General features: G+C 50.9%; 52 protein-coding genes and 2 pseudogenes (2 of these 54 cut by a window edge). 19 read left to right on the top strand and 35 right to left on the bottom strand.

What is annotated here, in order from left to right:
• The 5 genes from O3276_RS20720 to O3276_RS20700 form a co-directional block, all read right to left on the bottom strand.
• Positions 1-1,165, bottom strand: partial view of a cytochrome b gene (locus O3276_RS20720; protein WP_209203477.1) — the 5' portion only. Its footprint begins 71 nt before the window's first position; only the first 1,165 of its 1,236 coding nucleotides appear in the window; its start codon is at positions 1,163-1,165; the stop codon falls past the left edge of the window.
• On the bottom strand, positions 1,165-1,758 hold the full coding sequence (petA, locus tag O3276_RS20715) for a ubiquinol-cytochrome c reductase iron-sulfur subunit (protein ID WP_101745149.1): 594 nt from the start codon (positions 1,756-1,758) through the stop codon (positions 1,165-1,167). Before petA ends, O3276_RS20720 begins: the two co-directional genes overlap by 1 nt.
• A 579-nt stretch (positions 1,759-2,337) precedes the next feature.
• Complete coding sequence (gene rpsI / locus O3276_RS20710; protein WP_101745147.1) at positions 2,338-2,730, bottom strand: 30S ribosomal protein S9; 393 nt, start codon at positions 2,728-2,730, stop codon at positions 2,338-2,340.
• 12 nt (positions 2,731-2,742) lie between these two features.
• Entirely contained in the window at positions 2,743-3,171 is a 429-nt protein-coding gene (gene rplM, locus O3276_RS20705; RefSeq protein ID WP_101745146.1) for a 50S ribosomal protein L13, read from the bottom strand.
• Between the two features lie 314 nt (positions 3,172-3,485).
• Positions 3,486-4,514 (bottom strand): hypothetical protein, encoded by a 1,029-nt coding sequence (locus tag O3276_RS20700; RefSeq protein ID WP_269673012.1) that lies wholly within the window; start codon positions 4,512-4,514, stop codon positions 3,486-3,488.
• Between the two features lie 340 nt (positions 4,515-4,854).
• Between O3276_RS20700 and rpe the strand changes: the two genes are divergently transcribed.
• Together rpe and O3276_RS20690 are read left to right on the top strand one after the other, a co-directional pair.
• Positions 4,855-5,532, top strand: coding sequence for a ribulose-phosphate 3-epimerase (gene rpe / locus O3276_RS20695; protein ID WP_269673011.1), 678 nt, complete (start codon positions 4,855-4,857; stop codon positions 5,530-5,532).
• Between the two features lie 50 nt (positions 5,533-5,582).
• Complete coding sequence (locus tag O3276_RS20690) at positions 5,583-5,852, top strand: HAD-IA family hydrolase (protein ID WP_269673010.1); 270 nt, start codon at positions 5,583-5,585, stop codon at positions 5,850-5,852.
• An 18-nt stretch (positions 5,853-5,870) separates the two neighbouring features.
• Here O3276_RS20690 and O3276_RS20685 read toward each other — a convergent pair whose 3' ends face one another.
• A complete protein-coding gene (locus O3276_RS20685; RefSeq protein WP_269673009.1) occupies positions 5,871-7,214 on the bottom strand; it encodes a hypothetical protein in 1,344 nt (447 codons plus the stop codon).
• A 542-nt stretch (positions 7,215-7,756) separates the two neighbouring features.
• On the opposite strand from O3276_RS20685, the gene trpE reads away from it, so the two are divergent.
• From trpE to trpC, 4 genes are read left to right on the top strand one after another with little or no spacing between them, the layout of a single operon-like run.
• Positions 7,757-9,247 carry an anthranilate synthase component I gene (gene trpE / locus O3276_RS20680; protein ID WP_269673008.1) on the top strand — a complete coding sequence of 497 codons (1,491 nt, stop codon included), beginning with the start codon at positions 7,757-7,759 and terminating at the stop codon, positions 9,245-9,247.
• A complete protein-coding gene (locus tag O3276_RS20675) occupies positions 9,247-9,831 on the top strand; it encodes an anthranilate synthase component II (protein WP_269673007.1) in 585 nt (194 codons plus the stop codon). The genes trpE and O3276_RS20675 overlap by 1 nt, the downstream gene beginning before the upstream one ends.
• A gap of 24 nt (positions 9,832-9,855) precedes the next feature.
• A complete protein-coding gene (gene trpD, locus O3276_RS20670; protein WP_269673006.1) occupies positions 9,856-10,911 on the top strand; it encodes an anthranilate phosphoribosyltransferase in 1,056 nt (351 codons plus the stop codon).
• An 11-nt stretch (positions 10,912-10,922) separates the two neighbouring features.
• Complete coding sequence (gene trpC, locus O3276_RS20665) at positions 10,923-11,726, top strand: indole-3-glycerol phosphate synthase TrpC (RefSeq protein ID WP_269673005.1); 804 nt, start codon at positions 10,923-10,925, stop codon at positions 11,724-11,726.
• 39 nt (positions 11,727-11,765) lie between these two features.
• On the opposite strand, the gene O3276_RS20660 is transcribed toward trpC, so the two are convergent.
• From O3276_RS20660 to crp, 3 genes are all read right to left on the bottom strand, one after another.
• Positions 11,766-12,074: a superoxide dismutase family protein gene (locus tag O3276_RS20660; protein ID WP_269673004.1), complete on the bottom strand. Its 309-nt coding sequence runs from the start codon at positions 12,072-12,074 to the stop codon at positions 11,766-11,768.
• Positions 12,010-12,213, bottom strand: a complete 204-nt coding sequence (locus tag O3276_RS20655; RefSeq protein WP_269676027.1) for a superoxide dismutase family protein — start codon at positions 12,211-12,213, stop codon at positions 12,010-12,012. Before O3276_RS20655 ends, O3276_RS20660 begins: the two co-directional genes overlap by 65 nt.
• Before the next feature lie 201 nt (positions 12,214-12,414).
• A complete protein-coding gene (gene crp, locus O3276_RS20650) occupies positions 12,415-13,068 on the bottom strand; it encodes a cAMP-activated global transcriptional regulator CRP (protein WP_442876541.1) in 654 nt (217 codons plus the stop codon).
• A gap of 185 nt (positions 13,069-13,253) precedes the next feature.
• On the opposite strand from crp, the gene O3276_RS20645 reads away from it, so the two are divergent.
• The gene (locus tag O3276_RS20645; protein ID WP_101745137.1) at positions 13,254-13,667 is read left to right on the top strand and encodes an OsmC family protein; all 414 of its coding nucleotides are present in this window, start codon (positions 13,254-13,256) and stop codon (positions 13,665-13,667) included.
• Between the two features lie 151 nt (positions 13,668-13,818).
• Here the strand turns inward: O3276_RS20645 and O3276_RS20640 are convergent, their stop codons facing one another.
• Together O3276_RS20640 and cysZ are read right to left on the bottom strand one after the other, a co-directional pair.
• Entirely contained in the window at positions 13,819-14,160 is a 342-nt protein-coding gene (locus O3276_RS20640; RefSeq protein ID WP_269673002.1) for a histidine triad nucleotide-binding protein, read from the bottom strand.
• Between the two features lie 33 nt (positions 14,161-14,193).
• Positions 14,194-14,873: pseudogene (gene cysZ, locus O3276_RS20635) on the bottom strand (sulfate transporter CysZ).
• A 247-nt stretch (positions 14,874-15,120) separates the two neighbouring features.
• Between cysZ and trxB the strand changes: the two are divergent.
• Positions 15,121-16,074, top strand: a complete 954-nt coding sequence (gene trxB, locus O3276_RS20625) for a thioredoxin-disulfide reductase (RefSeq protein WP_101745135.1) — start codon at positions 15,121-15,123, stop codon at positions 16,072-16,074.
• 47 nt (positions 16,075-16,121) lie between these two features.
• Here the strand turns inward: trxB and O3276_RS20620 are convergent, their stop codons facing one another.
• Positions 16,122-16,598, bottom strand: a complete 477-nt coding sequence (locus O3276_RS20620) for a Z-ring associated ZapG family protein (RefSeq protein ID WP_269672999.1) — start codon at positions 16,596-16,598, stop codon at positions 16,122-16,124.
• 362 nt (positions 16,599-16,960) lie between these two features.
• Here O3276_RS20620 and zapE point away from each other — a divergent pair, with 362 nt between their 5' ends.
• Both zapE and O3276_RS20610 read left to right on the top strand, forming a co-directional pair.
• Positions 16,961-18,055 (top strand): cell division protein ZapE, encoded by a 1,095-nt coding sequence (gene zapE, locus O3276_RS20615; RefSeq protein ID WP_269672998.1) that lies wholly within the window; start codon positions 16,961-16,963, stop codon positions 18,053-18,055.
• Positions 18,052-18,630, top strand: coding sequence for an SDR family oxidoreductase (locus tag O3276_RS20610; protein ID WP_332328288.1), 579 nt, complete (start codon positions 18,052-18,054; stop codon positions 18,628-18,630). Before zapE ends, O3276_RS20610 begins: the two co-directional genes overlap by 4 nt.
• A gap of 217 nt (positions 18,631-18,847) precedes the next feature.
• Here the strand turns inward: O3276_RS20610 and O3276_RS20605 are convergent, their stop codons facing one another.
• From O3276_RS20605 to murJ, 17 genes and pseudogenes are all read right to left on the bottom strand, one after another.
• The gene (locus O3276_RS20605; RefSeq protein ID WP_269672997.1) at positions 18,848-19,324 is read right to left on the bottom strand and encodes a pilus assembly PilX family protein; all 477 of its coding nucleotides are present in this window, start codon (positions 19,322-19,324) and stop codon (positions 18,848-18,850) included.
• 140 nt (positions 19,325-19,464) lie between these two features.
• Positions 19,465-19,866: a type IV pilin protein gene (locus O3276_RS20600; RefSeq protein ID WP_269672996.1), complete on the bottom strand. Its 402-nt coding sequence runs from the start codon at positions 19,864-19,866 to the stop codon at positions 19,465-19,467.
• Positions 19,867-19,898: 32 nt separating this feature from the next.
• Positions 19,899-20,687 (bottom strand): PilW family protein, encoded by a 789-nt coding sequence (locus O3276_RS20595; RefSeq protein WP_269672995.1) that lies wholly within the window; start codon positions 20,685-20,687, stop codon positions 19,899-19,901.
• 3 nt (positions 20,688-20,690) lie between these two features.
• A complete protein-coding gene (gene pilV / locus O3276_RS20590) occupies positions 20,691-21,287 on the bottom strand; it encodes a type IV pilus modification protein PilV (protein WP_269672994.1) in 597 nt (198 codons plus the stop codon).
• Positions 21,284-21,823: a GspH/FimT family pseudopilin gene (locus O3276_RS20585; protein WP_269672993.1), complete on the bottom strand. Its 540-nt coding sequence runs from the start codon at positions 21,821-21,823 to the stop codon at positions 21,284-21,286. Before O3276_RS20585 ends, pilV (O3276_RS20590) begins: the two co-directional genes overlap by 4 nt.
• 117 nt (positions 21,824-21,940) lie before the next feature.
• Positions 21,941-22,348: a type IV pilin protein gene (locus O3276_RS20580; RefSeq protein ID WP_269672992.1), complete on the bottom strand. Its 408-nt coding sequence runs from the start codon at positions 22,346-22,348 to the stop codon at positions 21,941-21,943.
• Between the two features lies 1 nt (position 22,349).
• Positions 22,350-27,125 (bottom strand): pilus assembly protein, encoded by a 4,776-nt coding sequence (locus tag O3276_RS20575; RefSeq protein WP_269672991.1) that lies wholly within the window; start codon positions 27,123-27,125, stop codon positions 22,350-22,352.
• Between the two features lie 44 nt (positions 27,126-27,169).
• The gene (locus O3276_RS20570; protein WP_269676025.1) at positions 27,170-27,787 is read right to left on the bottom strand and encodes a pilus assembly PilX family protein; all 618 of its coding nucleotides are present in this window, start codon (positions 27,785-27,787) and stop codon (positions 27,170-27,172) included.
• Complete coding sequence (locus O3276_RS20565; protein WP_269672990.1) at positions 27,787-28,836, bottom strand: PilW family protein; 1,050 nt, start codon at positions 28,834-28,836, stop codon at positions 27,787-27,789. Before O3276_RS20565 ends, O3276_RS20570 begins: the two co-directional genes overlap by 1 nt.
• On the bottom strand, positions 28,833-29,351 hold the full coding sequence (gene pilV, locus O3276_RS20560; RefSeq protein ID WP_269672989.1) for a type IV pilus modification protein PilV: 519 nt from the start codon (positions 29,349-29,351) through the stop codon (positions 28,833-28,835). The genes O3276_RS20565 and pilV (O3276_RS20560) overlap by 4 nt, the downstream gene beginning before the upstream one ends.
• Positions 29,342-29,959, bottom strand: coding sequence for a GspH/FimT family pseudopilin (locus O3276_RS20555; RefSeq protein ID WP_269672988.1), 618 nt, complete (start codon positions 29,957-29,959; stop codon positions 29,342-29,344). The genes pilV (O3276_RS20560) and O3276_RS20555 overlap by 10 nt, the downstream gene beginning before the upstream one ends.
• Positions 29,960-30,302: 343 nt before the next feature.
• Positions 30,303-31,254 (bottom strand): annotated as a pseudogene (gene ispH / locus O3276_RS20550) (4-hydroxy-3-methylbut-2-enyl diphosphate reductase).
• Positions 31,255-31,304: 50 nt separating this feature from the next.
• The gene (gene fkpB, locus O3276_RS20545; RefSeq protein ID WP_269672987.1) at positions 31,305-31,742 is read right to left on the bottom strand and encodes an FKBP-type peptidyl-prolyl cis-trans isomerase; all 438 of its coding nucleotides are present in this window, start codon (positions 31,740-31,742) and stop codon (positions 31,305-31,307) included.
• Positions 31,743-31,762: 20 nt separating this feature from the next.
• On the bottom strand, positions 31,763-32,269 hold the full coding sequence (lspA, locus tag O3276_RS20540; RefSeq protein WP_269672986.1) for a signal peptidase II: 507 nt from the start codon (positions 32,267-32,269) through the stop codon (positions 31,763-31,765).
• A gap of 209 nt (positions 32,270-32,478) precedes the next feature.
• Positions 32,479-35,307 (bottom strand): isoleucine--tRNA ligase, encoded by a 2,829-nt coding sequence (gene ileS / locus O3276_RS20535; RefSeq protein WP_269672985.1) that lies wholly within the window; start codon positions 35,305-35,307, stop codon positions 32,479-32,481.
• Between the two features lie 66 nt (positions 35,308-35,373).
• On the bottom strand, positions 35,374-36,291 hold the full coding sequence (gene ribF / locus O3276_RS20530; RefSeq protein ID WP_269672984.1) for a bifunctional riboflavin kinase/FAD synthetase: 918 nt from the start codon (positions 36,289-36,291) through the stop codon (positions 35,374-35,376).
• A gap of 141 nt (positions 36,292-36,432) precedes the next feature.
• The gene (gene murJ, locus O3276_RS20525) at positions 36,433-38,010 is read right to left on the bottom strand and encodes a murein biosynthesis integral membrane protein MurJ (protein WP_269672983.1); all 1,578 of its coding nucleotides are present in this window, start codon (positions 38,008-38,010) and stop codon (positions 36,433-36,435) included.
• Between the two features lie 412 nt (positions 38,011-38,422).
• Here murJ and rpsT point away from each other — a divergent pair, with 412 nt between their 5' ends.
• Positions 38,423-38,692: a 30S ribosomal protein S20 gene (rpsT, locus tag O3276_RS20520; RefSeq protein WP_101748329.1), complete on the top strand. Its 270-nt coding sequence runs from the start codon at positions 38,423-38,425 to the stop codon at positions 38,690-38,692.
• 80 nt (positions 38,693-38,772) lie between these two features.
• Here rpsT and proB read toward each other — a convergent pair whose 3' ends face one another.
• From proB to rplU, 4 genes are all read right to left on the bottom strand, one after another.
• The gene (gene proB / locus O3276_RS20515) at positions 38,773-39,900 is read right to left on the bottom strand and encodes a glutamate 5-kinase (RefSeq protein ID WP_269672982.1); all 1,128 of its coding nucleotides are present in this window, start codon (positions 39,898-39,900) and stop codon (positions 38,773-38,775) included.
• Positions 39,897-41,096, bottom strand: coding sequence for an Obg family GTPase CgtA (cgtA, locus tag O3276_RS20510; RefSeq protein WP_269672981.1), 1,200 nt, complete (start codon positions 41,094-41,096; stop codon positions 39,897-39,899). Before cgtA ends, proB begins: the two co-directional genes overlap by 4 nt.
• A 194-nt stretch (positions 41,097-41,290) precedes the next feature.
• Positions 41,291-41,548 carry a 50S ribosomal protein L27 gene (gene rpmA, locus O3276_RS20505; protein ID WP_020581555.1) on the bottom strand — a complete coding sequence of 86 codons (258 nt, stop codon included), beginning with the start codon at positions 41,546-41,548 and terminating at the stop codon, positions 41,291-41,293.
• A gap of 95 nt (positions 41,549-41,643) precedes the next feature.
• Positions 41,644-41,955: a 50S ribosomal protein L21 gene (rplU, locus tag O3276_RS20500; RefSeq protein WP_101748326.1), complete on the bottom strand. Its 312-nt coding sequence runs from the start codon at positions 41,953-41,955 to the stop codon at positions 41,644-41,646.
• A gap of 505 nt (positions 41,956-42,460) precedes the next feature.
• Here rplU and ispB point away from each other — a divergent pair.
• The 4 genes from ispB to O3276_RS20480 all read left to right on the top strand — a co-directional run bounded on the left by ispB (position 42,461) and on the right by O3276_RS20480 (position 52,496).
• Complete coding sequence (gene ispB, locus O3276_RS20495; protein ID WP_269672980.1) at positions 42,461-43,438, top strand: octaprenyl diphosphate synthase; 978 nt, start codon at positions 42,461-42,463, stop codon at positions 43,436-43,438.
• Between the two features lie 285 nt (positions 43,439-43,723).
• On the top strand, positions 43,724-46,636 hold the full coding sequence (locus O3276_RS20490; RefSeq protein WP_269672979.1) for an ankyrin repeat domain-containing protein: 2,913 nt from the start codon (positions 43,724-43,726) through the stop codon (positions 46,634-46,636).
• A gap of 253 nt (positions 46,637-46,889) precedes the next feature.
• Positions 46,890-49,793 carry an ankyrin repeat domain-containing protein gene (locus tag O3276_RS20485; protein WP_269672978.1) on the top strand — a complete coding sequence of 968 codons (2,904 nt, stop codon included), beginning with the start codon at positions 46,890-46,892 and terminating at the stop codon, positions 49,791-49,793.
• Positions 49,794-49,814: 21 nt separating this feature from the next.
• On the top strand, positions 49,815-52,496 hold the full coding sequence (locus tag O3276_RS20480; protein ID WP_269672977.1) for an ankyrin repeat domain-containing protein: 2,682 nt from the start codon (positions 49,815-49,817) through the stop codon (positions 52,494-52,496).
• Between the two features lie 123 nt (positions 52,497-52,619).
• On the opposite strand, the gene galU is transcribed toward O3276_RS20480, so the two are convergent.
• Together galU and O3276_RS20470 are read right to left on the bottom strand one after the other, a co-directional pair.
• Positions 52,620-53,444: a UTP--glucose-1-phosphate uridylyltransferase GalU gene (gene galU / locus O3276_RS20475; protein ID WP_209201332.1), complete on the bottom strand. Its 825-nt coding sequence runs from the start codon at positions 53,442-53,444 to the stop codon at positions 52,620-52,622.
• Between the two features lie 67 nt (positions 53,445-53,511).
• On the bottom strand, positions 53,512-54,879 hold the full coding sequence (locus O3276_RS20470; protein ID WP_269672976.1) for a phosphohexomutase domain-containing protein: 1,368 nt from the start codon (positions 54,877-54,879) through the stop codon (positions 53,512-53,514).
• Positions 54,880-55,092: 213 nt separating this feature from the next.
• On the opposite strand from O3276_RS20470, the gene O3276_RS20465 reads away from it, so the two are divergent.
• The 4 genes in view from O3276_RS20465 to O3276_RS20450 are tightly spaced (at most 30 nt apart) and all read left to right on the top strand, a layout consistent with a single transcriptional unit that may run on beyond the window.
• A complete protein-coding gene (locus tag O3276_RS20465) occupies positions 55,093-55,644 on the top strand; it encodes a putative ATP-dependent zinc protease (RefSeq protein WP_269672975.1) in 552 nt (183 codons plus the stop codon).
• Complete coding sequence (locus tag O3276_RS20460) at positions 55,641-56,222, top strand: ZrgA family zinc uptake protein (RefSeq protein ID WP_269672974.1); 582 nt, start codon at positions 55,641-55,643, stop codon at positions 56,220-56,222. The genes O3276_RS20465 and O3276_RS20460 overlap by 4 nt, the downstream gene beginning before the upstream one ends.
• Before the next feature lie 30 nt (positions 56,223-56,252).
• Entirely contained in the window at positions 56,253-56,954 is a 702-nt protein-coding gene (locus tag O3276_RS20455) for an ATP-binding cassette domain-containing protein (RefSeq protein ID WP_269672973.1), read from the top strand.
• Positions 56,948-57,671, top strand: the 5' portion of a protein-coding gene (locus tag O3276_RS20450; protein ID WP_269672972.1) for an ABC transporter permease. It continues 434 nt past the right edge of the window; 724 of the gene's 1,158 nt are visible here — the first part of the coding sequence; it begins with the start codon at positions 56,948-56,950; its stop codon lies beyond the right edge, outside the window. Before O3276_RS20455 ends, O3276_RS20450 begins: the two co-directional genes overlap by 7 nt.

Raw genomic sequence — 57,671 nt, 5'->3', positions numbered from 1 at the left:
ACGCAAAGTAAATCAGCGTACAGATCTGGGCAATGAGTGTATAAGTCTCAGTTGCCGGTTGCGTTCCGAGCCAGGTCAGCAAAATAAAGACAAAGGCAAAAACCACAATGCTGGTTCTGCTGATCATGCCCTTGTAACGCCACGATCTGACCGGGCTGCGATCCAGCCAGGGCAGAACAAAGAGAATGGCAATCGCGCCCCCCATGGCGATAACCCCACCCAGCTTGGAGTCGATTGGCCCGATATCAAAGGTAATCGCCCTGAGGATGGAGTAGAACGCGCCAAAGTACCAGACTGGTGCAATATGCTCGGGCGTCTTCAGGCCGTTGGCCGGTTCAAAGTTGGCATGCTCAAGGAAGAACCCGCCCATCTCCGGGAAGAAGAAAATAATGCCACAGAACACAAACAGGAAGACCACAACCCCGACAATATCCTTAACGGTGTAGTAGGGGTGGAAAGCGATACCATCCAGGGGCACACCATCGGGTCCTTTGTTCTTCTTGATATCTATACCGTCCGGATTGTTTGAGCCCACTTCATGCAATGCCAGAATGTGCAAAACCACCAGACCAAGAATAACGATCGGCAGCGCAATGACATGCAGCGCAAAGAAGCGGTTCAGGGTAATACCGGAAATCAGGAAGTCACCACGAATCCACTGCTGAAGATCCGGACCAATCACCGGAATAGCGCCAAACAGGGAAATAATTACCTGCGCCCCCCAATAGGACATCTGCCCCCAGGGCAACAGGTACCCCATAAAGGCCTCACCCATCAGCGCCAGGTAGATGGCCATACCAAAGATCCAGATCAACTCCCGTGGTGCCTTGTAGGACCCGTAGAGAAGACCACGAAACATGTGGCAATAAATAACCACAAAGAACATGGATGCGCCGGTAGAGTGCATATAGCGGATTAACCAGCCATATTCCACATCCCGCATGATGTACTCAACAGAAGCAAAAGCGGCTTCAGCGCTGGGCACATAACTCATGGTCAGCCAGATGCCCGTCAGGAGCTGGTTAACCAGAACCAGCAGGGCCAGAGAACCAAAGAAATACCAGAAGTTGAAGTTTTTGGGCGCATAATATTTGCTGAGATGCTTCTCCCACGCCTGGGTGACGGGAAGTCGGGCATCAACCCAGGCCATTATTTTATTTCCCATCACGCATTCTCCTCATCTTTACCGATAATCAGAATATCATCGCCTTCAAAGGAGTAAGGTGGCACGACCAGATTCGTTGGGGCAGGAACTCCTTTATACACCCGACCGGCCAGATCGAACCGCGAACCATGACAGGGGCAGAAATACCCCCCCTTCCAGTTGGCATCAAACTCCATGGGTTTGACTTCCGGCAGATATTTTGGAGAACACCCAAGGTGGGTACACAAACCGACCAGAACAAGAACATCTTCCGTCCGTGAACGGTACGGATTGGTGGCATACTCAGGCTGCTCTGAGCTTTCTGATTTCGGGTCGCGCAAACGCCCATCCTGTGATGGCAGTTCATTAAGCATATCTTTGGTACGTCGCAGCACAAAGACTGGTTTACCCCGCCATTCATAGACAACCTGTTGCCCGGGTTCCAGCTTGCTTAAATTGACTTTTACCGGTGCACCGGCAGCCTTAGCTTTTGCACTCGGGTTCCACGACTTCAGAAAAGGCGTAGCGACCCCTACAGCACCGGCAGCCCCCACCACCGAAGTCGCTGCCACGAGAAAGCGGCGCCGGCCTTTGTTTATGCCGTTGTCACTCATTAACCTACTCTCCCCATCCGGGCTGAATGCCCAATGACTTCTTTTTGTTCATGGGTGTGATAACTAGGAAGCCTGTCCGAGAGTCTCCGCAAACCTCCAGCGAGGAACTCTGTAAAACGTACAATCGATCAGTAAACCGGCTTTCCGTTTTTGAACCCCGAACTTTATTATTGGCAGGATAACACCCATCACAGTCCATTCGTCACAAGTTCAAACAAAGGACACCAGACATGATAACAGATTTGCTTCTGAAACAGGGCTTTTGTTAACCCGGAAAGGACAAAGACTCAAAAGCTCTCTCGCAGAACCCCCGCACCTCAAATAACAACCTGACAGCTGAAATCAACCCCCAACAATAAAGCCGCCTCGCATTATACTTACCCACATAAGCGGCAGTGCGTAATGATACTGGTTTTAACGCATAAAAAAAATGCCCAAAACAGGGCACAGGTTTTTTTAATAAAAGTTTCAGGCATAAAAAAACCTCCCGATACGCTCTCCCGAAAGAGGCACAAAGGGAAGTTTTCCAGTAATCCAGGCAACCAGCCGGAAAAACCGGCAGGTTGTCTGAGCACAATATCAGCGCTTGGAGAACTGTGGACGCTTACGGGCTTTACGCAGACCCACTTTCTTACGCTCAACTTCACGAGCGTCACGGGTAACGTAGCCAGCTTTACGCAGAGGAGAGCGCAGAGTCTCATCGTACTGCATCAGCGCGCGGGTGATACCATGACGGATAGCACCAGCCTGACCAGAACCGCCGCCACCAGATACAGTGATCTTGATGTCGAACTTTTCAGTCAGCTCAGTCAGTTCCAGAGGCTGACGAACTACCATTCGAGCAGTTTCACGGCCGAAGTATTCGTCCAGGGAACGGCCATTGACAGTGATACTGCCAGAACCAGCTCTCAGGAAAACACGTGCGGTTGAGGACTTACGACGTCCAGTTCCGTAGTATTGAGTTACAGACATAACCACCCCTGATTAAATTTCCAGTTGCTGAGGCTGCTGAGCAGCATGTGGATGCTCGCTTCCGGCATAAACCTTCAGCTTGCTGTACATGGCACGACCCAGAGAATTCTTGGGCAGCATCCCCTTAACAGCCGTTTCGATTACCAGCTCAGGCTTGTGGTCGATCAGCTTGTCAAAGCTGATGGACTTCAGGCCGCCGATGTAACCGGTGTGGCGGTGGTACATCTTGTCAGTAGACTTACGTCCGGTAACACGTACTTTCTCGGCGTTTACTACCACGATGTAGTCGCCAGTGTCCACATGAGGAGTGTACTCTGGCTTATGCTTGCCGCGCAGACGCAGAGCGATTTCTGTTGCCAGACGACCCAGCGTTTTGCCTTCGGCATCAACTACGAACCAGTCACGTTTTACGGTTTCTGGCTTAGCACTAAAAGTTTTCATTAAATTCGCCTCTATGATATCGCTGACGCGATACCTGTTCCTACATGGCCGTTCCCTGCTGGGCAAGAGCCAGGCTAATAGCCCCAGATCAGCAATACCGGCCTGTTCAAAACATTGGGCGCTCAATCGGGAAACGGGAGCGGTATTATACCGTTTGGCAAGAGGAAATAAAGCCCCCTGCGAACCGGATCTCTGTTAAAAACCCGGAACCACCATACTTGCCTTCTGTGACAGCACATCCAGGGAACAGCTGACCGGATATTTTTGCCAGCCCATGGTTTTGCATTATTAATTTGCATAACGCGGCCACATGACTAACGAGCAACCTGCAAATCGCCTTCAGAAGCCCTGAGGACTTTTAAAATATGCCGCCCCTGAAAGTCCGGGTTAAACTGAAGACCTTGCGGAAGCAACCTTCTGCCGAGCCTCTCAAGCTCTGAGGAAGCGCCACTGGTTCGGACTTCAACAGCCAGTAACAGGGAGTTCAGCAGGAAGCCAATAATGCTTCGACTCCATAAACTCACACCAAAACCACCGGCGAGGGCAGCGTAAGTGACGATAAAAGATACCCTGTTAACAAAACCGTTTTTCTGATCCCCATGATACCCGGTCACCATTCTCACAGGAGGCTGAGTTCTGTCATTATCAGCAAAACTGAACCCGACACCTTCTGAGAGGCCGTTTATACTGAAAGGCCCGCCAAGATCGAGAAAAAGCTCATTATCCTTGGGAAATTTGTAATATCGATAACCATAAATCCCCCCTCGCCCTGCGCTACTGATGTACAGTGACTTAAGATCCATCCACTCCAGGCTCATAATATAAAGCGTTCTTTCCGGGGACAGCATCAAATCAAGGGCTGACTGATGGGTTGCCAGAATTAAAAAAAGTAACAACGGGTTTTTCTGCAAAGGGGCGGGCATTGTCCTTGAATCAATTTTTTTTACCAACCGCCTGACCTTACTTTCCGTGGTAAATCGCACCTTGTAACCCGAAACCTCTGATGCGGATTCAGTCAATATTTCCTCATAGTCCACCAACAACGGTTGCCCGGTTCGTTTAAGGTAAGAGAGGTAATTGACATAACCAAAAGCTCTATCCTCCACTTCCTCCATTTGATCAATCTCTTCCGCCTCTGACGGGACTGAAATCATTATTCGACAGGACTCGGCAACCCCCTGCTGGCACCCCACGGTATATTTCAAATTCCCCTTAACACCGAAGATATCCCTCAATTCCACAGAGCCCACATAGTCTGAAGCCACAACGTCGTCAGACTGGCCCTGATAAGTTGCCATTGCCTGGCCGGTGATAATCAGTGCGATACAACCATATCGCCTCATTCCCCACACCAAAGCGCTTGAAAAAATCGTCTTTATTTTTACCACAAGCCTCACCAACAATGCTGCCAATCAAATGAACCTTAACCTTTTTCGAGGCGGTCCCTCCTCCAGTCGATTGACCGTTGACCAGAAGATAACGGGGTGCTCAGTCAGCACAGTGCGTGGCGTAAAAGCATAGACGATGTCAACCATTGTGAATAATTGTGCAGGCATTACGCTACGGTCTCAGCCTGAAATGGCCGGTCTATCCCTGCGATGTGTCAGAGCCGGTTGCACCTGACAGAGCCCTGACAACCCGCTACAATCGCCAAAAATCATACACAAGCAGATCAGGATAACCATGCGCGACTATATTATTGCCCCAAGCATTCTTTCCGCAGATTTTGCCCGCCTGGGTGAAGAGGTCGATCATGTTCTGGCCGCCGGAGCGGACTGGATTCACTTTGATGTTATGGACAACCACTACGTCCCGAACCTCACCCTGGGTCCGATGGTCTGCAAGGCACTGAGAAAGCATGACGTCACTGCGCCCATCGATGTTCACCTGATGGTGAGCCCTGTCGATCGTATCATCGGTGATTTTATTGAAGCCGGTGCCAGCATGATCACTTTCCATCCGGAAGCCTCTGAACATATTGATCGCAGCTTACAACTGATTCGCGAAGGTGGCTGCCAGGCTGGGCTGGTACTCAATCCGGCAACATCCCCCGATGGGCTTGAGTATGTGATGGACAAGCTGGATATGATCCTGTTGATGTCGGTCAATCCCGGCTTTGGCGGTCAGAAGTTTATTCCCTCAACCCTGAAAAAACTGTGCAGGGTTCGCAAGCTGATTGATGATAGTGGGCTGAATATCCGTCTTCAGGTAGATGGTGGTGTGTCGGCCAGTAATATCCGCCAGATTGCCGAGGCCGGTGCGGATACCTTTGTTGCCGGCTCCGCCATTTTTGGTGCTGACAACTATCAGGATGTCGTGACACAAATGCGCTCCGAGCTGGCTGAAGTCGTGGCTTTATAAACCATGACAACATCCAGCGGCCATCCATTTCTGAACAACCTGGCCAGGTCATGTACGACCTGGATGGCACGCTGGTAGAAAGCCTCCCTGAAGAAAAACCTCACCCCATGCCTCTGCTGCATGCCATGCAGAGGTTTAATTGTCCCACCGGAAAGTCGCTGATGATTGGTGACTCTGTTAATGATATTCGTGCAGCCAGAGTAGCGGGTGTCCGGGTGATTGGCTTACCTTATGGATATAATCATGGTGAACCTATTGAGTGGGCCAAGCCTGACCTGGGGATTGCGTCATTAACCACACTTCTCCCAACGAAGGCTTAACCAGGTTCGGGAATGGTGTCATGCAGTCGGTGCCATTCCATTTTCCCAAACAGCGGCCTCCGAAGTTACCTCACGCTGGTAAAGACGTGAACAAACCCGATTGCTGTGCCCCCACGCCTGCTTCGCAACCGTTGACAGCCTGGGTACCGGATTCGACTTCTCAGCTCTGAAAAACAGATAGTTAAGCGCGGTATATAACGCATATGATCTACACGATATATAGGTCCTGGGCTTATCCTGATAACTACTCACCGCAGGCATCAACAACTTACTCAGCATTTCGGGTCGCTCTTTGCTGTTGACGCAAAAATTCATATTCCAGGTTGTGTAGAGATCACTCCACTGCTTTGGCATCGGATAATTGAACAGGGGTTGCTGCCCCTGCTCATCCAACTCAGAAGCACGTTGGGTGTATTTTCCCGGATAATGCTGGGCCAGGGTCAAGCCTGCACAGGCATTTTCGTGACGGCCTCTGACTGTCTCAAAGGCGGTCGCTTCAATGATATTAAAGGGCAAAACACAACGCCCCTGCGAATGAGGATAATCTCGTTTCGTTCGACTTTTCAACATCTTCACAATAGGCTGCTCAACGGAGATGAGCTTAATCACTTTTTTGAAACCCAGCCCTCTGTTAGCCCTCCTCATTTCATTTCGCTTTTTTTTCCACAAATGAACACACACTTCCAATACTTCGGTATTTTGAATTTGTGCTTTGGTCAGTAAATTGAGCGCCAGAGCAAATGGCAGTACCGATTCCAGTTCATGAATAATTTCATTTTTGCCCTTTTCGAGCATGCCTTCGGTCGTTTCACTGACATTAATGATGTTATGAATCGCATGCATCAAATAATCATTTGATTTGATATTCTTGAAAACCTCACTGATTTCCCTTTCTATCGTTTCCTGCGAAATATCATCCGATAAGTTGTTACTGATTATCTCGAATATTTCCTGAGTCCACTCACCTCTCAAATCCATCAGATCAAGATCTATGAAAGACTGTTTAACCTCTTGTCTCACGTCGTTAAGATCGAGTTTCTGGATCAGCTCGCTGGCACGAGCATGCAACTCACTCAGAAACATATTTACCTTTTCTGTCTCCTCCGAACTCAATAATTTTTCTGAACTATCAATTCCCCCTTGCCTGCATAGTGCGATTTTCAAATAAATTGACAATGTTTTATTGCAGATATAAACCAAAGGTCGGCTAACAAGGTAACCAGTGATTTTTTTCCTGGTCGTTGACGACCAGCAACCTTCATGTGTACGTTGACCCGGTATTGCTCTTGGATTATGGAGATCGCTTTGCATCAAGCCTTGAGCCTGATTCAGCCCCCGGGTGTAACTGGAATTTTCTATCATGTGAATTTCCCTGCATAGTCTCAACCACTTCAAGAAGGTACCCCATTCATTAAGTGGATGTACTAATAAACTGATCAGAATCAATAACAGACAACTGCAGCACACTGCATCATTAAACATAATTGCCATAAACCCTGTCCTTTATTCCCTCGGATACGGGAGAGCGGAGAGCATCACAACCCGGGACAACAAGCAGGGCAATTCTTCGGTTTGTAATAGTCAGAGCATTCATATACCATTTTCAATCACAATATAGTGAGAAGCACCGAAATAACTTAGCAGTGCGCAGGGAGTTTGCAGTGAAACTCTGTCGAAACCGAGACTGTCGAAACCGAGACAGTCTTCACCAAAAGCGTTTTCACATCAGATGCAGCTACCAAAACACCTGTTTCGGCGCTTTCCTGACTTCAATGCCCCTCCTTTTCACCTCCTGGTGCTGGCCATAGGCCTGCCAATTTCACTTAGCCCAACGGCAACATGGTTGTTGCCAAACATAGATAATTTCAATCAATAATCCTGTTAGCTTATTCGAGAGAGCTGCTATGATGCCTGAAGCGTTTGCGCGTCTGACCAGAGAAGGATACAACCGCATTCCCGTTGTACGAGAGATTCTGGCAGACCTGGACACACCGTTAACCACCTATCTCAAGCTTGCCAATGGCCGCTACTCCTACCTGCTGGAGTCCGTGGAGGGCGGTGAAAAGTGGGGCCGCTACTCGATGATTGGCCTGCCCTGCCGCACCTTGCTACGGGTCAACGGCGATCGTATTCAGATCGAAACCGATGGCCAGATTGTCGAAGAACACACCACCAGCGACCCACTGGCGTTTATCAAGGCATTCCAGCAACGTTATCAAGTGCCGGAGTTGCCGGAACTGCCCAGATTCACCGGCGGCCTGGTGGGTTATTTTGGTTACGATACGATTCGCTACATTGAGCCCAAACTGGCACAGAGCGCCCCGAAGGACGAACTGCATACACCGGACATCCTGTTAATGGTGTCTGATGAACTAGTAGTATTCGACAACCTCAGTGGCAAACTGATCCTGATCACCCATGCCAACCCTGACCAGCCAGCCGCACTGGAAAAAGCACAATTCCGCCTGGACAACCTTGTGCGCCAGCTGCAAACCAGCCACATTCAACCTCCGGTCCAGGCCTCTCTGAACCCCGCCTGTGAAGATGATTTTCAATCAGGGTTTGGCGAAGAAGCCTTCAAAGATTCCGTTGGCGCTATTCGGGATTACATTCTGGCAGGCGACGCAATGCAGGTGGTTCTCTCCCAGAGAATGTCCATTCCCTATGACAGTTCACCGCTGAATCTTTACCGGGCTCTGCGAAGCACCAACCCTTCCCCCTACATGTACTACATGGATCTGGGGGATTTTCATGTAGTGGGCTCTTCTCCTGAAATTCTGGCCCGGCTGGAAGATGGCGAGGTGACCGTAAGGCCCATTGCCGGCACCCGAAAACGCGGTGATACCGAAGAGAAGGATAAAGCGCTCGAACAGGAGCTGCTCAATGACCCCAAAGAGCTGGCAGAACACCTGATGCTGATCGACCTGGGAAGAAACGACGTTGGACGTGTAGCAACCACAGGCTCAGTAAAGCTGACGGACAAGATGGTCATCGAGCGCTACTCCCACGTTATGCACATTGTCTCCCATGTGACGGGCGAACTGAAAAGTGGACTGGATGCCCTGGATGTACTAAAAGCTACGCTACCCGCAGGGACGTTAAGTGGGGCACCCAAAGTACGGGCCATGGAAATCATCGATGAAATGGAGCCGGTCAAACGGGGAGTCTATGGCGGCGCAGTGGGCTACCTGGCCTGGAACGGCAATATGGACACCGCTATTGCCATCAGAACCGCGGTTATCAAAGACCGGCAGCTCCATATTCAGGCCGGTGCCGGTATTGTTGCTGACTCCAGCCCGGACCTGGAATGGCAAGAAACCATGAATAAAGGGCGTGCAATGTTTCGTGCGGTAGCCATGGCCCAAACCGGATTCATTAAAGGGATGAAACACTGATGCTGTTAATGATCGACAACTACGACTCATTCACCTTTAACCTGGTTCAATACTTCTCGGAACTGGGGGCTACTGTCGATGTCCACAGGAACGATCACATCACCATTGATGACATCGAAAAGTTAAAGCCAGACCATATCGTTATTTCTCCTGGCCCGTGCACGCCAAACGAAGCTGGCATATCCATGGATGTTATACGACATTTTCAGGGTAAGGTTCCGATCCTGGGAGTCTGTCTTGGCCATCAGAGCATTGGCCAGGTGTATGGCGGCAGGATTGTTCGTGCCCGACAGGTGATGCACGGGAAAGTTTCCCCGGTCTTCCATCAGGATTTCGGGGTGTTTCAGGGACTGGCCAACCCGGTCACCACAACCCGTTACCACTCACTGGTGATTGATAAAGAGAGTCTTCCTGATTGTCTTGAGGTCACCGCATGGACGCAGTTTGCCGACGGCAGCAATGACGAGATCATGGGCGTTCGCCACAGAGAACTGCCCGTTGAGGGCGTGCAGTTTCATCCGGAGTCCATTATGACCGAACAGGGACACGACCTTCTGGCCAATTTTCTCAAACAGTCCATATAACCATTGAGCTAAGGGAATGAAGACATGCAGATAAAAGAAGCCATCAACCGGGTCGTACAACATCTTGACCTGAGCCGGGATGAAATGGTCGAGGTCATGCAACAGATCATGACAGGCCAGTGCAGTGACAGCCAGATTGCGGCTTTTCTGACGGGCATGCGGATGAAAAGCGAGAGCATTGAAGAGATCACCGGGGCGGCCATGGTTATGCGACAGCTGGCTACCCGGGTTGAGGTTAACACTGAGCACCTGGTGGATATTGTCGGTACCGGCGGGGATGGAGCCCACCTGTTCAACGTCTCGACAGCGTCGGCATTTGTCTGTGCGGCTGCCGGTGCCAAAGTGGCAAAACACGGTAACCGAGGGGTTTCCAGCGCAAGTGGCAGCGCCGATCTTCTGGAGCAGGCTGGCGTCAACCTGGATATCAGCCCTGATCAGGTGGCCCGCTGCATTACTGAGGTGGGGGTCGGCTTTATGTTTGCACCAGCCCACCACTCAGCCATGAAAAATGTGGTCGGAGTGCGCCGGGCGCTGGGCATTCGTACTCTGTTTAATATTCTTGGGCCGATGTCCAACCCGGCTAACGTAAAAAATCTGCTGATTGGTGTCTTTAACCGGGAGCTATGCCGTCCTCTGGCGGAAGTACTGCGTGAACTGGGCAATGAGCATGTTATGGTGGTGCACTCCGTCGATGGACTGGATGAAATCAGTATTGCCAGTGCCACTCACGTTGCTGAGCTGAAGGATGGCAACATCCGCGAATACACCCTGACACCGGAAGATTTCAATATCAACTCCCAAAGCCTGATCGGGCTGGATGTAAAAGACAGTGATGAATCACTGGCGCTGATCAAAGACGCCCTCGGTAAGCAGGAAGGAAAATACGCTGAAAAAGCCGCCAGCATGATCACCCTGAATGCTGGTGCTGCCATCTATCTTTCGGGAGTTGCCGGTGGCCTTGAGGAAGGTATTCTGATGGCCCGGGACGCTATCGATAGCGGCCTGGCGCTGGAGAAAATGAAAGAGCTGGCCAGCTTCACCCGCGTTTTTTCTGCTGAAGCAGCCACCTGGTCAGTGTGAGGATCCCATTCATGTTGCTACCGACGATTCTGAATAAAATCATTGCCCGGAAGCATGAAGAAGTTTCTGAGCGCCGCAATACCAGGCCGCTTGATAAAGTGAAAACGCTGGCCGAAGAAAACACCCCAACACGGGGGTTCGCCCGAAACCTGCTGTTACGGGTGGAAAAGCAACAGGCCGCTATCATTGCGGAAATCAAAAAAGCCTCTCCCAGCAAAGGGGTTATTCGGGAACACTTCGAGCCCGCTGACATCGCCAGAAGCTACGAACGCTCCGGAGCCAGCTGCCTGTCCGTGTTGACGGACCAGGATTTTTTTCAGGGGAGTGATCGCTTTTTACAGGCTGCTCGAGATGCCTGCTCTCTGCCTGTGCTACGTAAAGACTTTATGGTCGACCCGTATCAGATATACGAAGCCCGGATGATCGGTGCTGACTGTATCCTGTTGATCGTCTCCGCACTGTCTGACCAACAGCTCAGTGAATTTAATGCGCTGGCACAATCCCTTGGAATGGACGTTCTGGTCGAGGTGCACGGGGCCGATGAGCTGGAAAGAGCGCTGCCATTGCCGGGCGCTATTCTTGGTATCAACAATCGCAATCTGCATACATTTGAAGTGAGTCTGGATAATACCTTTGAGTTGCTGAACCGGATTCCCGATGGTCGGCTGGTGGTTACGGAAAGTGGTATACACACAAAGCAGGATGTGGAATCCATGGTCCGGCACAATGTGAACAGCTTTCTGGTGGGAGAGGCTTTTATGCGTCAGGAAGATCCGGGAGAAGCGCTCAGCAGATTATTTGGCAGTTATTTATGATCAAAGGCCGCCCTGAGAGGGTCGGCCAATCTTGGCCAACTATTGAATAACCCCACAGGCTATTCTGGCACCACCGCCACCCAGGGGAGGGTTGTCAGAATAGTTATCGGAACCAGCATGAATCACCAGTGAACGCCCCTTCAGTTCAGAGAGTGACAGTCGAGGTGCTACAACCGGGCTCATCGCCTTCCCATATTCATCCACCATTAATACCGGCAAATCCCCCAAATGCCCGTGACCGTCAGGCCCCTCGTGGTGGCCGGTGCCATTGGGGTCATAGTGATCACCTGCGGCCAGGGCAGCAACGCTCTGCCCCCCTTTCTCCGGGCTCACAGGAGGGATTTTCATGAACATGAAAGCCATGTTTACCGGGCGACAGATCATGCAGAGTCGGCTGTAATCTGACCCCTTTTGTAACATCATCGGCATGATGGATAATCACGCTGCCTATGGTTGGCCCATTACCTGCCGGAGTCACCCGAAACATGACAACTTCCAGCTTTTCCTCTACCTTGCCTTCAACCTGACCCGTATTATTTGAACACCCCGACAGCAAGGCAGATAGTGCGATCGGCAGAGCCAGGAACCTGATACCTTTATTAACCATGTTATGAAACCCCTGAGAAAACATATAAGCCTCAGTATAGGTTCCAATGACACTCAGCAAGGGTTGATTGTTACGGCTCTTCTAACGGGTGCCAAACACCACCATGGTTTTTCCTTTTACCGAAACAAGCCCCTGGGCTTCAAGGCTTTTCAGAACCCGCCCAACCATTTCACGGGAGCAACCGACAATACGACCAATTTCCTGACGGGTTATTTTGATCTGCATCCCATCAGGATGCGTCATGGCATCGGGTTGACGGCATAAATCCAGCAACGTTCTGGCCACCCGGCCGGTCACATCGAGAAATGCCAGATCCCCCATCTTCCGGGTGGTATCCTTCAAACGGGCAGCCATCTGACCAGACAGCATCATCAGAATCTCGGGTTCTTTCTGCACCAGATCCCTGAACTGTTGGTAACTGATTTCCGCTACCTCACAGGCGGTCTTGGCCTTAACCCAGGCACTGCGTTCCTGCTGACCCTCGTCGAAAAGACCCATTTCTCCAAAAAAGTCCCCCTGATTCAGATAGGCAACGATCATCTCACGACCATCATCGTCTTCGATAACCACGGATACAGCACCCTTGACGATGTAATAAAGGGTCTCTGAAGTATCACCGGCACAGAGTATGGTACTTCTGGCCGGATAGTTTTTCCGGGAGCACATGTCCAAAAAAACAGACAAAAAGTGTTTTACACCGGAGGCTGGTCTGACAGGTAAATTCTTTGCCAACATCTTTTCACCACAACTGCCTTGTTTTGGTCACATCATACCGCAAACTTTTCTTGAATGTCTTGGCACTATTCGATGAATGGATGCTGTTACGAAGAATACAGAATTCTGATTGAATAGCTGTTTTGATGCAAAGGCTTTAGAATTGCCCGCAAATAGAAACAGTCAAACGAGAACAGGAATTTCAAATGAAGGCACAAGTCAAGTGGGTTGATAACCAGCGTTTTCTGGGACTGACCGACAGTGGCAACTCCATCGTTATGGATGCCGATAAACACCAGAAGAGCGCACCGAGCCCCATGGAGATGGTGTTGATGGGTTTAGGTGGGTGCTCTTCGGTGGACGTGGTCAATATCCTGGAAAAAGCGCGTCAGAAAGTGACCAGCTGCCATGTGGACATTGAATCCGAACGCGCTGATGCCATTCCCGCTGTATTTACCAGAATACATCTGTCTTTTGTGGTGAAAGGCAGCAAGATCAAAGCATCCCAGGTGGAACGTGCCGTAAACTTATCCGCCGAAAAATACTGCTCGGTTGCCCATATGCTGGGCAAAGGTGGTGTTGAAATCACCCACAGCTACGAGATTATCGAAACCGAATAGAGGATTCAAACCACAAAGGCACGAAGACACAAAGGAAGCCTTTTTTGTTTGCTGAGCCTGAACCAGGCAAGCCCAGAAAAAGCTTTGTGTCTTTGTGCCTTTGTGGTTCCCTTCTTTTTAAGGCCCTACGCAAAACCTCTATGGCTCACAATCAGCCCGGCGGCCACTGCATTTGACGTCCCGCCAGCAAATGCAGGTGTATATGGTACACCGACTGCCCACCATGGCTGTTGGTATTCACGGCCAAGCGAAAACCATCCTCACTTACCCCTTCGCTGGCCGCGATGTCTTTTGCCACCAGCATCATCTTGCCCAGCAGTGACTGGTCTTCTGCTACGGCATCATTCATGGTCGCAATGTGCTTTTTGGGAATGACCAGAATATGGGTTGGAGCCGCCGGGTTAATATCCCTGAAGGCCACCACCTGATCATCTTCAAATACTTTATCTGCGGGAATATCGCCCTCAGCAATTTTACAGAAAAGACAACTCATTAAACCCACTCCTTGCCTATATAAAAGATCCCATCAGCCTGCGGTCACAGGCTGCTCTATTTCCCGTTCCCACAACAGCGTTGCACCAACGACCGCAGCGGGAATAATCAGCAAATTGATCAACGGTATCAACATGGCCAGGTTAACAACCGCACCAAAAGGCCACGACGTTGATAGCTTCGGTTTCAATCGTGATAACATGTCGGAAAATGAGACACCCCGGTTATCCGCTGCATAGTCACAGTACTGGATAGCCATCATCCAGCCATTGAATAAAAACCACAACACTAGTCCCAGCACCGGAACAAAAGACAGTATCAGCAGCACAATTGCCCGGGGCAGGAAATACAACAGTTTGCGCAACTCCCGGCCAATACTTCTCGGCACAATTGTCAGCCAGTCAGACAATTTAAGATCAGGCAGCTCTGCGCCTTCCATTCGCTGCACTTTTTCCGCCAGCAGTGCATTAAACGGGGCCGCAATAAAATTCCCGATAATGGTGAAGGTAAAAAACATCACGGCCGCCAGGGCCAGAAAAACAGCGGCCATAGCAGATACTCCAGAAACGCCAGCCACTCTGGCATCCAGCCGGTGAGTTGCTCCATCCACAGAGAGAAATGGCCCGATGCCCAATAAATAATCCCGGAAAACACCAGGATATTAATGACCAGCGGAATCAAAACAAACCATCGCAATTGTGGCAGTAAAATCATTTTCAGTCCCCGGATAAAGTAACCGGGGCCTGATACAGGGGTGTTATGTATCATCACTTTATTGTTAATGCTTGCCAGAAACCGAAATATTACACCAGCAACAGCTATTTCTCTTGTTTTCTTCTCTTGGGCTCTTCTGCAATAGGGACAGACAATAAGACTCATAATTTTTGCCAATTGCCATGGCTCAAAGGCTATAGCTATTATAAGGCCATTTAATCATTACCCCTTATTAATGGAGTACATAATGAGCATAACCAGACACTCCCGCCTGTTAATTCTTGGTTCCGGGCCTGCGGGCTATACCGCCGCTGTCTATGCCGCCAGGGCCAATCTCAATCCGGTCATGATTACCGGCATGCAACAGGGGGGCCAGCTGACCACCACAACGGATGTTGATAACTGGCCAGGTGGACAGGAAGGGCTTCAGGGCCCCGGCCTGATGATGGAGATGGAAGCCCACGCCAAACGCTTTGGTACTGAAATTATTTTTGATCATATCGAAGAAGTGGATTTCAGCCAAAAGCCCTACACCCTGAAAGGCAGCCACACGTATACCTGCGATGCCCTGATTATCGCCACCGGAGCCAGCGCACGCTATCTCGGCCTGGACAGTGAAGAAGCCTTCAAGGGTAAAGGGGTGTCCGCCTGCGCAACCTGTGATGGATTCTTTTACAAAAATAAAGATGTGGTCGTGGTCGGTGGCGGCAACACGGCGGTTGAAGAAGCGCTCTATCTCTCTAACATTGCCAGAACCGTTACCGTGATTCATCGACGCCAGCAATTTCGCTCAGAAAAGATCCTTCAGGACAAACTGATGGATCGCGTGCAGAACGGCAATATCAAACTGGTTCTTGACTCTGTTCTGGATGAAGTGCTGGGCGACGATATGGGGGTCACCGGCGTCCGGGTTAAAAATGTGCTGAGTGGTGAATCCGAAGAAATATCCGCAATGGGCTGCTTTATCGCCATCGGCCATACCCCGAATACCGGTATTTTTGCCGGTCAGCTGGACATGAAAGATGGCTATATCCGGGTGAATAGCGGTCTGGCAGGCAATGCCACACTGACGTCAAAAGAGGGAGTGTTTGCCGCCGGGGATGTTATGGATCATGTCTATCGCCAGGCGATTACCTCTGCCGGTACTGGCTGCATGGCAGCATTGGATGCCGAGAAGTATCTGGATGCCCTGGAAGCTTAAATAGAGTTGCTACAGGCTTCCTCGACAGGAAGCCTGTATGTCACCGTTTATTTATCGGTGGTGGTTCCTTCTTTCGCAGACTCACCGTAACCATACTCTTCAGCCAACGCTCCCTGTTCATCAGGGCAGGATTTAGGCGCATAGTCCTTGGGCTGCTCCAGGGGTGGCGTGCGTTCATTACGACGCTTATGAATCTTCCCGGACAGCAGTGCGTTACTGCTTAACAGGGAGTCGCCAAGCCGGTTGCGGACTTCTTCATCCTTACAGAGCGCTTCTGCACCATTGGCCAGATGCTCATGGACATCCCGGTAGGTATCGGTCAGTTTATTGATCAGGTGGGCTGATGTGGTGAAGTGATCTCCCACACGCTCCTGGTACTCTTTGAATTCCTGCTGAAGTTCATCCAGCTGGCTCTCCAGCCTGCCGTTACGGGATTTTGCACCGGACAGTAAATGGTAAACGAGCGCACCACACAGAATCCCCGTCAGAAACGCCAGACTACCGATAAACCAAAGTACGTTCATGTTTTCCACAGTATCGCCTCACTCAGTGGGGCCCGCGCCCTTGTCATTAAATCACAACGCCATGTGCTTTAGCACCTGCCTATAAACAGATTGTATAGATTCCATTGAAGTTGGCCTAGCCCATACCGACAAAAGCCAGATTCGAGCAAAACCCACAGACTTTGTCCACCGCTTACTTTGTATAGTTGCTTTCGTCAAAGAGTGATAAAAGAACATCAAAGCCTATGATGACCGAACCCGGCCTGAAAAGGTTCAGTTCAGCAAGCCTTGCCACCTGACCGTAGTCCAGTTACATTGACAGCTTTTGCCCCGTTGGCAAATATGAAAACAATAAGCAGCGCTCCTTTATCCAGTATTTGATTATGACCCCGCAAGCTTGTTATCACAGGGATATCACCCAAAAAGGTTTTAGCAGGGACCCCGCCCAGGCTGAGGCGGTAAAACACTTGCAAAACCTCTATGAACAGCTGATCCAGCCACCCGGGGGATCACTCCTCAAGAAGATCAAAGGTGCCCTCGGCAAGCCTCGTGAGCCGTTACGTGGCCTCTATTTCTGGGGGGGCGTTGGCCGGGGTAAAACCTGGCTGATGGACACCTTTTATCACTGCCTGCCCTTTCAGGATAAGCTGCGCATGCACTTCCACCACTTTATGCGCCGGGTGCATGCCGAGCTTAAGACACTGGAGGGACAGAAAAACCCGCTATCAAGCGTCGCTGAACGTCTTTCCAAAGAAGCAAGGATCATCTGCTTTGATGAGTTCTTTGTTTCCGACATCACGGACGCCATGATCCTGGCCGGTTTAATGGATCAACTGTTTCAGCGGGGCGTCACCCTGGTCGCCACATCGAATGTGGACCCCGACCTTCTCTACAGGGATGGACTGCAAAGGGCCCGTTTCCTTCCGGCCATCGACCTGATAAAAAAGCACACCCTGGTGGTGAATGTTGATGGCAATATTGACTATCGCCTGCGTCTTCTGGAAAAAGCTGAAACCTACTATTGGCCCCTCAATAAGGCCAACCATGAAAAGCTGGAGCGGATATTTTCAGAGCTGGCTGCTGACCCGGAACATATTGAGTCGGGCCAGAGCATCGAAATATCAGGACGCCCGATCAACACCGTAAAGTCAGGCAGAGATGTGGCCTGGTTTACCTTTACGGATCTGTGCGATGGCCCCCGCAGCCAGAATGACTATATCGAGCTTGCCTGCCTGTACCATTCAGTCATTGTTCAGGATGTCCCTCAGTTTGATGCCAACCGGAATGATCAGGCCCGCCGCTTCATCAATCTGATTGACGAGTTCTATGACCGTGGCGTAAAACTTATTTTATCCAGTGAAGTTCATCTTGAAGCACTCTATGCCAGTGGTGCTCTGTCGTTTGAGTTCAAGAGAACGCGCAGTCGTCTGCAGGAGATGCAGTCTACAGAGTATCTTGCCCGGCCTCACAAGCCATAAGCGCGTCGAAAATAAATACAGGAGTTTCATCGTATGGATCTTGGTATTCAAAACAAAGTTTTCATATCGATGGACTGGTCATCAATGCCGGAGGCCCGGCACCGGGTTTCTTTGAAGAGTTTGATGATCAAGCCTGGCAGGCTGCTTTTGAATTGACGCTGATGAGCGCCATACGACTGATCAGGGCAACGCTGCCGGCGCTTAAAGTAAACGGCGGCAGCATTCTTACCCTGACCTCCTCCGCCGTAAAGGAACCCATCGATATTCTGGTGATGAGTAATGTCATGCGTTCAGGCGTCAACAGTCTGGTAAAAACACTCGCAACCGACTTGGCGCAATACAATATCCGCATCAACAATCTGATTCCGGGCTCCATCAATACGGATCGAATCAAAGCCCTGAACATGTTCCTGGCGCAACGGTCTGATACCAGCCCGGGCAAAGTTCGAAAAGCGGCCGAGTCAGCTATTCCCATGGGGCGTTACGGCAAGCCTGAAGAGTTTGCCAATGCTGCCGCATTTTTGCTTTCCGATGCGGCCAGTTACATCACCGGAACCAATACGGTGGAAAAATGAAGAGCGTCTGATTCAGGATCTGTTGGCCTAAGCTTCCAAACGCAGAAGCCCTTAACCCGGATATTTCATAAACGTGCTTCCGCTCTCGCTTGTCCTTTGCCGCTCTAAGGGAGTTGTGTTCAGTCGACCGTACTCCCCGGTACGGCGCTCCCTCACAAAATCCCTTAGAGCGACAAATTCCTACGCGAGATTCGGGGCAGTTTATGAAATATCCGGGTTAGCTTCCTGGTAATGTATCAACGAAGATAATCCCCATAGTCTGGCTTGAACTGGCTCCGTTACCATTGAGCGTAGCTATGCTGTCTAACTCATAAACACGGCCAATGAATTTAGCAATGTCAAATCCGGGGGGAGGAAGGGTATTGGAAACATACCTGAGTGTAACCCTCTGACATATTCCAACTGCATTGTTACACCCACCCGGATTAACAATAGGAGACAGAGTTTCCTGCTTCGCGGTGAAGGCGTTACGGAAATGTACGGGATTGGCATCCAGGTAGGAAAATTGGCTTTCCAACTCATTGAAGGCAACCTGATATACCTCAATGGTTCGCTGTTCATTGCCTACAGTTACTTCTTCCAGCAATGCTGTTTCCATAACCATAAGACCGGAAAACGTCATAACAAGCATGACAATCATAACGATTAATAAAAAAGAACCCGTCTGCTTGCGTTGCTCTGAACCGCTTTCCATAATGACAGCCCGTATTAATGAGGTCTTCAAATGGTGCTATCGACTGATCATTCTGCCACATAATATCCATCGAGCTTTTTCATCAGTGAAATTCCAAACGGGTTATTGCAAATCATCTACCTGCCGACATCTTGCTAACATCATCGCCAGTGGCTTTGAGGTGTTCGTGCTCCGCGGCTGTCCAAAGTCATATTGCCATCTTCTGCCTGCAAACCCTGGGCAACAGCAGTTAACTGCACGCAGCGCTCCAGGGAGTCTGAACCACACTGAGCGGCCTGTATCTGGTAAGTACCAGTTTCAGACTCTACAGGGCTTGTGGTGTCAAACCCTAAATCGGCCAGATTGGCAGTGTATCTCAACATCTCAGTGTAATACCGTTCCTGCTGCTGCATGACGTTCAACAGCATGGCAGCACCCTCACCTCTTTTTGATTCGGTGACATATTGCCGATAGCTGGGCAGCATAATGCTTGCCAAAATACCAATAATGGCCACAACAATCATCAGTTCAATCAAGGTGAAACCTTTATTAACCTTATTCATCGGTTCTCTCTCCGGAGCTCTCGGACAGCCTCCTAAAATCCAGCATTATTCAAACGGATGGCTGTGCTGTACATGTACCTGGGCGTCTGATCATCCATTGTCAAACTGCCACTATCGAGCAGGTTATAGGTTCTGGACCTTCTATCAAAAATACGTGACTCCTTTCCAGCACTGACCAGCACGCCAACACGAATGCCTAAAACCTGTCGCCAGTCTGCCACCCCAGAGGCTGTCACATACTGGTTAATACTTGACTCCCCCGCCGGTGCAATCCCATAAAGTGCCTGCAATCGCTCCACACCCTGAACCAGTGCCTGGGCATTCCCCCGTGGAGTTCCCGTTAATGGATCATAACCACGGCAAAACAGGGTGCTGATGTGATCGTTTGCATGGTCCGGTGCTACAAAATAGACGTCTGCTGTCAATGCCCCCGGGACAACGGTTGCTCCGGTACAGTCCTGAAGTTGACCATTATCACGATTTGGCACGGGCTCATATTGAATCGCCACTCTGTCACTGTTGGTACCACCACCTTCAATCGTACAGGTCGCCCCCCCTTCGCATCTTCCCAGGTAGAAAGGTTGTATTGAGCCTGCTCCAATCTCGGATCTGAAGCCGGCTCTACGAAACTCAGTACTCATGATATAGAGACTATGACGTCCGTTTTCCTGGGCTGTGGCAATAAACTCATTCACACTGGCGGAGCGACTATTGTTCACCATTAACTGTAAAGCACTGCCTGCGACTATCAGCCCCATAAGAAAGGCCAGCATCATTTCTACAATGCTGAACCCCTTTTGATGATGAATTATATTGGGCATTGTTCAATTCCTGACGTACCTGAATTCAACCTGCTGACGATCCCCAAGAACACCTTTTTCCGTTCCCCTTGCGGCCCAGGAAATCAGGACCCTGACTTTATCCGTCGGCAAACAGGAGCCATCACAGCTGATGTCGATTCTCGGTTCGATCACGATATTGGCACTGCCGCACATCAAACCATGAATATCAAACGCCGCCATTTGATCAGCATTACATGTGGTACCAATACAACGGGGAGGAGGTGCCTGGCAGTAGGAACCCAAATTGGCGGAGGCGTTTGATGATTCTCTCTGATAAGCAGAGTTTGCCAGCCCGGCCGGGTTTAGCCTCATTACCTCAGCAGCGGCATTCACCATCCATACGGCCTGGGATCGCTGGATAGCGTCATGATTCGCTCGAATGGCCTGACTTTGCATACCAGTAACCGCGATTACGCCACCGGCAAAAATCAGCACACCGACCATGACTTCAACAATACCGATCCCTTTTTGCCGCAAAGGCCCGGGCTGTCTTCCTGTCTTGTGAAAAGCCGCAACCGAAAGGGAACCTGGTTCAGCATTTACGGGGCTGGCATTGGCAGGATTGATATGGTTGGTCATAAACAATTCACACCCTCACGCTTGCGAATCAACCCTGATCCTGAAATATTCACCAGTCGCTGAAACACTGGTCTTTTTGGCACCGAACATAACGTGAACCCACCCTGATGAACTGCGCTCCCCCTGGGTCTGAAACTGAGTACCTCAGCATTGCTGTGCCACAGAATTTCAACCGGGCTGCTGACCGGGTTATAAACCCGAATAACCTCTTCACCCCAGTCAACATAGTTGTTGCCATTACGGTTAACGAAAACAATCCAGCCATCTGCCCAGTTCACCCCGGGCTGACAGCCACTGCCAGTTGTAGAGCGACAGACGCTGACGGTTTCAGCCCGCTTGATCGCTTCACTTCTGGCCAGAACCGCACTGGCATAGAGCCGCTGATTCACATAATCAAGCTTGAACCCTTCAGCAACCTGCCCGATGGGAATCACCAGATTGACCATGATGGCGATCAGGACAATCGTGATCATCATCTCTACAAGCGTGAAGCCACGGTTGTATTTATGGTTTAACGTTGTTTGAAGAAATAACAAACCCACCTACTTCCCTGTCGAGGACGCCTTTCTTTAAATCTAGGTGTGTGAGTTAAACCGACGTTCAGAAGTCGATAGACGGTACAAAAACAAGGATAAAAACTGGAAGTCGTCCGTTTATTTCCAGCACGCTTCCGGGGCCAGAACCCCTAAATGATCCACAGTAAACTGTGTACAACCTGAGTCCGTAGCCTGGACACCATTGCCCAGCGCAGTGGCTGTCAGGGTAAATGAGGAGTTGTCGGCTTCAACGCTCAGGTTGTAATAACCCTCGGGAGAACTGCTTCCACCGAGCATATCCATAGAGTCTGTATAGGTATGGTTAACAGAGTACCAGCGCTCCTGGGCAGCCATAGCGGCGGTCAGGGCGGCCCAGGCATCGCTGCGTCGAACTTCATACATATACTGGCTGTAGGAGGGATAGACGATACCTGCCAGAAGACCAATTATGGCGACAACAATAATCAGCTCGGGTAATGAAAACCCCTTTTCATGACTATTTTTCACTGGTTTATCTGTATTCATATCAATCAATCCATGGAATGCTGAAAATCTGCCACCAGCTCTGCCGTCCTTCTGAGCTGAAACTGTAATCAAGGTTTGTTGCCGTAATACTGCCCCCGGCCCCCTGGGTCACCGCAGTCAGTTTCCCTCCTTCCCCCTGATGGACCACCGGTGAAGAAGCATAACCGATCCCCAGACTCACCTTATTCAGGGAACGCTCCAGCTCCAGACTTTCCACAGGCACACTGCCCAGGACGGCATCAGGCGATGCGGTACCGGTCAGGTAATGAACGGCATAAAGTGAGCTTGTACCATCAATGGAACAACTGTCCGCAGGTGGACGGTATTCAGTAAACAGGATTTGGGAGAACAGCCTGGCAGCGCGGTTCACACTTCGTCCGGCTGGGCCAGAGCCATCAACACTGAGAGGCAGCGTCCACCCCCCCTGCTCAGCGACCACCGCCTGTAAGGTACCGAAACTGTTGATGGTTCGGGAGCCTACCGTAAATGGCGTATAGGAGGAGTCTGACTTCTGCACGACATCACCATTGGTAAATACAACCACATCCCCCACATTGACCAGATTGCTCTGGCTGACAGATGCATAGGTAAACTGCCTGGAGCTGTTCAACGGCTCCTGAACACCGTAGAAATAGTTGGCCTCCGTACTGCGATTGTCACCATTGGTCAGCAGCCGACCTGTTCCGGAGTATACCCAGAAGCTGTTGTCATCAGTCACGGTCATGGGGGGGGCCATAATCGGCTGTCCGGCATCCATAAACACATTCAGGCTGGAGTTTTCCAGTGCTGATGTCAGCCTTAGCCTCATCAGCTTTCCGCTCAAACCGGCACCTCCGGTCTCAACCGTGCCAAAGTAAACGGCATTATCCTGGTAATCCCGGTCCCAGTCTTCAGCCACCATATCGCCTGCATAAGCCGTGGAATAGGAGGTCACAAGGGGATCAAAACCGGTAACAAAATTCTTGTTATTCAGATCATAAGCAAATACCCGAAGATTCTGATCCGACGTTCCCTGCTCCAGGGCTGATCTCAGGGCAGTAGACCCGCTGCCTGCTGGCCCGGAGCCAAACACCAGGTACCATTCGTTTTGTACCGGATTACTCCAATCGGTCTCGCCATTAACATCCGCACCAGCTTTCCGCCGTTTAACCAGCGCAGGCTGTGAGGTGGTAAAACCCAGATCAGCATGGGTAATTTCAGCCAGCAACTCCGGTGGTTGCTCGGGATCAGTGATATCCAACACCACCCAGGCAGAGCGCATGGTACGACTTTCACTGTCGATGGTGACATCAATATTGCCCCCTCCCAGTCTCATACCCACCACCAGAACCGTTCCCCAGCCACCAGGATGAGTGCTGTCATCAGCGAAGATATTGGCATCGAAGACCATCGGTTCCGAATCCATGTAATAAACATGGGGGTAATCGGTCTCAGTGAGCCAGCGAAGGTGAGGTAACAGATTCATTGGTGCGTAACTCCAAAGCTCTGAACCCAGCGGATGCTGTACCTCACCATGACTGGCTGTGCGCTCATAGCGGTAGGAACTCTCTTCCCAGAACCCGCCATTAAAGGCATGAATCAAACCATCGTTGGCTCCGACGTAGAGCATATGCCGCCGATTCAGGTATTGATTGCGGAAGGTTCGATAGCTGCTGTCGTTGTAATAGGCGTCGTAACGACTATCGGGTGCTGCCACCAGTCTGGGTGTTGAGTGAACGATGTCCCCAAGGCGCCAGACTTCATCAATACCATCTTCATCAAAGTCGATGGTACGGGAACGGGTGCCAGCCTGCTCTTCTCCCCGAACATAGTTAACGACAGTAGCGACTTCACTGGCAGAGATGCCCAGATACCCTTCATGTCCAGTAAAGGTTGAAGGCATAAACGGCAGCTGTTCATCATCGTCCACCTGCTGATTATTATTGATATCCAGCCAGGTCAGCATATGTCGGCCACCGGAGGCGAGTGCGTTATAGGTTCGCTGGTTGGTCAGGTCACTCAATAAGGCCAGCTGCTCTCTGGCATCCCAAATTGTTTCCAGCGAAGCGAGTGATTTCAGCGGGCCATCGGCTACCCTGGTGACACCAAAGTCGTCAGAGTTGTAGCGCTGGACCATGGTCTGCCCGGCATTCGGATCAAAAAACAGTTCAACAATTTTATCTGAGCGGTAGTCATCCAGTTGGGCATTCCCGTTGCCATCTTCACGGATATAGCCTTTGCTATCGATAAACAGTGAATGGAGAATACCGCCCCAGGTCACCGACTTGCCATTGATATCCAGGCTTGGCTGAAACAGTGCCTGATAGATCGCGCCAGTGCCTGTAGAGCTATTGGCAAACAGCGCCGCATTCGTTGCCGAAGAGACCCGACTGGAAATATCTTCAAGTACCTGCCCCAACTGACTGGCAAGCAAGGCTGGATTTCTGGCGAAAAAATAGTTATCCGGCAAGCCATCCGAGCCCAGGGCTCCCGTCACATTATTTCTATTGTCCCACTCACGGTGATCGTCGCTATCAGGGCTGCCATCCCCATCAGCATCATGATTGGGACTGCCATCGCCATCAAGATCGATAAAGCCACCGTATTTTGCCGCAAGAAACAGCGGTTTGGGCAACACGCCAGCAGCCGCTCCGGAGGCGGTAAAATCAGTAACCTTAAATGCGGTTGTTCCCTTGTAGGCATAATCAGTTTGCAGTCCATCACGCCCCGAACTCCCGGTGACGGTGTAAGAGAAGCGCATATTCAGACCGGCAAATACGCCATCCACCTGCACAGCCACCCTGACTTCATTGGCATTAAACCCGGTTGTCGTCAGCGTGCTGTCTGTGGTTTGGTTGCATTGATTGCCAACACAGAACTTGATTCTGGAAGAAGCGTCATAGTCGTAGTCATTTCCCCAGAGCGAATCCTCCCAGGTAAACAGAAGAGAGCCCTGAACAACCTGTCCTGTGGCATTCAGTATCTGCTCTTCAATCACCACATCGGTTAAAGAGCAGTCACTGATATTGTTACCATTGAAGTTAGAGCTACTCTGACAAAACGGCTGAAAAGTAAATGATTTACCATTCACATCCAAGGTAAAACCCGGCAAGGATTCGGCCATTTCAATGGCATAAGTTTTCACTTTCTGAGAACCGTCAAAATCGGTACGCAGGTCGCTGGTATTTCCATAATAAGCAAGTCCTGCTGCCTGATACCCCCCTTCCAGCTGAGGAATTTCCGGGCACAGGCCAACGGCTTTAGAAAGTCCTGACAAATACTTTGAAGTGCATTGACGTTTACTTCCGGTTCCGCCAACCAGGTAGTTACCGGCAAAATTACCGCCATACTCATGGTTGCCCACTTCATCTGTTTTGCTATTTACGGAGCTGGTTCCTGTCATTCCAGGCAGGTCCGAACTGCTGGATAGCTGATCGGTATCGAAAGAATTCAGGCCTGTGGATAACACAATAATGGAGCAGTTGGCACAGGCACTTTCCGATGACATGGGATTGGCCCAGCTTTCCCTGGATAAGTCACTGACAAAAGCACGGTCATTCGTGGTATCAAAACTACTGGTAGCCGCTGAATTTCCGGAAAAATAGCGAAGTGCCTCTAAATAAAGTTCAGCCAGCGGATTGCCCCACATACTGCAATGCTTAGAGGAGTATGTGCCTCTGCTGCCTTTAAAGTCCGAAACAGAAATTCCGTAAGTACCGCAATCCGTATATTTGTTCTGGGAAAAACTGTACTTCGCCAGTCTGAACTTATTGATGTTATGAATAATGCCTTCAACACTGTTGAAACGGCCGGTAGCCAGGTCTATCTCATCATCAACACTCTGCGTATTACCGGCAATTTTGCTGATATTTTTCCGCAATACGCCACCGGAAATATTTTTATCATAAGAACCACTAATTAAGCCAAAGCGAATATCCCCTGACTCACCATACTGCTGAAGCAAGCCTGTGGGTTTGCTATTGCCGGTGCTGTACAGCTTACAGCGATCGGTATTAACAGCGTCTTTATCTGTGACACAAGCCTCAATATAAACGTCATTCGTTGTTAATCTGTACCAGGTAGAAGGACTGTTTACTCTACCCCACTGACACTGTCTTTCTTCAGTTGAAGCCCATCGCGGCCAAGCTTCCCTGGCAACCCTGACTTCAGGCGTGCCATTTTCGGAACCGGCAACATTGCAAAGGCTGATCTCACTGTCGCTAAAGGGCGTAAAATTTTCTGTTGGAATACCAGAAACACTGCTTCTGTACACCTTAACAAATGCATGTACATCCCTGGGGATATAAGCCCGTTCCAGTATCGTTTGATTATCGGTATCCGTTGATCGCTTGCCACCAAAAAGCACCGTTCTGAGGATGTCCATCCGTGTCATGGTGGCCCAGTTCAGAAAGTTACCACTCCAGGGAGCCTCAGAGGTGGTGCAATAGTGCCCGTGATCACCGGTGGCTTGGGCTACCGGAGAATAGCGTCCGGAAGCGTATTGATAGCACCAGCCACTGTCGAAATACCCGAGATAGTCAAAACTGTCCACATAGCTGGTATCCAGTCGTCCATCCGAATCCAGGTCCGTATAATCGCTGTACGCTTTTTTAAAAAGTTCATGATCAACGGACATCACCAGCATCACCAGTGGCTCCGATGTATTACTGATCAAGGGGGGCGTTGCTGCATAATCACTGGAAACCGCTTCAGCATTGGCCCTTAAAGAAAACAGCAACAGCAATCCGAACAACATGACCTGCCTGAGAGTAAAACCATGTGAGGTATATCGATCCATGATCACCTCCGCTTCCCTGTTAATATTCCAACGTTAACTCAAAATCAGCTGCTTTTTTTATACGACGTTTGAAGCATTACCCGCGAATCACCCGAACCGCCAGTAGCCAGAGCGGTAATCCGATAGAATTGAGCCCAGTCCCCACGGTTGGCCGGGTCTGGTAAAGGCCCTGATGCCTCTTTGGCGATATAGCAGCGAAACTCAATAATGTATTTGGCCCGGGCTGATATACCGCTGATGGTAACTGTCGTCACTCTGTGCCGATCGCTCGCACTCCACAAGGTACCCGTTAACCAGGGCTCGGAAACACCCGGGTCACAGCTGCCAATATCGTCAATATCGCTTCCGGCAAAACAGTACCCATTGTCACAATTCACGCCAAAGCCTGATAAGGCCAGTTCATTATCGGCAATAAAATTTTCCGCCTCTTTTAACGCCGCCTCTGCCGCATAAAATGCCATCTGCTGATCCTGATAATTACCACTCATCTTCTCTTCAAGCGTTGCCATTTTTACAGCGGTCAAACCAGCAACCGTCATAACCAGCAACATCACCAGGCTGACCAGCAATATACTTCCTCTCTCACCTGTTTCCGGATGCAATAAACGGCTTTTCCAGAAAGACTCAGTATGTTGGCCTGCGGCAGTTAAAATGATTCCCATCACAGCCCCCGGTTCCTCAGCTTAATGGTTTTCATAAAGCTTCGACGAACATAGAGATCATCAGGCAGCACTCGCTGGCCAGCAAAGAAATAGGCCTGAGCTTCCGGAGCCACTTCAGTAAAACTCCGAACCAGCAGTTCAAGCTTGACCGTAATAATCTGCCGCCACTCATCGCTGTAAGGTGTTATTTCACCGACGGTCATATACCGGTTGGCAACCCCGTCATTATCACTGTCCAGCCCATAACGAATACTCAGGTCTTCAATGCCTTCGACCAGCGCTTCTGTATTGATGCTATTGCCACTGGCGTATTCACCCGCCAGTTTCCGGTACAGTGTCGGTACGTTATTGCTTTCCCTCAGATAGAAGGCATAAGACTGCAAAGGTGCCAGTCGTGATCCCCGGTGACTGATATTGCCGGAACCAACAGTACTGCCATGACAACTGAAGTTACCCTGTAACTGACTGATACAGTTGTAAAGGCTGCTACTGCCTGCTGCCGGATGCGTCACCACACTATTGGTTGTTGCCGCCCCTGCCCGGAAAATGGAAACCTGCCCACAGTCTGATGAAATCAGCGCCAGAAGATCACCTTCATCATGGCTACGGCTTTGTGCCAGTGTTGCCGAAGCAGTGCCAGTATTATGGCCACTGACCAGGGTGGACTGATTGCTATCAACACTGTGGATAATAATGGCTTCAGAGATAGCATTGCTGTCCAGCTGCTGCTCAACACTGTTACCGGCAGGAATGCCCAGAACGCCTTTATCAAAATGCATCATCCACTGACGATTATCGTTATCGGAATAGACTAAATTGGCCAGCTTTGCCTGGGCAGGACAGCCGGTATATCCCGCAGTACTGATACTTTGCCCCAGAATATCCAGGGCCAGCCGACCATTTTCCTGAACCCGTGCCAGCTCATCCTGCAATACCCACGATCGGCTGGATGCCAGTACCAGGTGGCCAACCCCGGTAAAAAGAACCAGACCAAGGACCAGGGCAATCATCATTTCAACCAAAGAGAATCCTTTCTCACTCCGCTTCATAGTATCCCCTTTAATACCACATCACTCAGGGGGGCCCTGTTGCCCATATCCGGGAAACTGAGACGAATGATATACGTTCGAACACCCTCACTGTCCTGGTAGGTAATTGAACCCGTGCTGCCCGGAATCTGGCAGGTCAGCTGAAACTTCCATTGCAGAATATCGTAGGCCGCCATTTCCTGAGGACTACAGCTTCCAGCTTCGCAGCTGTCGGGGTAGCCGCTGTCAATGCATTGGCTGTATTCAAGATCATTCAAACCTGCCTGATAACTGATACCGCTTCTGGCCAGGCTGTTGTTGGCCTGAATACGATCCAGCATATCCGTCGCTAAAAAGGTAGCCTGTGATTGCACATAGGCTGACTGGTTATACTGCAAACTGCTGCTATGTACTCCTGCCATACCAAGAATGCCGATGATGATCACCAGCAGGCTGATCAATACTTCTATCAACCCTGCACCCCGGTTCTTTTTCTCAGGGCTTTTGCCATCACTATGAACATCCTTCAGCCGCATGCGCCCCACTCCTCCGTCCGGAGACGGCCTGTCATGCTGATAATAATTGCTTTGGCATCACTGTTACTGTCCTGGTCACAAACCTGAAAAGTGCCTGCCTGACTGGTCTGGCCACGGCTATTGAAGCGAAGGCTGTAACCACGATTCCACAGGATTGAGATAAGCTCTGACTGCCCTGCAACACGACGAATCACCTGGTCACTGTCGTTCAATAGACCATCATCACGTTCATCCGTAAAAATAAGCCAGCCGTGATGCCAGCCAGCGTTACTTTCATCGCAGGTCAGATCATCCACAGTGCTACATAATGAAACGGTTCGTTGTCGTTTGACAGCCTCAGATCTGGCCAGCATCAAACTGCCATACAGTTCATCTGCCACATTATCGATCCGGTTATTGACGATAAGGGTTTTCATGCCGGGTGCCGACACTGCGATCAAAATAGCCGCAACGGACAGGGAGACCAGTAACTCAACCAGAGAAACACCCATTGTTTTTAACGGAGTTTGGGGGAAATATTCAGACGGGAAATGGCGATTGCTCTCACAGGCTGTATGAGAGCTGGCAACATGAATTGCTGAGAAACGATGCCCAACCTTGTACTTCATTGCCCAATCCCTGGCACTCAGTTTTTTTGATGATGTGCGGTATCCAATTGCCAGAAGCTGTCATGCCAACTGAATCTGCGTCAGGCTTTCTGGTGAGAAGACATTGCATCTTTTACCCAATTTTAAACCCGAAAACTGAAGTACCAGGATTTAATCTATTAAAGGTTCCTTTCCTTTGATCAATGGGTCAGCAATCAGCAGAAAGCCCAAAACCCGGTTAAAAATGCCAAGAGGCGTGTTAACCAACCTTTACAGCTTATCGTTATTCATGGCCATTGATCAGATTTTATTCAACGAATAACGTTTACTTTGACCGATTGTTTGCAAAAATTAAAAAAATGAATTAATCAGAAACCGCTTTCAAACGCAGCTCTCTAGGCATGGTAAAGACAATATTCTCTTCTTTACCAGCCAGCTCTTCCGGTAATTCTGCACCCAGTTCTTTTAACCGCGTGATAACGCCCTGAACCAGAATATCCGGTGCCGAAGCGCCTGCTGTGATACCAATGGATGCCTTGTCCACCAGCCATCCCGGTTTGACATCGTCGGCATTATCCACCAGATAAGCTTCAGCCCCCGGAGCGCTCGGCCAGTTCCCGCAGTCGGTTGGAGTTTGAGCTGTTCACTGAGCCGACCACCAACACCAGGTCACACTGTCCCGCCAGAATTTTTACCGCATCCTGCCGGTTCTGCGTGGCATAGCAAATATCGTCTTTCCGTGGTCCCTGTATCTCAGGGAACTTGAGACGCAGGGCTTCAATCACTTTGGCAGTGTCATCCATGGAAAGGGTTGTCTGGGTGACATAGGCCAGCCTGGAAGGGTCTGCTACCTCAAGAGCACGAACATCGTCTTCGTTTTCAACCAGATACATAGCACCGCCGTTTCGCGAGTCGTACTGCCCCATGGTGCCTTCCACTTCAGGGTGCCCATGGTGACCAATCAGTACACACTCCATGCCATCCCGGGAATAGCGCACCACTTCCATATGAACTTTTTTAACCAGCGGGCAGGAGGCATCAAACACTTTCAGGCCCCGACGTTGTGCTTCATCCTCTACAGCCCGGGAAACACCGTGGGCACTGAAAATAACGATGACGTCATCCGGTACCTGATTCAGCTCATCGACAAAGATTGCCCCACGCTCTTTCAGGTTTTCCACCACAAACTTGTTGTGGACCACCTCATGACGGACATAAATAGGAGGACCGAAAACATCAAGTGCCCGGTTGACGATCTCAATGGCACGGTCCACACCTGCACAAAAGCCACGGGGATTAGCCAGTTTGATTTTCATAGGGGAATCACCAACCTTTTCTGTCACTGCTTTATGGCTCTGGTTATCGCTCAAGGCGTCTCTACATCCAGAATCTGTACCTCAAAGGTCAGATGCCGACCTGCCAGAGGGTGATTGAAGTCAACTTCAACCATTTCATCATCAAAATTTCTGACCACGCCGGGAAGCTCACTGTTGGCCGCGTCAGAAAAGGACATCACCAGCCCTTCCTCCAGTTCAACCCCGCTGGCAAAACTGCCCCTGGCGATGCGCTGGAGATTATTGGGATTCGGCATACCAAACGCTTTTTCCGGAGGAATCCGGGACACCCGGTCTTCACCTGACGCCAGGCCATACAGCGTTTCTTCAAATCCTTCCGGGAGATTACCATCACCGATGATCAGGGATGCCGGTTTCTCCGCTGGTGTGCTGTCCACCACACTCCCATCATCCAGCTTCAGGGAAAAATGCAGAGTGACCTTGCTGCCTTTCTCAATTACTGCTGACACCGTGACTCGCTCCTGCTCTTCTATTTATCGTTGCTGCTACTTTCCACCGAAGGATTACTCCGGAACATATCCAGAATCAACATGGCGGCACCCACCGTAATGGCTGTATCCGCCAGATTGAATGCCGGAAAATACCAGTTTTTGTAGTAAAACAACAGGAAGTCGGTGACATGCCCATGCAACAACCGATCAATCAAATTCCCCAACGCACCGCCCAGTATTAATGACAGAGAGCAGGCCTGCCAGTTTTCCCCTGAGCGAAGCTGCTTCAACCACCCCACCAGCATGATGCTGACAATAATAGCGACACCACTGAGAAACCAGCGCTGCCAACCGGACGCATCACTGAGAAAACTGAAAGCAGCCCCGGTATTGTAGGCAAGGGTCAGGGAAAAGAAGGGCAATACCGGTAATTGCTGATAAAGGGAAAACGCCTCAATAACCCACCATTTTACCAGTTGGTCAAAGCCGAACACGATGGCACTGAGCCAGAGCCAGTGAAGCTTTCCTGAAGTATTACTCTGCATGGCCGGTTCCTGCTAAAAAATCCATATTATTCAGTGAGTCCTGTCAATACTAAGTGTCTTGAACCGCCGGAGGATAGTGCGAATTACCGAAATCCATAAGAATTTAACAAGTTACAACACCCCAGCGTTGAACAACTGGTCTTAAAGTAGACTATTGTCCAAAAAAATACCCGGTGCTGACCGGGTATTTTTTATGACAAAAGCTAATATCAGGCAAATTGCCGCTGTTCGCCACTGCCTTCTACGTTTGCAACACAGCGGCCACAAAGCTCCGGATGTTCGGCAATGGTGCCGACATCTTCTCGGCGATGCCAGCAACGCTCACACTTCTTGTGTCCGGCCTTCTCAACCAGCACTTTGAGTCCTGCCAGTTCAGTTGCCGCAACATCACCCGCATCAGCCAGTGACTTAACGGTAGCCGCAGAGGTAATCAGCACAAACCGCAACTCATTACCCAGACGGTTCAGTTTTTCTGTCAGCATCTCATCGGCAAACAGAGTCACTTCCGCTTCCAGAGAGCCACCGATAGTTCCAGCCACACGGGCATCTTCGAGGGCTTTGTTCACTGCCGTCTTCACGTCCAGAATCGTATTCCAGAACTCACGGCCAAGTTCATCACCTTCCAGACTGTTCAGCCCTTCGTACCAGGTTTCCAGGAAAACCGATGCACCACGCTGCCCGGGCATCGCTTCCCAGATTTCGTCGGCAGTAAAACTGGTGATGGGAGCCATCCAGCGGACAAAGGCCTCGATGATATGGTACATCGCCGTTTGACAGCTGCGACGGGCCAGACTGTCCTGCGCAGTGGTGTACTGACGGTCCTTGATGATATCCAGATAGAAACCACCCAGATCCAGTGAGCAGAAATTGTGAACTTTCTGATAGACCGAAAGGAAGTTGTAGCTGTTGTACGCATCCACCACTTCATTTTGCAGTCTCAGGGTACGATCCACAGCCCACTTATCCAGTGACAGCATATCCTCCCAGGCAACCGCATCAGTTTCTGGGTTGAAACCGGTCAGGTTGGACAACAGGAAGCGTGCGGTATTACGAATACGACGATAGCTGTCTGCCGTGCGCTTGAGGATATCATCAGAAACGGTCATTTCTGAGGTGTAATCTGTAGCAGAGACCCAGAGACGCAGAATATCCGCACCCAGAGACTTGAAGACCTTCTGGGGAGCAATCACATTACCCAGCGACTTGGACATCTTCCGACCATTGGCATCCACGGTAAAGCCATGGGTCAGCAGGCCTTTGTAGGGCGGCACGCCATGCATGGCAATACTGGTTTTCAGGGACGACTGGAACCAGCCACGGTGCTGGTCAGAACCTTCCAGATAGAGGTCTGCGGGGAATTGCAGCCCATCACGTCGCTCGATCACCGAATAGTGAGTAACACCGGAATCAAACCAGACATCCAGCGTATCGGTCACTTGCACATAGTGTTCAGCATCTTCAGCACCGAGCATATCCGCAGGTTCCAGATCAAACCAGGCGTCCATCCCCTCCTGTTCAACTTTCAGTGCGACTTGTTCAATCAGTGCCTGAGTTTCCGGATGCAGCTCTTCGGTCTCTTTATGGATAAACAGCGCAATCGGCACACCCCAGGTACGCTGACGGGAGATACACCAGTCCGGACTCTGGCCCAGCATGGCTTCCATCCGGTTACGGCCCCACTCAGGGGTAAACACGACACCTTTCAGGGAATCCATAGCGGTATCCAGCAGGTGTTCTTTGGTCATGCTGATAAACCACTGGGGCGTGGCACGGAAAATCAGTGGTGTTTTGGTACGCCAGCAGTGAGGGTAGCTGTGCGTCAGTTTTTCCTGAGCCAGCAGTCGACCTTTCTCAACCAGAACCTCAACCACTTTCGGGTCAACCTTGTAAACGTGCTCACCGGCAAACAGTTCTACGTTGGCACGGTAATAACCACTGTCGTCCAGATAGTTCAGGGTACCGATGCCGTAGTGACGCCCCACATTAAAGTCATCAACACCGTGGTCAGGTGCCGTATGAACATTACCGGTACCCGCGTCAATGGTGACGTGGTCACCCAGTATCAGCGGCAGGTCCCGGTCATAGAATGGATGGGCAACTTTCTTGCGTTCAAACGCTGCGCCCTTTGCCCGGGCAATGATCGTATAGTCTTCAATGCCATAACGCTGCATGGCACTGGCCACCAATGCCTCAGCCAGAACCAGACGGGCAGGTTCACCATTCACCTGGCACTGCACCAGGGCGTAATCCAGATCGCCGCCCATGCTGACCGCCTGGGAGGATGGCAGGGTCCATGGTGTTGTCGTCCAGATAACGACGGCTACCTCACCTTCACCCTGCCCTTTTGGGGAATCAAAAGTAAACGCACTTAACAGATCAGCTTCATCAAGCGCTGCATAACGCACATCAATCTGGGTAGAGGTTTTATCCTGATACTCAACTTCTGCTTCCGCCAGGGCAGAGCCACCGACAACACTCCAGTAAACCGGCTTATAGCCTTTGACCAGATGGCCATTGGCAGCAATTTTGCCCAGAGAACGGATGATGTCAGCTTCGGTCTGGAAATCCATGGTCAGGTATGGCTTGTCCCAGTCGCCAAACACCCCCATGCGCTTGAAGTCTTCACGCTGGCCATCCACCTGTTTGGCGGCGTATTCACGGCACTTTTTGCGGAAGGTTTTGAAATCCACTTTATCGCCGGCCTTGCCGAGCATACCTTCGACCTTATGCTCAATCGGCAGACCATGGCAGTCCCAGCCCGGAACGTAAGGGGCATCGTAGCCATCGAGTGTTTTGGCTTTAACGATAATATCCTTCAGGATCTTGTTAACGGCATGGCCGATGTGGATATCACCATTGGCATAGGGAGGGCCATCATGGAGAATAAACTTTTCCCGTCCCTGGCTGATCTTGCGAATTTCTTCGTAGAGATCCATGTCATACCAGCGCTTGAGCATTTGTGGCTCACGCTGGGCCAAATTGCCGCGCATCGGAAAATCGGTCTGCGGCAAATTCAATGTATGCTTGTAGTCGGACATAGTTGTTTACCGGAACCTCTACGGACTATTCATCACAGCTATTTATTTAAAAAGCTTGCGGGTTATTTAAAAAAGCTTGCGGGCTGTTTCAATATCATTGGCAATCGCTGCCCGCAAGGCTTCAAGCGATTCAAATTTCTGTTCATCCCTGATCTTTTCCACAAACTCTACCCGCAGGGTCTGATCATACAGATCTCCCTTGAAGTCGAGCATATGGACTTCAAGCAGCGGTTTAACGCCGGATACCGATGGCCTGACGCCCAGGTTGGCAACCGCATTAAAACGATGACCATCCACCAGTGTACGAACAGCAAACACGCCCCGCAAAGGCAGACGTCGACGACATACCCTGATGTTCGCCGTGGGGAAGCCCAGGGTTCTGCCCAACTGCTGCCCCTTTACTACCCGACCAATCATGGTAAATGGTCTGCCCAGCATATGTTCCGCTGCGGCAAACTTATTTTCCGCCAGCGCATCACGAATGCGGGTACTGCTGATACGCCCCTGCTGCATCAATACGGTCTGGGTATCACAGACTTCAAACCCGTAGCGCTCACCCATCCGTTCCAGATGGGTAAAATCGCCTTTGCGGTCACAGCCGTAGCGAAAGTCATCACCCACAATCAGGTAGCGAATATCCAGACCTTCAACCAGTGCCCGGAAGACAAAATCATCAGCACTGAGGCTGCGCAGCCGGTCATTGAACGGCAGACAGAGCACCTGATCCACATGATTTTCCGCCAGCAGCGCCAGCTTTTCCCGCAGGCTGGACAGCCTCACGGGTGCAGCATCCACCTGAAAATACTCTCTGGGCTGGGGCTCAAAGGTGATAACGCATACCCTGGCGTCCAGCTCAAACGCCTGTTGTTTCAGGGCCTCAAGAATGGTTCTGTGGCCCACATGCACACCATCAAAATTACCGATGGTGGCCACGCATCTCTGATGTTCTGGCCTGATATTGTGCAACCCGCGGATCAACTGCATGGAGGGGCTCGGACTCCCTTACTTCCTGTATTCAACCATTGTTGAAAAAATGTTGACGATGAAGCCGGGCAGTATACCCCAGCCGGTTCCACGGGTCACTGCGTTGGGAAAGCAGCCGGGAAAATTATGGCAAAACAGTCTCTAATGCCTGAACTGCCCGGGCCTGATACCACTGAGTAAAAGCACAACGATGTAAACCGCCAATCCGGACAGGACCAGCAGGCCAGTCTGGGATACTCGCTCCCATAGTGACCAGGCCAGCCACTGTTCAATATCTTCGGCCAGCCAGATCAGCGTTGCCGCCATCGCCAGGTTAGCAACCAACAGCCGGGCGAAATAAACCAGCCAGCCGCTGGCTGGCTGATAAACCCCGGACCGTTGCAAACCACGGTACAGCAAGCCCGCATTCAGAAAAGCCGACAGAGTTGTGGCCAGTGCCAGCCCAGCATGTTGCAGGGGGAATACCAGAATCAGGTTAAACACCATATTCGCAACCATCGCGATAATGGCAATTTTTACCGGCGTTTTGGTGTCCTGGCGGGCAAAATAACCGGGTGCCAGCACTTTGATCAACATAAAAGCAATCAAGCCAAGGGAGTAGGCCTGCAAACTCATGGCGGACATCAACACATCACGGTCCGTCATCTCGCCATAGTCAAACAGGGTTGCGATTAATGGCCCGGCCAGAATAAACAGCGCAACGGCCGCCGGTACACCAATCAGCAATACCAGACGAATAGCCCAATCCAGTGTTCGGGAGAAATGCCCACCGTCTGCTTCCGCATGCCTGGTTGAGAGGCTGGGCAGAATCACCGTGGCAATGGCAATGCCAAACACGCCCAGTGGCAGCTCGGATAAGCGGTCAGAGTAATACAGCCAGGAGACACTGCCGGTTTGCAGGAAAGAGGCCAGCACCGTATCCAGCAGCAGGTTGATCTGACTGACAGAAACCCCGAACAGCGCCGGCACCATGAGTGTCATGATTCTCCGGCTGCCCTCATGCTGAACGCCCCATTTGGGCATGGGCAGAAGGCGAATCTGCAAAAGAAAGGGCATCTGCAGTAACAGCTGGGAAATGCCCGCAATCGCTACGCCCCAGGCCAGTGCCATCACCGGCTGATCAAAATAGGGCGTAAGCAGAAGCGTTGAGCCAATCAAACTCAGATTCAGCAACACGGGAGTAAATGCCGGTACCGCAAACCGTCCATAGGTATTCAGGATTGAGCCCGCCAGTGCTGTTAGTGAAACCAACAGCAGGTAGGGAAAGGTGATCCGCAGCATGTCACCGGCAAGCGCCAGTTTTGCCGGTTCATTGATAAAGCCCGGCGCAAACAGCCGGATCAATATCGGAGCCGCCAAAACACCCACAACCGTCACCAGCAGCAATATCCCCGCCAGGGTTCCACTTACGCGACTGACCAATTCGCGCACATCGTCAAAGCTTCGTTTAGAACGATATTCCGACAGCACCGGCACAAAGGCCTGAGAAAACGCCCCTTCAGCAAACAGGCGACGAAGAAAATTCGGGATTTTGAACGCCACAAAAAAGGCATCCGCTGAGGCTGTCGAACCAAAGTAGCCAGCAACCACCACATCCCTGGCCAGACCCAGTACCCGGGAGAGCATGGTCATTATCCCCACCACCAGGCTGGATCTCAGCAATCCGGATTTTTTCGGTTCAGGCTGATTGGCTGGCAGGCTGTTATCGGAATCACTCATGGTGCAATTGAATGTAAAAGCATAAGAATAAACAGCCAATCATATCCAAGGTAATTGCGATTGCCACATATATTGTGAAAATCGCTGGTTTTGCCCAAAAACAGTGCCACCTCCCGGACCGTCAAAAAATGCCACAGTCCGGCAGATTTAAAGCCCTGCAGGCAGTATGCCGTATTGACAAGACCGGCCTGAGTCGGCATAGTTCGGCGGCTAAATAGCCTTGAGCCAGATACAGCGCCAGGTATAGCCCTGAGCTGGATAAAGCCCTGAGCTAAATGAAAGTGGGATATGGGCTGACAATGTCTTACCCGGGCCATTGCCAGTAACTGCGGCAAACAACCTATTCCATGCAGGGTGCCCCAAAGCCGCCCTGAGACAACCCGAACGAAATTGAATTTCCAGGAGCACCGAAATGGCAAACTCTCCTTCTGCACGCAAGCGCGCCCGTCAGGCTGAAAACCGTCGTCAGCACAACGCCAGCCTGCGTTCCATGGTTCGCACTTCTATCAAGAAGGTGATCAAGGCGATCGACACCAGAGACGTTGAAGCCGCTAAAGCTGCCTTCACTGCTGCGGTACCTGTGATCGACCGTATGGCCGACAAGGGCATCATCCACAAGAACAAGGCTGCTCGTCACAAGAGCCGTCTGAACGCTCAGATCAAGGCCCTGGCAACTGCCTAAGCCTCGCTGAGACAGACAACCAATCTGCGTTGTCAGGATACAAAAAACCGGCCTTTGCCGGTTTTTTTGTATCTATACGATCAAGACACAAGCACCATATTATCCCGGTGCAGCAACTCAGGCTCTCGCTGATAGCCTAACAACGCCTCAATCTGATGACTGGGCTTGCCAATAATGCGTTCCGCCTCAATGGCACCGTAATTGATCAACCCACGAGCCACTTCATTGCCGTTTTCATCGAGGCAGGTAACCATCTCACCACGCTGGAAGCGGCCTCTCAGCGCCTTTACCCCGACCGGCAACAGGCTCTTACCCTGCTCCTTCAGTACCCGGACAGCACCGGCATCCAGCACCAGTTCCCCAGCGGTTTTCAGATGCCCCTGGAGCCACTGCTTGCGAGCCGCCATTGGCTCCTGATCCGGAAGCAGCAAGGTACCCAGCTCTTCACCGGCAAACACCCGGGTAATCACACTGTCTGCACGACCACCAACAATCACCGTCGCACAGCCGGATGCAGCTGCCTGGCGTGATGCCCGCAACTTGGTCTGCATGCCTCCACGCCCCAGGCGGCCACTGCCACCACCCGCCATGGCGTCCAGGGACTCATCCCCGGCACGCACTTCATGCATCAGCCTGGCATCAGGGTTGGTTCTTGGGTCGGCGGTAAACAGGCCATCCTGATCCGTCAGAATCACCAGAACATCCGCTTCCACCTGGTTGGCCACCAGCGCTGCCAGCGTATCGTTATCGCCAAAGCGAAGTTCGTCAGTCACAACCGTGTCATTTTCATTGATGACCGGTACCACCCCCATTTCCAACAGGGTTTTCAGGGTACTCCGAGCATTCAGGTAACGTCGGCGATTACTGTGATCATCGTGGGTCAAAAGTACCTGTGCCGGCTGCACGCCATACTTCTGAAAACCAACCTCCCAGGCCTGCACCAAACGGGCCTGACCCACCGCCGCCGCGGCCTGCAGCTGATGCAGCGCTGTTGGCCGTTCCATCCAGCCCAGCTTTTCCATGCCAGCAGCAACCGCCCCGGAAGAGACCAGCACGACCTCCACGCCCTGATCACGCAACTGGCACATCTGCGTCACCCAGGCGTCCATGCGATCAAGATCCAGGCCCTGACCTTCATTGGTTAACAGCGCACTGCCAATTTTGATCACCCAGCGCCGGGCTGCCTGCAAGCGGTTGCGTTCACTCATACGTAGAAGACCTCGACATCGTGATCGTCATCATCATCGTCGTCATCGTTATCTGCCGCTTTTTTGGCCGCCCGACGAGCACGACGCTCTTCGGCCAGCTCCCGCATACGCATGCGCGCTTCAGATTCCATCTTGCTCAGCTGCTCTTCTTCCTGTCTGGCCAGCTCTTCATCTTCACTTTGTTCCAGGGCGCGCTCTTCGATAAAGCTCATGATGTTCTGACAAAGAATCCCGGTACCCAGACCAGCAATAGCGGATGTCTGGTAAACAGGGCCGGTCCAGTTCAACTCCTTGATAATATGCTGGCAGACAGCTTCACGCTGATCGTCGGGCAGCAAATCGACTTTATTCAACACCAGCCAGCGATCCCGGTTCGCCAGGGTTTCACTGAACTGTTCTAACTCATGAATGATCGCCTTGGCGGACTCCGCTGGATCGGTGTCATCATAAGGTGCCACATCAACAAGGTGCAGCAGAATACGGCATCGGGCCAAATGCTTGAGGAAACGAATACCGAGGCCAGCCCCCTCAGCAGCGCCCTCAATCAGACCGGGAATATCGGCAATTACAAAACCACGATGGCGATCCACCGCCACCACGCCCAAATTTGGAACCAAGGTAGTAAATGGATAATCAGCCACCTTTGGCCGAGCCTGGGATACGGCACGAATAAACGTAGACTTGCCCGCATTAGGCATACCGAGCAGGCCCACATCGGCAATCACCTTAAGCTCAAGGCGCAGATCCCGGCGCTCGCCTTCAGAACCCGGGCTAGTCTGTCTCGGCGCACGGTTAACACTGGATTTGTAACGGGTATTCCCCAACCCATGGAAGCCACCCTGAGCGACCTTGACGCGCTCACCAACATGGGTCAGATCACAGATAACTTCTTCCGTCTCGTTATCCACAACCGTGGTGCCCACCGGCACTTTCAGCTCGATATCCGTACCTTTGGCACCGGTACAGTTACGGCCACGACCCGGCTCACCGTTCTGTGCCTGGTAGTGCTTCTGATAGCGATAATCCACCAGGGTATTCAGGTCGTTGTCAGCAATCACATAGATGCTGCCACCATCACCACCGTCGCCACCATCGGGGCCGCCTTTTTCAATAAATTTTTCACGGCGAAAGCTCAGGCAGCCATTACCACCTTTACCCGCCTGAACCGTGATTGTCGCTTCATCTACAAACTTCATTGCGCCACTCTCCTGCAACCATAATTGCAGCGTAACCAGTCATCTGCCAATGCCTGCAGATAAACCCTTAATAGATTTCAAGGCTTACCTGTAGGCACTGTCCGGTCAATAGATAAACAAAAGCCCCGCGATAGCGGGGCTTTCAGGGTGAGCCGTCAGCAATCATCAGATAATCACTGGCAGCCCGAACGCCATTATGCAGCAGCTACGCTGACATACTTGCGCTTTTTAGGACCCTTCACTTCAAACACGACTTTACCGTCGGCCTTGGCGAACAGGGTGTGGTCCTTACCGATGCCTACGTTAGCACCAGCGTGGAATTTGGTTCCACGCTGACGAACGATGATGGCACCCGCCTGGATAGCCTGACCACCAAAGATTTTGACACCAAGGCGTTTACTTTCTGAATCGCGACCGTTGCGGGTACTACCGCCAGCTTTTTTGTGAGCCATCTTGCTCTCCTTTATCCCGGACCTGTCACCGGCTACCACACCAGGGACCGTCCTTAGAAGTAATCAACAGGTTTGAAAAAACCTGTCAGCAATAATTAACCGGCAATTCCGGTGATCTTCAGCTCAGTGAACCACTGACGATGGCCCATCTGCTTGCGGTGATGCTTACGACGCTTGAACTTGATGATCTTGATTTTTGGACCACGGCCGTGGCTGATAACTTCAGCAGTAACCTTGGCACCTTCAACCACTGGAGCACCAACTTTCAGTTCTTCGCCATTGGCGATCAGCAGAACGTCGTTGATTTCCAGACTTTCACCAGCGGCGTTGCTCAGTTTTTCTACCTTCAGGATTTCTCCTTCGGTAACGCGGTACTGCTTACCACCAGTTCTGATAACTGCGTACATGATTTGATCTCCGAAAATCCTTAAGAGCCTCTTTGTCAAAGGCATCCACCGGCCCTGGAAAGGCATGGTGGAATTTTTAGCTATCTAAAAACCACTTCTTTTGCAGCTGACGGCTATTAAAGAAGCTGACGGCTATTGAAAGAAGCTGACGGCTCCAACAAGACCAGTACGGCCTTTCAGTTACCATCAGGGATGGGCGGCACCTCATGAGCTGAACGGCAGCTGAAACCAGCTATTGATCAGCAATCCATGACAAAGCGGCACACCGCACCGGATTCTCAGATAGGGGCGCAAATTTTAAGGGAGTCAAGCCTCACTGGCAAGACCTGTTGGCATTTTATCCTGCCCTGCCCGGTGACAGGGGTCAGCAGGTCTGCTGCCTGTTTCACTGAAATAAGTAGGCACCCCGCAAAGACCCTGTATTAATGCCTTCAACACCGGCTGCTATTGACAGTTGCAGTAGCACTAAATACGATGCCCAATTTCGCCCCACCAAATAAGCCAGATGCCGGACAAACAACAAGCCTCTTTTCAGATCGCAGTCCACGACGATTTCCGCAGGGTGAACGAGTGCATTCACGATCAATTGCACTCTGACGTCGCCCTGGTCAGCAAAATCAGTGAATACATCATTAAGTCCGGTGGCAAGCGGCTACGCCCATTGCTGGTACTGCTGACTGCCCGGGCCTGTGGTTACAATGACTACAACCACGTACCACTGGCCGCCATTATTGAATTCCTGCACACTGCCACCCTGCTGCATGACGACGTGGTGGATCAGTCAGACCTGCGCCGCGGCAGAGACACGGCGAATGCCCTGTGGGGCAACGCGCCCAGCGTTCTGGTCGGTGATTTTCTCTATTCCCGCGCATTCCAGATGATGGTAGGGCTGGAGAGCTTCAGGCTGCTGCATATTCTGGCGGATGCCACCAATGTCATTGCCGAGGGTGAGGTTATGCAGCTGATGAACATCAATGATGCTGATGTTACCGAAGATGACTACATGGAAGTTATCCGCTGCAAAACCGCCATGCTGTTCCAGGCTTCCAGCCAGACGGCCGCCGTGCTGAGCAAAGCCAGCCCGGAACTGGAAAAAGATATGGCTGACTACGGCAATCACCTCGGCATTGCCTTCCAGTTGGTGGATGATCTGCTGGACTATGAGGGCGATTCTGAAACCATGGGTAAAAACCTCGGGGATGATCTGGCAGAAGGCAAACCGACATTGCCGCTGATTTACACCCTGAAACACGGCACCAGTGAACAAAAAGCCCTAGTAAGGGAAGCGATTGAGCAAGGCGGCCGGGACAATATTGCAGCCGTTGTGGAAGCTGTTCGCAGCTGTGGAGCACTTCAGTACACTGCCGCTAAAGCCCGGGAATACACAGCCAAGGCAAAACGCTGCCTGAACCTGCTACCTGAAGGCGAGTATCGCAGTGCTATGGCGGACCTTGCGGACTTCGCGGTTGTCAGAAGCTGTTAAGCAGCATTTATTTTAAGGCGAACCCTTGCAAGCGAAGTGGCCGGTATTTTGTGAATACCGGCCCTTTTTTTATAGCTGGACAAAAAGCAAGCTCACCGCAGCCTCCAGAAATATCTGACCGCGGTCTTCAGGATTGGTGTCGTATTCCAACGAAAGCAATCCCAGCAGCCATGGCTCAGTGGTGATCAACTGCTGAAGTCAGGTCAATGCAAGTCATTAACATGCAACTTTTCCACTATTTTGCAATCGAATATGTCCAAAGCATATATGACAATGGACAAATTCATGCTTTCGTTAAATACAGAAATCAACTCAGTACTTTTCCAACCCTGGCAACCAGACACTGCTTCTGAACAGCCACCAATACCAACAGTTGCCCAGCAGCCAGAATATATTGAATTGCCCGGGGTTCATTGTTACGAGGAACTGGAAACCCATGCCGCCTTTCCTGAGATAAAAACCCGTTTCCTGAATGATATTGAGGAGATGAAACAACTGGTACAGCCCTACGTTAATCATCAATACGATACATCAATAGATATTTTTCACGAGAAACTGGAATCACCGCCTGAACATCTTAAAAACAGCCTGCTCGCCCTGTATCGTGAGACACGCTTCCAGATTCGACAGCTAGTGATGCAACTCAGGGATCAACAACACGATCCAAATGTTGACAACCAGAATTACATCGCCGGGATACTTCATGACTGCCTGAGCGACATTCAGGAGTGCGCTCCCGGTATTCATGGCCGCTTTACCCAGAGTTTTCTTAATTTGGACGCCTACCGGGGAGGCTTGGGCGGGAAGCTCTTCACGGTCAGAAGTGAGCTGTTTGATCAATTTATCCAGTCTTTCCTGCTTGAGCTGCAACGGGAGAGGTTGGTTGATATACCACCAGACGTGGAGGCTCGCTGGAAGCGCAGCTTACACAATCTTTTCTGTGAGCCTCTGGGGCTTCCCCATTTCGTTGACCCACTGGCACCGACCCATCTGGGTGATGACCTTACCCGGCGATTTCTTGCGGCTGCGCCACTGTCAGTCAATGCCTGTACCATCCTGCGTAAACTCTCGTCCGGGTGGTCTGACCAGCTCAGTGCAACCCTGCAAAAACTGGGCGTACAGACATGGGAAACTGACGTTATTGCCCCCTTTGAACTGACTTCAGAGAGAACGGGGACGCTTGAAAGCACGCTCTTTAAACCGGTCAATCATCTACTGCAAACAAGCGGAGAACAGGCCCTTGATCTCAGGACCGTCATCGAAGAAACTGGCGATGGTAACTATTACCTTGGCCGGTATCGGGAAAAATTACTGGCCTGGGTGGCCAGCCATTTCTGTAAATCATCGGCCCAGGTGTTCGCCACTATTCCTGCCGGTGTCGATTCGGCCTGGCATATCGGCACCATCAACCAGCTTTTCTTCTGGGTATTTAACAATGACCAGTACTTGCCGACGGGGCTGTCGTGTACTTTTGATGGAAATAATCACACCACGCTGACATTGCCTCATTTAATGTCCATTGACTTCTCAACCTGGCCTGAAACCACCATTTATGCCCTGCTCACCCAGGCCATGGAGCAAACCGATAAGGCCCGGCATATTGCCTCGTTTTTCCTGCAACACACCACCATCGAACAGCTTGATAAAATACCAGCGATGGTGACCAGGGCACTTGCCAACCAACTCAGTGACAAGCTGATTAAACATGATGACACTTTTAAAGAAACGTTATACCAATGTGTAGTTGGTCACTTTGCCTCTGTGACAACGTTCATGACTCCCGGCATTACTCCAGGCATTGCTCCACGCGTACTGGACTGGCTGATCGATACACCGCTGCTGAAGCCGGTCTTATTGAGACTTCAACAACAGGGAATAGATGTGTTGTCAATCACATCACGCCTGGCCAGCTGGCAGGTCTCTGATTTTTCCCACGGGGATATGAAAAAGTTACTGACACCCCATGATTGCCAGCGACTGTTTAAACAGGCCCTTATTCTGAGGCAGTCAGAAACCCTGTCCAATCTTCTGTTAACCGGTCATTGTGATCCATTGACCAGTTTCTTGAGCGATGATCTGAACACCCCCCTGGCGTGCTTTGCAAGTTCCGGTAATTTGGCTGGATTGGAATACCTGTTGAAACCGGGCAACCCCCAGGTTAGCCAGAAAAATATCCATGGCTCGACGCCCCTGCTCATCGCTGCCAAAAACGGCCACGCAGCGTTCGTCAGGGCGTTACTGGCCATCGACGGCATTGACGTCAATGCGAAGAATAACAATGGCTTTACGCCCCTGCACTGTGCTGCCTTGAAAGGCGACGAAGAGTGCGTCACGGAGTTGTTAAACACCACAGGCATTGACATCAATGTGAAAAATAACGTTGGCTATACGCCCCTGCACTATGCTGCCTTAGAAGGCCATGCAGTGTGTGTCAGGGCGTTATTGACTGTCGGCGGCATTGACGTCAATGTGCAGATTGTCGGTGGCTATACGCCCCTTTACTGTGCTGTCACAAGAGGCCAAACAGAGTGCATTAAGGAATTACTGTCCGCCGACGGCATTGACGTCAATATGAAATCGTCTTCAGGTTTTACGCCCCTGCGCTGCGCTGTTGTAGAAGGCTTACCAGAGTGCATAAAGGCATTACTGTCCTCCGACGACATTGACGTCAATGCGAAATCGTCCTCAGGCTTTGCGCTCCTGCACTGGGCTGTCTCGAACGGTCAGGTAGAGTCCATTCTGGCGTTATTGACCGACGACCGCATTGACGTCAATGTAGCGACTGACGAAGGCTGGACCCCCCTGGGCCTCGCTGCCCAATTTGGCCATATAGACTGCATCATGGTGTTATTGAACGCCAAAGGCATTGACGTCAATATGGCACTATTTGAGGGCTTTACGGCCCTGCACTGGGCCGCCTTAAGCGGCAACGCAGAGTGCGTCGAGGTGTTATTGAATGCCAAAGGTATTGACGTCAATGTAAAAACAACCAAGGGTTTCACGCCCCTGCACTGCGCTGCCCAATTTGGCCAGCCTGGGTGCATCAAAGCGTTACTTAAAGCTCCCGACATTAACATCAGTATAAAAAGTAACTGTGGCTTGACGCCCCTGGACGCCGCCCGCAAAAATGGCCATGCAGAGTGCGAAAGACTGCTGATGCCACTTTTTCCGGATCCGGGACTTGGCTCTGGTAATTGATTAGCCCGGACCGAGTAAAATGATGAAGTTATTCCGGGACAAATTCAAAGGGGTGTGAGGGAGCACATTTATGAAATATTCGGGTCAGGGTCGGCAGTTCCCGGTTTATTCGTTACCTGTTTTTTCCACGCCAATATCACCATATTCATTTTAATAGCTAAAAATTCAATAATTAATGTAAGCCATTAATATGCAACTTTTCCACTATTTTGCAATCAAATATGTCCAAAACAAATAGGACATAGACAAATTCATGCTTTCGTTAAATACAGAAATCAACTCAATACTTTTCCAACCCTGGCAACCAGATACTGCTTCTGAAAAGCCAACAGTTGCCCAGCAGCCAGAATATATTGAATTGCCCGGGGTTCATTGTTACGAGGAACTGGAAACCCATGCCGCCTTTCCTGAGATAAAAACCCGTTTCCTGAATGATATTGAGGAGATGAAACAACTGGTACAACCCTACGTTAATGATGAATACGATACATCAATAGATATTTTTCACGAGAAACTGGAATCACCACCTGAACATCTTAAAAACATCCTGCTCACCCAGTATCGTGAGACACGCTTCCAGATTCGACAGTTAGTCATGCAACTCAGGGATCAACAACACGATCCAAATGTTGACAGCGAGAATTACATCGCCGGGATAGTTCATGACTGCCTGAGCGACATTCAGGAGTGCGCTCCCGTTATTCACGACCGCTTTACCCTGAGTTTTCTTAATTTGGAAGCCTTGCGGGGAGGGCTGGGCGGGAAGATCTTCAATGTCAGGAGTGAGCTGTTTGATCAATTGATCCAGTCTTTCCTGCTTGAGCTGCAACGGGAGAGGTTGGTTGATATACCACCAGGCATGGAGGTTCACTGGAAGCACAGCTTGCACAATCTTTTCTGTGGGCCTCTGGGGCTTCCCCATATCGTTGACACTTCGGCACCGACCCATCTGGGTGATGACCTTACCCAGCGATTTCTTGCGGCTGCATCACTGTCAGTCAATGCCTGTACCATCCTGCGTCAACTCTCGTCCGGGTGGTCTGACCAGCTCAGTGCAACCCTGCAAAAACTGGGTGTACAGGCATGGGAAACCGACGTTATTGCCCCCTTTGAACTGACTTCAGAGAGAATGGGGACGCTTGAAAGCGCACTCTTTAAACCGGTCAATCATTTACTGCAAACAGGCGGAGAACAGTCCCTTGATCTCAGGACCGTCATCGAAGAAACTGGCGATGGGAACTATTACCTTGGCCGGTATCGGGAAAAGTTGCTGGCCTGGGTGGCCAGCCATTTCTGTGAATCATCGGCCCAGGTGTTCGCCACTATTCCTGCAGGTGTCGATTCGGCCTGGCATATCGGCACCATCAACCAGCTTTTCTTCTGGGTATTTAATCATGACCAGTACTTGCCGACGGGGCTGGCGTGTACTTTTAATACGAATAATCACACCTCGCTGACATTGCTGCATTTAATGTCCATTGACTTCTCAACCTGGCCTGAAACCACCATTTATGCCCTGCTCACCCAGGCAATGGAGCAAACCGATAAGGCCCGGCATATTGCCTCGTTTTTCCTGCAACACACCACCATCGAACAGCTTGGTAAAATACCAGCGATGGTGACCAGGGCACTTGCCAACCAACTCAGTGAGAAGCTGATTAAACACGATGACACTTTTAAAGAAACGTTATACCAATGTGTAGTTGGTCACTTTGCCTCTGTGACAACGTTCATTACTCCCGGCATTACTCCAGGCATTGCTCCACGCGTACTGGACTGGCTGATCGATACACCACTGCTGAAGCCGGTCTTATTGAGACTTCAACAACAGGGAATAAATGTGTTGTCAATCACATCACGCCTGGCCAGCTGGCAGGTCTCTGATTTTTCCCACGAGGATATGAAAAAGTTACTGACACCCCATGATTGCCAGCGACTGTTTAAACAGGCCCTTATTCTGAGCCAGACCGAAGCCCTGTCCAATCTTCTGTTAACCGGTCATTGTGATCCATTGACCAGCTTCTTGAACGATGATCTGGACACCCCCCTGGCGTGCTTTGCAAGTTCCGGTAATTTGCCTGCATTGGAATACCTGTTGAAATCAGGCAAGCCGCAGGTTAACCGGAAAAATATCCATGGCTCGACGCCCCTGCACATCGCTGCCGAAAACGGGCACGCAACGTTCGTCAGGACGTTGCTGGCCATCGACGGCATTGACGTCAATGTGCAGAATGAAGATGGCTATACACCCCTGAACTGTGCTACCTCAGAAGGCCACGTAGTGTGTGTCACGGAGTTGTTGAACACCACAGGCATTGACATCAATGTCAAAAATAACGATGGCTTGACACCCCTGCACTATGCTGCCTCAGGCTACGTAGTGTGTGTCAGGGCGTTATTGACCGCCGACGGCATTGACGTCAATGTGCAGAATGACGATGGCTTTACGCCCCTGCACTGCGCTGTCGCAGAAGGGCATGCAGAGTGCATCAGGGAATTACTGTCCGCCGACGGCATTGACGTCAGTGTTAAGTCTGCCGGTGGCAATACGCCCCTGTTCTTGGCTGTTATAAAAGACTTCCCAGAGTGCATCATGGCATTACTGACCGCCGCCGACATTGACGTCAATGAGAGGTCTGACGCAGGCATACCCCTGAACTCGGCTGCCGCGGCAGGTAAGGCAGAGTGCATCTCGGCGTTATTGACCGATGACCGCACTGACGTCAATGTGATGTCTGACGAAGGCTTCACGCCCCTGAGCTCCGCTGCCCGATCTGGCCATACAGACTGCGTCATGCTGTTATTGAACGCCAAAGGCATTGACGTCAATATGGCACTACCTGGGGGCTTTACGGCCCTGCACTGGGCCGCCATAGAAGACAACGTAGAGTGCATCGCGCTTTTATTGAACGCCACAGGCATTGACGTCAATGTGAAAACACGCAAGGGTTTTTTCACGCCCCTGTACTGCGCTGCCCAATTTGGCCATGCAGAGTCCATCAAAGCGCTACTTAAAGCTCCCGGCATTAATATCAGTATAAAAAGCAACCGTGGCTGGACGCCCCGGGACGCCGCCCGCAAAGAAGGCCATGCAGAGTGCGAAAGACTGCTGATTAACCCTTTTCCAGATCCAGGACTTAATAGCTATCCAAAATAAATTCTGACATTGGATAAATTCATGCTTTCGTTAAATACAGAAATTAACTCAGTACTTTTCCAACCCTGGCAACCAGATATCGCTTCTGAAAAGCCACCAATAGCAACGGTTGCCCAGCAGCCAGAATATATTGAATTACCCGGGGTTCATTGTTACGAGGAACTGGAAACCCATGCCGCCTTTCCTGAGATAAAAACCCGTTTCCTGAATGATATTAAGGAGATGAAACAACTGGTACAGCCCTACGTTAATCATCAATACGATTCATCAATAGATATTTTTCACGAGAAACTGGCATCACCGCATCAACATCTTAAAAACAGCCTGCTCGCCCTGTATCGTGAGACACGCTTCCAGATTCGACAGTTAGTCATGCAGCTCAGGGATCAACAACACGATCCAAATGTTGACAACCAGAATTACATCGCAGGGATACTTCATGACTGCCTGAGCGACATTCAGGAGTGCGCTCCCGGTATTCATGGCCGCTTTACCCAGAGTTTTCTTAATTTGGAAGCCTCCCGGGGAGGGCTGGGTGGGAAGCTCTTCAATGTCAGGAGTGAGCTGTTTGATCAATTTGTCCAGTCTTTCCTGCTTGAGCTGCAACGGGAGAGGTTGGTTGATATACCATCAGGCGTGGAGGTTCACTGGAAGCGCAGCTTGCACAATCTTTTCTGCGAGCCTCTGGGGCTTCCCCATTTCGTTGACCCACTGGCACCGACCCATCTGGGTGATGACCTTACCCGGCGATTTCTTGCGGCTGCACCACTGTCAGTCAATGCCTGTACCATCCTGCGTAAACTCTCGTCCGGGTGGTCTGACCAGCTCAGTGCAACCCTGCAAAAACTGGGCGTACAGACATGGGAAACCGACGTTATTGCCCCCTTTGAACTGACTTCAGAGAGAACGGGGACGCTTGAAAGCGCACTCTTTAAACCGGTCAATCATTTACTGCAAGCAAGCGGAGAACAGTCCCTTGATCTCAGGGCCGTCATCGAAGAAACTGGCGATGGCAACTTTTACCTTGGCCGGTATCGGGAAAAGTTACTGGCCTGGGTGGCCAGCCATTTCTGTAAATCATCGGCCCAGGTGTTCGCCACTATTCCTGCCGGTGTCGATTCGGCCTGGCATATCGGCACCATCAACCAGCTTTTCTTCTGGGTGTTTAATCATGACCAGTACTTGCCGACGGGGCTGGCGTGTACTTTTAATGCGAATAATCACACATCGCTGACATTGCCGCATTTAATCTCAATTGACTTCTCAACCTGGCCTGAAACCACCATTTATGCCCTGCTCACCCAGGCAATGGAGCAAACCGATAAGGCCCGGCATATTGCCTCGTTTTTCCTGCAACAAACCACCATCGAACAGCTTGGTAAAATACCAGCAATGGTGACCAGGGCACTTGCCAACCAACTCAGTGACAAGCTGATTAAACACGATAACACTTTTAAAGAAACGTTATACCAATGTGTAGTTGATCATTTTGCCCCTATTACAACGTTCATTACTCCCGGCATTACTCCGAGCATTGCTCCACGCGTACTGGACTGGCTGATCGATACACCGCTGCTGAAGCCGGTCTTATTGAGACTTCAACAACAGGGAATAGATGTGTTGTCAATCACATCATGCCTGGCCAGCTGGCAGGTCTCTGATTTTTCCCACGAGGATATGAAAAAGTTACTGACACCCCATGATTGCCAGCGACTGTTCAAACAGGCTCTTATTCTGAAGCAGACCGAAACCCTGTCCAATCTTCTGTTAACCGGTCATTGTGATCAATTGACCAGTATCGTGAACGATGATCTGGACACCCCCCTGGCGTGCTTTGCAAGTTCCGGTAATTTGCCTGGATTGGAATACCTGTTGCAACCGGGCAACCCTCAGGTTCACCAGAAAAATATCCATGGCTCGACGCCCCTGCACATCGCTGCCGAAAACGGGCACGCAGCGTTCGTCAGGGCGTTACTGGCCATCGATGGCATTGACGTCAATGTACAGGATGCAGATGGCTCGACGCCCCTGCACTGTGCTGCCTTAGAAGGCCACGTAGTGTGTGTCAGGGCGTTATTGACCGCCGATGGCATTGACGTCAATGCACAGGATGAAAATGGCTCGACGCCCCTGCACTGTGCTGCCTCAGAAGGCTACGTGCTGTGTGTCAGGGCGTTATTGGCCGCCGATGGCATTGACGTCAATGTGCAGGATGAAGATGGTTCGACGCCCCTTTACTGTGCTGTCGGAGCAGGCGACACAGAGTGCATCAAGGCATTACTGTCCGCCGACGGGATTGACGTCAATATGGAGACTTACGATGGCTTTACGCCCCTGTACTCTGCTGTCCTAGAAGAACTCACAGAGTGCATCAGAGTATTACTGTCCTGCGGCAGCATTAACGTCAATGCGACACCGTCTTCAGGCTTTACGCCCCTGCACTGGGCCGCCATAACCGGCAATGTAGAGTGTGTCGTACTGTTATTGAACGCCAAAGGCATTGACGTCAATGTGCAAACACTCAAGGGTATCACGCCCCTGCACAGTGCAGCCCAATTTGGCCAGGCAGAGTCCATCAAAGCGTTACTTAAAGCGCCCGGCATTGACATCAATATAAAAAGTAGCGATGGCTTAACGCCCCTGGACGCCGCTCGCCAAAATGGCCATGCAGAGTGTGAAAGCCTGCTGATTTCACTTTATTAAACCTTGCCATTATGGTCTATTAAAAACCGGTAGACGCCCCATTCTGGCAGGCACACTATCCACCCACTGGCAGGAATTGCCAGTGCGACGAGATTCAGCTGACCAGATGGAGCGAACCTTTTTTTAACGGTACAAATGGTCATAACAGTAGTTGGTAGCCTCAATAAAGCCCTCAATACTGCCACAGTCAAAACGCTCACCCTTGAACTTATAAGCCATGACACAGCCTCGCTGCGCCTGAGCCATCAAAGCATCGGTAATCTGAATCTCGCCACCCTTACCCGGCTGGGTATCATGAATCAGGTCAAAGATGTCCGGTGTCAGAATATAGCGGCCAATGATAGCAAGATTACTGGGCGCATCTTCTCGGGCGGGCTTTTCCACCATATTCTCAACCCGGATCAGATCTTCTGAAATGTGCTGGCCAGCGATCACCCCATATTTATGCACTTCATCTTCCGGCACTTCCTGCACCGCAACGATACTGCAACGAAACTGCTTATAGAGTTGCGCCATCTGGGCCAGAACGCCGGGCCCTCCGAGATTGATGCAGAGATCATCCGCCAGCACCATGCCGAATGGCTGGTCACCAATCAGCGTCTGTCCGGTTAATACCGCATGGCCAAGCCCCTTCATCTCACGCTGACGGGTGTAAGAGAAGGTACACTGATCAATCACACTGCGAATATCGGACAGCAGGCTTTCCTTGTCCGTACCGGAAATCTGATGTTCCAGCTCGTAGTTCACATCAAAGTGATCTTCCAGCGAGCGTTTGCCCCGGCCGGTGACAATGCAGATATCCGACATACCGGCCTGCAGTGCCTCTTCAACACCATACTCAATCAGCGGTTTGCTGACGATGGGCATCATCTCTTTGGGCATGGACTTGGTGGCTGGCAGGAACCGGGTACCATAGCCTGCTGCAGGAAAAAGGCATTTCTTGATCATTTAAGGCTCTTTATTTATCCAACACAAAAGAAGAGACTGCTCCTTAATGAGCAACCTCTTGAAAATATCAGTCACGAATCAGCTTCAGCAGCTCAGCAGTTTTTTCCTGCATCAACACCTCATCGCCACGACTTTCTACATTCAGACGAATCACCGGCTCGGTATTGGACAGTCGCAGGTTAAAGCGCCATTGCCCCATATCCAGGGAGATGCCATCGGTGTTATCAATTTCCAGCGCATCTTGCTGATAGTGTGCCAGCACACGCTCTATAGCGGCCTGAGGGTCCGTTAATTGGCTGTTAATTTCGCCAGACGACGGGAACATGGCGATCCGTTCACTGACCAGCGCTGACAAGGGCTGCCCCTTTCTGGAAATCAGCTCAGCGACCAGCAGCCAGGGAATCATGCCGGAGTCACAATAGGCAAAGTCGCGAAAATAATGATGGGCACTCATCTCGCCGCCATAAACCGCGTCTTCCCGGCGCATCCGCTGCTTGATAAAGGCGTGACCGGTTTTACACAGCACCGGCTCACCACCCGCCGCTTTTACCTGATCGATGGTGTTCCAGGTCAGCCTAGGGTCATGGATGATTTTTGCCGCAGGGTTGTGGGCCAGGAATGCCTCCCCCAATAACCCGACAATATAATACCCCTCGATAAACTGTCCCTGCTCATCAAACAGGAAGCAGCGATCGAAGTCACCATCCCAGGCGATGCCCATATCGGCCTGATGTTCCAGAACGGCGTCTACCGTCGTCTGACGACACTCTGGCAGTAATGGATTAGGAATACCCTGGGGAAAGTGACCATCCGGCTCGTGCAGGACTTTGATAAACTCTACCGGCACACCGGCCGCCCGGAATCGCTCCTCGATAGCATCCACCACATGCCCTGCTGCACCGTTACCGGCATTGACCACCAGCTTCATCGGCTTAAGACTGTCAGCCTGGATATACCCCAGAACGTGGCTGATATAATCATCCAGAACAGAGATCTTCTGGTAGCCGCCCCGTTGTGCCGCAGGCTCCCCAAACCGGTTCTCCTCTGTCAGTTGCTGAATCTCCCGCAAGCCGTTATCGCCACTGATGGGTTGCGCACCGGCCTGCACCAGTTTCATACCGTTGTAGTCAATGGGGTTGTGACTGGCCGTCACCTGAACACCGCCATCAACCCCCAGATGGAATGTGGCAAAATAGATCTCTTCGGTACCGGACAGGCCAATATCCAGCACATTGACCCCGGCATCACGCAGGCCTTCAGACAATGAGTGTTTCAGGGCTTCACTGGTCAGGCGGCTATCACCACCAACAACGACATCCTTCGGTTTAAGGTGCTCGCCATAGGCCCGCCCTATGCGGTAAGCAATATCTTCATTGAGTTCATCCGGCAGGCGGCCACGGATATCGTATGCCTTGAAGCAGGGAAGCTTGGTCATTTCTCAGTCGCAACGGAAATTAAAAGTCTGTATTTAACTATGAATTCCCTCAAATAGACAAACTGTGTCGGATAAAAAAATACCGGCATGTTAAACGACAAGGCAATACATCAATCACAAAGCCTTTGTGGAGAAAGCCACCCATCAAATCGTCACCTGAATAGCCGATAGCTTTCAGATAAATGCTGAACAGAGTAAAGCGGTATCAGAGCTATGAACAGGACCATCAAATCCCCATCCACGCAGCCATCAGGACGGCTGTTATGGTTCATTACCGTGATCTTCTTTTCAGGTTTGTCGCTGTCCACCCCGGTAGCCAGCCAACCCTGCACCGCTAACGGGCGACCGCTGTTTGGCTATCTGGAAAACGCCACCCTGGTCAATATAAATCAACATAAGGTCGCATCACTGGTTGACAGTGGTGCGACAACCACGGCCCTGGATGCCCGTAATATCCGCATGCATATTAAGAGAAATGGCTATCGCTGGGTTTACTACGATTTCGTTCACCGGGAAAGCCGCCAGAAAACCCCCATGCATCAACCGGTCAGCCGGGTAGCCAGAATAATCACCCATAAAGGTGCACCCAGTGAGCGAGCGGTTGTCCGAAACACCGTAAAAGTGGGCCGGATTACGCGGATTGTAGAAATGTCCTTAATCAGTCGCAGCAATTTTCCCCAACAGTTATTGATTGGTCGCAACTTTCTCAACGATACCGGACTGATTGATGCTGGAAAGCGATACCTTCAGGAACACTGCCCATGAACATTCACCACAAAGCAGTAACTGCCTGGCTTATACTGGGCCTGACCGTCGTGATAACGTCAAGCCATGGGAAAGACCGCTCCATTGGGCAAAATATCCATCGGGCTTATGAACCGGCATCCATGCTGCTGGATGTTAACCTGCAACAGGATACCCTTAACCTGTTCCTCTCTATCTCCCCGGAGGCGGCGAACACGATCACAACACTTCCGCCCGGTGCCCTGGCCCGGTCTCTGCAAGAGTTCACCCCTCTGGTTACCCTTCCAGACGATGCACAGTGTCGGCAAACGCAAAAGCAGTTTCTTGTTGAGCCGGTAGACAACCCTGATCTCAGGGCGGAATCGCTGGCAGCACAGCTCAGTGAAGTCAACGGCTACCTCGAATACGAATGTCAGCACCCGGAAAACCTGTCTCATTTCACACTCCTGGCTTTTGCAGCAATACCTGACTTAAAGCACACCAGCGTCTGGCTGGTCAGTGACAACTGGCAAAGTAAACAGCGGCTGAGTCAGAAACAGCAGGAGGTGCAGTTGCAACCAGCAAAGAGTGATTTCCTTCCGGACTTTTTTAACGATTAAAAAAAGCTGTGCTTTGCAAGAGGGCCATGTATGAGTCAGGCAGTTACCGTAGAAAAGCTTGAATTAAGCAGAGGAAAGCAAAACTGCCTGTCGATACCACTGTTTACGGTAGAGAACGGCGAACGCCTGCAGATTACCGGGTTGAACGGCTCTGGCAAGACCACGCTGCTGCAACTGCTGACCGGGTTAATCCTGCCGGACAGTGGCCGAATTGACATACTTGGGCAGCAGATTGACAGCCTGTCCAGATCCGGGCGGGAGATATTTCGAGCCGGACAGATAGGCTACATCTTTCAGCAGCCAACATTGGTTCCCTATCTGAATCCACTGGAAAATATTTTACTACCCTGTCGTTTATCCAGGTGGCGCCAGCAGCGGCTGGCAGACCGGAAAACCACGGCGAATTATGAGGCCTACCAGCTGATGGCCGCACTCAACATGGAGAACCCCGAGCTCCTGCGCCAAAGCACCGGCATGCTGAGCATTGGTCAGCAACAACGGGTGGCTATTGCCCGGGCACTGATCGGTTCCCCCCCGCTGATTCTGGCCGATGAAGCCGCATCAGCACTGGACCCGCAGGCGCGAACAACCCTGTATGACATGCTGCTGAAAAGCACCAGAGAACATGCACAGACATTGATCTGTGTTGACCATACCCCTTACCCGGGATTTGACCGCTGTATTGATATGTCAGACATCAACCATTCACAACAGGTGGCCAGGCTATGGTAAACATCCACTGGCTCAGTACTGCATTACTGACCTTTCAGCATGCCATGAAGAGCATGAACTATCGGAAAAAAAACACGCTGGCCATGCTGCTGGTTCTGGCCTTTGGTTTTTACCTTGTGTTTCTGTTTCAAGGTATCAAGCAACAAATGATTGAAAGTATTGATCGCTATTCACTGGAAAGCGACCTGATCATCAGTAAAGAAACACCGGCCATGCCCCTGGTTCTGTTCTCGCTATTCCATGTGGGCTCAGCACCACCACAAATGCGCCTGAGCCTGCTGAATAAACTGATAAGCCACCCGGAGATTGAATACGCCATTCCTTATGCCTATGGCGAAACCCATCGGGGAATCACCGTTATTGGTACCAGCGCCGAAGGGATAGCACGATTGACTCGACATTCAACCAACCCTGCAAAACACCCGCAGAGAAAACAGCAACGGCCGATCAGCCCAGAAACATTACCGCCAGCAACTCACCCGATGGCCGCTTATATCGGGATAAACATCGCCAATACCCTTGGTTACCAAATCAACGATCAGATCACCATTGCCGATGGCAGCGAACCAGGGCCAGAACAAGAATACAACGAGCTATTTACCATCGCCGGTGTTTTGTCACGGCAGAATACCCATCAGGATGACAGTATTTATATCCCGATTGAAGGTTTGATAACCGCAAGAAAATCCTACGCAAAAGGCAATACGCCGAGCTGGT

The sequence above is a fragment of the Endozoicomonas sp. GU-1 genome (genome assembly GCF_027366395.1).
Lineage (GTDB): Bacteria > Pseudomonadota > Gammaproteobacteria > Pseudomonadales > Endozoicomonadaceae > Endozoicomonas.
Note: the sequence above shows the minus strand (reverse complement) of the source record. Positions and strands in the feature narration are given on the sequence as shown.

Excerpts from the sequence above, each read along its gene's own strand:
- petA (WP_101745149.1), bottom strand. The coding sequence starts at position 1,758 with ATGAGTGACAACGGCATAAACAAAGGCCGGCGCCGCTTTCTCGTGGCA.
- rpsI (WP_101745147.1), bottom strand. The coding sequence starts at position 2,730 with ATGTCTGTAACTCAATACTACGGAACTGGACGTCGTAAGTCCTCAACC.
- rplM (WP_101745146.1), bottom strand. The coding sequence starts at position 3,171 with ATGAAAACTTTTAGTGCTAAGCCAGAAACCGTAAAACGTGACTGGTTC.
- O3276_RS20700 (WP_269673012.1), bottom strand. The coding sequence starts at position 4,514 with ATGAGGCGATATGGTTGTATCGCACTGATTATCACCGGCCAGGCAATG.
- rpe (WP_269673011.1), top strand. The coding sequence starts at position 4,855 with ATGCGCGACTATATTATTGCCCCAAGCATTCTTTCCGCAGATTTTGCC.
- O3276_RS20690 (WP_269673010.1), top strand. The coding sequence starts at position 5,583 with ATGTACGACCTGGATGGCACGCTGGTAGAAAGCCTCCCTGAAGAAAAA.
- O3276_RS20685 (WP_269673009.1), bottom strand. The coding sequence starts at position 7,214 with ATGATAGAAAATTCCAGTTACACCCGGGGGCTGAATCAGGCTCAAGGC.
- trpE (WP_269673008.1), top strand. The coding sequence starts at position 7,757 with ATGATGCCTGAAGCGTTTGCGCGTCTGACCAGAGAAGGATACAACCGC.
- O3276_RS20675 (WP_269673007.1), top strand. The coding sequence starts at position 9,247 with ATGCTGTTAATGATCGACAACTACGACTCATTCACCTTTAACCTGGTT.
- trpD (WP_269673006.1), top strand. The coding sequence starts at position 9,856 with ATGCAGATAAAAGAAGCCATCAACCGGGTCGTACAACATCTTGACCTG.
- trpC (WP_269673005.1), top strand. The coding sequence starts at position 10,923 with ATGTTGCTACCGACGATTCTGAATAAAATCATTGCCCGGAAGCATGAA.
- O3276_RS20660 (WP_269673004.1), bottom strand. The coding sequence starts at position 12,074 with ATGAAAATCCCTCCTGTGAGCCCGGAGAAAGGGGGGCAGAGCGTTGCT.
- O3276_RS20655 (WP_269676027.1), bottom strand. The coding sequence starts at position 12,213 with ATGTTTCGGGTGACTCCGGCAGGTAATGGGCCAACCATAGGCAGCGTG.
- crp (WP_442876541.1), bottom strand. The coding sequence starts at position 13,068 with ATGTTGGCAAAGAATTTACCTGTCAGACCAGCCTCCGGTGTAAAACAC.
- O3276_RS20645 (WP_101745137.1), top strand. The coding sequence starts at position 13,254 with ATGAAGGCACAAGTCAAGTGGGTTGATAACCAGCGTTTTCTGGGACTG.
- O3276_RS20640 (WP_269673002.1), bottom strand. The coding sequence starts at position 14,160 with ATGAGTTGTCTTTTCTGTAAAATTGCTGAGGGCGATATTCCCGCAGAT.
- trxB (WP_101745135.1), top strand. The coding sequence starts at position 15,121 with ATGAGCATAACCAGACACTCCCGCCTGTTAATTCTTGGTTCCGGGCCT.
- O3276_RS20620 (WP_269672999.1), bottom strand. The coding sequence starts at position 16,598 with ATGAACGTACTTTGGTTTATCGGTAGTCTGGCGTTTCTGACGGGGATT.
- zapE (WP_269672998.1), top strand. The coding sequence starts at position 16,961 with ATGACCCCGCAAGCTTGTTATCACAGGGATATCACCCAAAAAGGTTTT.
- O3276_RS20605 (WP_269672997.1), bottom strand. The coding sequence starts at position 19,324 with ATGGAAAGCGGTTCAGAGCAACGCAAGCAGACGGGTTCTTTTTTATTA.
- O3276_RS20600 (WP_269672996.1), bottom strand. The coding sequence starts at position 19,866 with ATGAATAAGGTTAATAAAGGTTTCACCTTGATTGAACTGATGATTGTT.
- O3276_RS20595 (WP_269672995.1), bottom strand. The coding sequence starts at position 20,687 with ATGCCCAATATAATTCATCATCAAAAGGGGTTCAGCATTGTAGAAATG.
- pilV (WP_269672994.1), bottom strand. The coding sequence starts at position 21,287 with ATGACCAACCATATCAATCCTGCCAATGCCAGCCCCGTAAATGCTGAA.
- O3276_RS20580 (WP_269672992.1), bottom strand. The coding sequence starts at position 22,348 with ATGAATACAGATAAACCAGTGAAAAATAGTCATGAAAAGGGGTTTTCA.
- O3276_RS20575 (WP_269672991.1), bottom strand. The coding sequence starts at position 27,125 with ATGGATCGATATACCTCACATGGTTTTACTCTCAGGCAGGTCATGTTG.
- O3276_RS20570 (WP_269676025.1), bottom strand. The coding sequence starts at position 27,787 with ATGGGAATCATTTTAACTGCCGCAGGCCAACATACTGAGTCTTTCTGG.
- O3276_RS20565 (WP_269672990.1), bottom strand. The coding sequence starts at position 28,836 with ATGAAGCGGAGTGAGAAAGGATTCTCTTTGGTTGAAATGATGATTGCC.
- pilV (WP_269672989.1), bottom strand. The coding sequence starts at position 29,351 with ATGCGGCTGAAGGATGTTCATAGTGATGGCAAAAGCCCTGAGAAAAAG.
- O3276_RS20555 (WP_269672988.1), bottom strand. The coding sequence starts at position 29,959 with ATGAAGTACAAGGTTGGGCATCGTTTCTCAGCAATTCATGTTGCCAGC.
- lspA (WP_269672986.1), bottom strand. The coding sequence starts at position 32,269 with ATGCAGAGTAATACTTCAGGAAAGCTTCACTGGCTCTGGCTCAGTGCC.
- ileS (WP_269672985.1), bottom strand. The coding sequence starts at position 35,307 with ATGTCCGACTACAAGCATACATTGAATTTGCCGCAGACCGATTTTCCG.
- ribF (WP_269672984.1), bottom strand. The coding sequence starts at position 36,291 with ATGCAGTTGATCCGCGGGTTGCACAATATCAGGCCAGAACATCAGAGA.
- murJ (WP_269672983.1), bottom strand. The coding sequence starts at position 38,010 with ATGAGTGATTCCGATAACAGCCTGCCAGCCAATCAGCCTGAACCGAAA.
- rpsT (WP_101748329.1), top strand. The coding sequence starts at position 38,423 with ATGGCAAACTCTCCTTCTGCACGCAAGCGCGCCCGTCAGGCTGAAAAC.
- proB (WP_269672982.1), bottom strand. The coding sequence starts at position 39,900 with ATGAGTGAACGCAACCGCTTGCAGGCAGCCCGGCGCTGGGTGATCAAA.
- cgtA (WP_269672981.1), bottom strand. The coding sequence starts at position 41,096 with ATGAAGTTTGTAGATGAAGCGACAATCACGGTTCAGGCGGGTAAAGGT.
- rpmA (WP_020581555.1), bottom strand. The coding sequence starts at position 41,548 with ATGGCTCACAAAAAAGCTGGCGGTAGTACCCGCAACGGTCGCGATTCA.
- rplU (WP_101748326.1), bottom strand. The coding sequence starts at position 41,955 with ATGTACGCAGTTATCAGAACTGGTGGTAAGCAGTACCGCGTTACCGAA.
- ispB (WP_269672980.1), top strand. The coding sequence starts at position 42,461 with ATGCCGGACAAACAACAAGCCTCTTTTCAGATCGCAGTCCACGACGAT.
- O3276_RS20490 (WP_269672979.1), top strand. The coding sequence starts at position 43,724 with ATGCTTTCGTTAAATACAGAAATCAACTCAGTACTTTTCCAACCCTGG.
- O3276_RS20485 (WP_269672978.1), top strand. The coding sequence starts at position 46,890 with ATGCTTTCGTTAAATACAGAAATCAACTCAATACTTTTCCAACCCTGG.
- O3276_RS20480 (WP_269672977.1), top strand. The coding sequence starts at position 49,815 with ATGCTTTCGTTAAATACAGAAATTAACTCAGTACTTTTCCAACCCTGG.
- galU (WP_209201332.1), bottom strand. The coding sequence starts at position 53,444 with ATGATCAAGAAATGCCTTTTTCCTGCAGCAGGCTATGGTACCCGGTTC.
- O3276_RS20470 (WP_269672976.1), bottom strand. The coding sequence starts at position 54,879 with ATGACCAAGCTTCCCTGCTTCAAGGCATACGATATCCGTGGCCGCCTG.
- O3276_RS20465 (WP_269672975.1), top strand. The coding sequence starts at position 55,093 with ATGAACAGGACCATCAAATCCCCATCCACGCAGCCATCAGGACGGCTG.
- O3276_RS20460 (WP_269672974.1), top strand. The coding sequence starts at position 55,641 with ATGAACATTCACCACAAAGCAGTAACTGCCTGGCTTATACTGGGCCTG.
- O3276_RS20455 (WP_269672973.1), top strand. The coding sequence starts at position 56,253 with ATGAGTCAGGCAGTTACCGTAGAAAAGCTTGAATTAAGCAGAGGAAAG.